Genomic DNA, 52,659 nt, shown 5'->3' with positions numbered 1-52,659 from the left:
ACGTACGACGAGTTGTGCCGACTGTCGCATACGGACTACCACGGAAGTTCCGCCAACCGACTGAACTACGACTACAACCTCCGCGGCTGGCTGACAGCCATCAGCGGCACCAAGTTCTCACAGAACCTGTATTACAACACCGGGAACGGCACCCCCTGCTACAACGGTAACATCAGCAGCATGACCTGGCAGGCAGACGGCGAGGTAACCACCCGCGGCTACAAGTTCACCTACGACGGGCTGAACCGCATGCTGGATGCCGTTTATGGCGAAGGTACTTCCCTAAACAGCAACGCCAACCGCTTCACCGAAAAGGTGACCGGCTATGACAAGAATGGGAACATACTTGCCCTGCAACGGTACGGACAGACGGGAGCAAGCAGCTACGGGCTCATTGACAACCTGACCTTCACGCTCGATGGCAACCAGCTGAACCGGGTGGACGATGCTTCCACCGCTACGGCCTACAACAACGGTTTCGAGTTCAAGGACGCCGTGAAGCAGGCTAACGAATATGCTTACGATGCCAACGGTAATTTGACGAAAGATTTGAATAAAAACATTAGCAATATTCAATACAATTCACTAAATTTGCCAAGCAAGGTCATGTTTACGGACGGAAGTACCATTGAATACACCTATGCCGCCGACGGAACCAAGCTCCGCACGGTACATACAATAGGCGGTACGACCACCACAACGGACTATTGCGGCAACGTGATCTATGAAAACGGTGTGCAGAAGCTGCTGCTGACGGAAGCCGGATACCTTACCCTGGCCGACAGCAAGTACCACTACTACCTGCAGGACCATCAGGGAAACAACCGCGTGGTTATCGACCAGAACGGAACGGTAGAGGAAACGAATCATTACTATCCCTTCGGAGGTGTCTTCGCCAACTCTACGAGTGTACAGCCTTACAAGTACAACGGCAAGGAACTGGACACGAAGAAAGGACTGAACTGGTACGACTATGGGGCACGGCACTATGATGCGGCGGTAGGAAGGTTTGCGACGGTGGATCCCTCATCGGAATCATATTACGAGACTTCGCCGTATGCGTACTGCTACAACAACCCGATAAAGCATATCGACCCGAACGGCAAAGATGGAATTATCTCAATCTATGGTGACAATATCGTGATTAGAGCCAATATTATCCTTACCGGTCCTCATGCCACATCCCAATTGGCAGGAATTTATAAAGCCGGTATCATGGCTACCTGGGGGAAACAGACCACCTATGAATATCAGGATAAAACTTATAATCTGCAATGGGATATAAATGTCTATGCTGCCGGCAAAGATGAAGAGCCGAACTTCAACGGAGTGAATAATTATATGGAAGTAAAAATGGATCCTGAAACAACCTCCAAAGTCAAATATACCAATCAAGGATTTTTCAGAGGATTTGGACGTAATGGATTCAACATCAGAGACGACAATCCGGCTCCTCATGAATTTGGACATATAATCGGGCTGGCTGATAAATACATCAAGAATGGTCCTCAGAAGGATCAACCTGTTGATGATTCGTGGAGTAATAATATTATGGGGGCATGGAATGGAAAGGTGGAAAAGAAAAACCTGGATATACTATTGACCCAGCCAATAGAACTGTACGAATTCCTTATGAAATGGTACAAAGACGTGCCTTGGGTTGATTATATGAAAACGACTTATTACATTAATGACAAAAATAGAGAACCAAAATGAAAAAAACATTTGCATTAGGAATAGTATTGCTCTGCCTGTCCTGCTCGGGGAGACAGACGAAACCAAGTAGCGAGGATAAATATAATTTCGCTCAACTTCAAACCAAGATACGCGAATATTATCAGCATGCAGATTGCGATTCTGTCCACGAAACCGATGACCAAATTTCCTTTGCCTGCCTGGGGATAGCGGGATGTACGCTGTCTGAGGTAATGCAAAAATATGGCGTTCCATTTTCTGATCATCTATGGAAGGACTATACAAGTGGAGACGGACCTTCATTTTATTATTTATCTTCCGCTTTAAAAGCTGTGGGTATAAATTATCCTATTGATGTCCTTGAACTGTCATGGACTCCTCGTGAAAATAAAAAATTAGTAGTAACAGTATATTTTATTGCTGATTACACACACTATATTGCCGTGTCTGGTGAACAGGAAAATAGAGCAATATACTTAATGGAATAAACGAGCTAAGCCACAATAGTTTTCAATCCTTGATTCAGATCAGATATTGTCTGTTTCAAGGATTGTTTTTTATCTGTCACCTACGACGGGCTGAACCGCATGCTGGATGCGGTCTATGGCGAAGGTACTTCCCTAACCACAAACGCCAACCGATTCACCGAGAAAGTGACTGGTTACGACAAGAACGGAAACATACTTGCTCTGCAACGGTATGGGCAGACTTCCGCAAGCGGATATGGCTTAATTGACAACCTGACCTTCACGCTCAACGGCAACCAGCTGAACCGTGTGGATGACGCGGTAACGGCATCTGCCTACAACAACGGCTTCGAGTTCAAGGACGTCGTAAAGCAAGCGAACGAATACGCCTACGACGCCAACGGCAATCTGACGAAAGATTTGAATAAAAACATTAGCAATATTCAATACAATTGTTTAAATTTGCCAAGCAAGGTCACGTTCACGGACGGAAGCACCATTGAATACACCTATGCAACCGACGGAACCAAGCTCCGCACGAAGCACGTCATCAACGGTACGACCACCACAACGGACTATTGCGGCAACGTGATCTATGAAAACGGTGTGCAGAAGCTGCTGCTGACGGAAGCCGGTTACCTTACCCTGGCCGACAGCAAGTACCACTACTACCTGCAGGACCATCAGGGAAACAACCGCGTGGTCATCGACCAGAACGGAACAGTGGAGGAAACGAACCATTACTACCCCTTCGGCGGTGTCTTCGCCAACTCTACGAGTGTACAGCCTTACAAGTACAACGGCAAGGAGCTGGACACGAAAAAGGGCCTGAACTGGTACGACTATGGGACACGGCACTATGATGCGGCGATAGGAAGATTCCATACACAAGACCGCTTCGCGGAAAAGTATTATCCAATGTCACCGTATCAGTATGCGGCAAACTGCCCGATGAGGAATATTGATGTGAATGGGGATAGTATTGTAGTTCTTCATCACAGTGAAGGAATGCACATGAGAATGCTTATCCAGAACGATAATGGTAAATGGGGCTATTACTCTGTTAATGGCGACAATGTCTATTCTTCTGGTGAATTTGTTGGCGGTCGTAAGTTTGATGATTTGGGAGAGCACGAGTTTGATAGCCCTCGCGATTTCTTTGAAAATTCTGTGTTTGTTTCTGCCACCAAAGACAGTTCCGGAATATAGGCTTCTGATTGCCGCAGGCGTTCCACCAGCAAGTGTTCTGTATGGTCGCTTTCCGGTACGTTTAGAAATGCCTGTTCGGTCAGGCTACGTATGAAGGGAAAATCCTTGCTTTTTTCTTCTCTGATTGATAGGTCGTTTCTCATTTTTTGTTTATAGCATAAAGCCCCGGCATCTGCCGGTTCTGGTGTGAACCGCAGCATGCCGGAGGATTTGTTTTATGGAGGTTTCCTTTCGGATTTAGCTTTCTGCTTTGTTGTCGTTTTCCAGATTTTCTTCTTCCGAATCTCTAAGCATTGATTTGTGGTGTTTCAATACTTCCGCATCAATGTAGAATACAGTTTCTTCGGCAAGGTTGTTGATGTGGTCACCCGCACGTTCCAATTTGCGGAAGATGCCTGCAATTTCCAGACACAACTTGATATCTTCGGGATGTTCGTTGGCGTATGCCGCCAGTGTATCGATGGCGTTTTTGTTCAAGATATCCAATGTTTCGTCTTTGTCGAAGATGGATTTTGCAAGTCCGATGTCCTGTTTCTGCAAAGCATCGTATGTGGTGCTGAGCATGTGCAATACCATATTGAACATGTCTTCCAGCTGGAGTTCGGCAAACAGTGCCTTGTTTTCCGGTTTCAAATCGGTGCGGATGACAAAGCGTGCGATGCTGTCGGCATAGTCGCCGATGCGTTCCAGGTTGGTATTGATTTTCAGCATGGCAAGTGCAAAGCGCAAGTCTACAGCTACGGGATTGTACAATGCGATTAAATCTTCGATGTCACTGTCGATACGCAATTCGAATGCATTGACACGTTTTTCGCGTAATATTACTTTATCGGCAAGTTCCATATTGACTTCCAATACAGATTTATAGGCATTGTTCAGTTGTTGGTAAACCAACTGCCACATATCGTTTACTTCTGTCTTGATGTTGAGAAGTTCGTTTTCTACAAATTTTACCATGTCTGTATAATTAATAGTGAATAGTTAATGATTGACAATTAATAGTTGACAATTTATCCGAAGCGTCCGGTAATGTAATTCTGGGTAGCTTCTTTATCGGGGCTGGTAAAGATTTTCTTGGTTTCGCCGTATTCTACCATTTCGCCCATATAGAAGAAAGCAGTCTTGTTACTTACGCGGGCAGCCTGTTGCATGCTGTGGGTTACGATGACTACAGTAGTCTGTGAGCTCAGTTCGCAAATCAGTTCTTCAATCTTTGCAGTAGAAATAGGGTCGAGGGCAGATGCCGGTTCGTCCATCAGCAATACCGAAGGTTCTACTGCCATGGCACGTGCGATGCACAGACGCTGCTGTTGTCCTCCGGAGAGATCGTAGGCAGAAGCCTTCAACTTATCTTTCACTTCGTTCCACAAGGCTGCGCCTTTCAATGCTGTTTCCACCCGTTCGGTAATGAATTCCTTGTCTTTGATGCCATTGACGCGTAACCCGTAAGCTACATTTTCAAAGATACTTTTCGGGAACGGGTTGGGACGTTGGAATACCATACCCACGTTTTTGCGTAAGATGTCTACATTGATCGACGGTTCGTAGATGTTCCGTCCGTCAATACAGATTTCTCCAGTCAACCGGGTTCCCGGAATCAAATCGTTCATGCGGTTGAACAAGCGCAGGAAGGTTGATTTACCACATCCGGAAGGACCGATAAAGGCAACCACTTCATTGTTTGGAATCGTGATATTGATATTCTTCAGCGCATGAAAGTCGCCGTAATAGAAATCTACGTTTTTAGCTTCAATCTTATTCATACAGATGACGATTATGGTTTATTTGGATTTTAATTTGTTTTCAAAATATTTTCGGATGTTGTTGGCAAGCAAGTTCATAATCAGTACGATGACAATCAGAACAAATGCTGTGCCATAGGCGATAGGCGTTTGTGCCTCAATGTCGGTACCGCTGGTAGCGATGACATACAGGTGATACGGCAACGCCATACATTGGTCGAAGATGCTTTCGGGCAGCTTGGGCAAGAAATAGGCGGCACACGTAAAGAGGATAGGGGCGGTTTCGCCTGATACACGTCCCAATGAAAGTATCAGTCCGGTAATGATGCGGGGCATCGCCATAGGCAGCAATACTTTCCAGATGGTCTGTGCCTTGGTAGCGCCCAAAGCAAGGCTTCCTTCGCGATAACTGTTTGGGATGTCTTTGAAAGCTTCCTCAGTGGTACGGATGACAATCGGCAAGGCAAGCAAGCCTAACGTAAGCGAACCGGCTATGATGCTGTCGCCAAAGTCGAGGTAATTGACAAAGAAAGCCATACCGAACAAGCCGAATACGATAGACGGGATGCCGGCAAGGTTGTTTGTCATTGTGCGGATGAAGTTTACCATTTTGCCTTTAGGGGCATATTCGTTCATATAAATGCCGCTCATCACACCTACAGGAAACGAGAATACGGCACTTCCTATCATCAGGTAAAACGTACCCACAATGGCAGGCAGGATTCCTCCTTTGGTCATACCATCGGTAGGAGCCTGGGTGAGGAAGTCCCAATTGATGACGCTGATGCCTTTTACGATGATAAATCCCAATATGTAGAACAATACTGCTGCAATGAAGTAGCTCAGTATGCGGAAGCAAGTGAACATTCCTTTCTGAATGCCTTTTTTGTGCTTCATGTAAGACGGATCGATTTCTACAGCCATACGTTATTTCTTGAATTTATTGCGCGAAGATACGATTTCTACGCAAGAGTTAATAATTAAAGTGATGAAAAACAGGATGACACCCAGCAGGAAAAGTGACTGGTAGTGTGCACCTCCGGCAGGCGCTTCACCCAATTCGGCAGCAATGGTTGCCGGGATGGTGCGCAATGGTTCCAGGATGCTATGGGGCATGACTGCTGCATTACCAGTTACCATCAATACCGCCATGGTTTCGCCGATGGCGCGTCCGATGCCCAATACAATGCCAGAGGTAATACCGGAAATAGAAAACGGGATTACGACTTTATAAATAGTCTGCCATTGTGTAGCTCCCAAGGCAAGGCTGGCTTCGCGCATGCTTCGCGGACAACTGCGCATGGCGTCTTCGCCTACGGTGATGATGGTCGGCAATGCCATGATGGCAAGTACCAGGCTGCCTGCCAACCCCGATTCACCTACAGGCAGGTTGAATGTCTGCTGGAGGAAAGGTACGATGACCGCCAGGCCAAAGAAACCGTAAACGACAGAAGGAATACCATTCAGTAATTCAATAATCGGCTTCAGGAATTTTCGGGTCTTTTCGTTTGCCACTTCGGCAAGATAAATGGAAATGGCAAGCCCGAAAGGCAAGGCGATGAGGATAGCGAAAAAGCTTACCCATAGCGTACCGCTAATCAATGGAAGAATACCGAAAATAGGGGAAGGAGTTGCGGTAGGGAACCATTCGTTGCCTAATAAGACATCCTTTACGGGAATATCTTGGTTTTCGATGTAATGGATGTCTTTTTGTCCTTTCATCAATACATCGGGGACGTAGGCAACAATACCCGGAGTCTGGTGAACCTGTTCAGCAATCTTGTCGCCGGCATATTCATATTCCGCTCCTAATTCCGCTTTTGTATAATGCTTGTCGAGGTCATCCAGACGGAACACGGTAATGGGCATGTCTTTGCCTCCCACTTCTTTCCAGTTGGTGATTTCCTCATCGAAAATGTTTTTGATTTGTTGTGCGCTGAGTCGTTTTACATTGTTTTCCTTGTTCAGTGCCAGCACGTATCCGTCTTCTACGATGGGATTGTTGAAGAGGCCTACTGCTTCTTTGAACAAGAAGCCGATAATCAGCAGGATTACCACACTGGTGGTGAATCCGCTCACGGTAAGCACATACCGTGCGATGTTATCAATCAATCTTTTCATATTTCTATATACCTTATTTATATATACCTATTACGTATCGTGGTTAACGAGGAATGAAGCCCAAATCCAATGTTTTGGCTTGCCCTTCTTTCGAGGTGGTGAAATTGAGGAATGGCATGACATTCTTTTCGTTTTGCTTGTCGTAATAGTAATACAACGGACGGACAATGGGATATTCTTTTCGCATCGCGCTTTCTACCGAGGGATAGACGTAGTGTTTGCCTTGGTCGTAGGATACGGCAATGGCTTTCACATAAGGATTCAGGTAAGCCAATCCTACATAGCCGATAGCGCCTTTGGTCTGGCGTACTGATTGGATGATAGCACCTGTGGCAGGCATAGAGAGTACGCTGCTCATATAGTTTTTGTTGTGTAATACACTTTCTTTGAAGAATTCGTATGTACCCGAAGACGTTTCGCGCGAGTAGACTACGATGCGGGCATCTTCACCTCCCACTTCTTTCCAGTTGGTGATTTTGCCCCGGAAGATGCCTTCCAATTGTTCGCGGGTAAGTTGTTTAACCGGATTTTGAGGATTGACAATAACAGCCAGTGCATCGTATGCCACGATATATTCGCAGGGCTCGTGCTTCGACTGTTTCATTTTCATTTTCTCGCTGAACTTTATTTTTCGGGATGCCATTGCCAAGTCGGTTGTTCCGTCAAGTAATGCCGAGATTCCTACACCGCTACCGCCTCCGGTGACAGTAACTGTAGCAGAGGGATTTTGATTCATGTACATTTCCGATAGTTCCTGAGTAAGAGGAAGTACGGTATCGCTTCCCTTGATGCGTTGTGCCATCAGTATGCCAGGAAGACACATACAGCACGCTCCTAAGAAAAAAGAAACACATTTCTTCATACGCCGTTAATATCCAGTTTTTTGATTCTAAAATTTAACGGCTCCAAAGGTACAACGAATTCTCCGAAAGGGGTGTTACAAAAATATTACGTGAGTTCGGGATAAGCTAATAAGTTAATAATGGAAAGAAAAACAGGTAATCACAGAAATATTTTGTAAATTTGAGTCTGACAAACAATAACTTACAAAACCAAGGTTCTATGATTACCCAAGACAAAATTACGGATATTTTCTGTATGGTAGATGAATTCAGCAAGAAATTTGATATGGAAATTGCTAAAGGCGAACTTATTTCTTCAAACGGAATCCGCCGTCGGCACCGTAATGCCTCCCTTTCCGATGGTGAGATTATGACCATCCTGATTGTATTTCATTTTGGCACGTTCGCCAACTTCAAGCACTACTACCTGCATTATATCAGGGTACATCTGCATCAGGACTTTCCGGATGCGGTATCCTATAACAGGTTTGTGGAACTTGAAAGCCGTGTGTTCTTCAAACTGATGTTTTTCCTTAAGCTTTATGCCTTTGGCCGCTGTTCGGGTATCAGTTTCGTGGACAGCACGATGATTCCGGTCTGTCATAACCTCAGACGCTATGCCAACAAGGTTTTCAAGGGCATGGCCACGGACGGGAAGGGGACGATGGGGTGGTGTCACGGGTTCAAGCTGCATTTCACCTGCAATGACCGGGGAGAAATCATCACCTTCTGTCTTACCGGAGCCAATGTGGATGACAGGAATCCCAAAGTCTGGAACGTACTTGCCAAAGAGCTGTACGGCAGGCTTTTTGCTGACAGGGGGTACATCTCTCCAAGACTTTTTGAGGACCTTTTTAAAGATGGCATACATCTTGTTACAGGAATCAAAGTGAACATGAAAAACAAACTGATGCCATTTTGGGATAAAATCATGTTGCGTAAGCGTTTTGTCATCGAGTGCATTAATGACATGCTCAAGAATACAGCAAAATTAGTACATTCAAGACACAGGTCCATCAATAATTTCTTAATGAATCTTGTTGCGGCATTGGCAGCATATTACTTTTATGACAATAAGCCTGAAGCATTGTAGGGATATACCATTGAACATACAAGACAATTGGTTTTGTTTTAAGATTATCCCGAACTCACGTAAGAATATATCACGTCCATTAGTAAAAGATGCTAAGAGCGATTCTATATATCAGAAATATGGCATTAGGGGATTGATACGTGAATATGTAACAAAAGAAGGTGTTCTAAAAAAAGAATATTTTTGGGATTCCAGTTGGGAATATATTCGCTATTTATTCTTTCAAAACAATATACTATTTTTCTATGAACATGAAACCCCTTGTTTCCTTATTAGCTTTTTTGCACGTGCGGATGCTGATAGCCTGGAGATTTTTATGAAGCAAAATTGTACAGAATGAGAACTCTCAGGATAATTTATGTAAAAAATTAGAGCATCAAGTTTTATAATCTATATTAATAAATATTCTATCAACATCTTAGCGATAATATTCCCCTATTTGAACCTTACGGCATAGCGAATTAAGGTCAAATAGGGGGATTTTCTGTTTTTGTCACATAAATCTAAGAATCATTATAGATGTTTATGATGATCGAGGCTTTAACATGTATATATTAGATTAGTAAGATTGAATGAAAGCATACATAAAATAACGAACTGATAATTAAACTATTTCAAATATAAGACCTATTGAAGTCTCATATAAATCATTGTAGCAATCCTTAACTTAGGAGTAATCTTGTTTAAGGGTTGCTTTTTTATTTGCTACCTCCGCGGCTGGCTGACAGCCATCAGCGGCAACAAGTTCTCACAGAACCTGTATTACAACACCGGGAACGGCACCCCCTGCTACAACGGCAACATCAGCAGCATGACCTGGAAAGCCGGAAATGAGACAACCCTCCGCGGCTACAAGTTCACCTACGACGGGCTGAACCGCATGCTGGATGCCGTTTATGGCGAAGAAATATATATTTATGAATTCGAACGTACCCGACTTAATGTTTCAGGGGTCATTAGCAGATAGGAGGCAATATGCGAAAGAGGGGCTCTTTTGATGACCTCAGGTTGTGTGCTCAACAACAAGTTGTAACGTTCGCGTGCGGTCTCAAAACGCCAGGAGTCGGCTTTCACTTGGGATACGATGAGGGAGTATTCCAGAATTTTCCTATAAAACATGTTTATCTCCCAGGATATTTCGGTAAGTTGCATCAATTTATCGTATGGTAGCAGATAGACAATGCTGTCTTCCAGAGCTTCAATCATCAATTTGGTAGGCTCTTTTTTCAAGGTGCTTTCAATGCACATCAGGACACATCCTTCATACGAAAAGTGTTCGGTGACGTCTTTTCCCCCCTTGTAATAGAATTGTCGCATCATTCCTTTTCCAACAAGGATGATGTGATGGCTGATTTGGCCTTCCTTGAGCATAACTTCTCCCTTGGCTACTTCTTTACGGATAAGAATCTCTCCGAGCATTCTTTTTGCTTCGGGCAGCATACCGGGATAACGTGAATTGACAGCCAGGTCGATTGTTTGTTTTAAAAGCTCGTCCATAATCTACAATAATTTGTTGTTTCGACAACAAAGGTAGTATATTAAGACTGAATGAGCAAGAAGAACGTGCGTTTTTGATGTTCCTCCTTTCTGGCTCGTGACCTTTGCTGTGGGCAGTTAGGAGTTCTTTACAAAACTTTTGCTTGCCCATTTCATGCTGTACCAGCGACGTACAAAAATACCTCCCCGGATGTTTTCGTCTAAAAGGAAAGCTGTCCACATGCCGCAGATGCCCCAACCGAGTGGAATGCCGAAGAAATATCCCAATCCGACAGCTACGCTCCATTGAACCACAAGTCCTACGTAGAAGGGATAATTGACATCGCCTGCTGCCCGAAGGGCTGCTGTGGCAAAGATGTTGATAGGACGTCCTATTTCGAGAATGATGTCTATGAATAGGATAAGTACTCCCAGGCGGATAATTTCGGGGTTGGAAGTAAGCCATCCCAGGATGCTATGTCCGCATAAAGCAAGGATGGTAGAAAGAATAACGGTGATCATCACCGACTTCTTCATGACATATTTGCCCATAAGGAAGGCGGCATGAGGTTTTCGTTCTCCGATTAGATGGCCGATGCAGATGGCTCCTCCTTGTGCCATGGATATGCTGAACAGATAAGCGAACATAACGATGTTGACACAATAGGTTCGTGTGGCAAGTGCCTCTACTCCCAGCATATTGATGAAGTAAGTGATAACCACCTGCGAAGAACTGTAAGACAACTGCTCGCCGGCCGAAGGCAATCCTACTTTCATCAGGTTTTTCAGTTCGATCCAGGGGAAAGGACGGAAATAGGCCAGCGGGAAACGTGAGATATGTTTGCGGAATAGAATGATAAAGAGTAAGATCATGGACACACCACGACTGAAAGCTGTAGAAATGGCAGCACCTTCTACTCCAAGTTCCGGAAAGCCGAAACGGCCGAATATCAGGGAGTAGTTACCGATAATGTTAAGTATGTTGACGACCACAGTGACCATCATGGGGTAGATGGCCTTGTTAGCGCTGCGCAACGAAGCAGAAAGGGTAAGGGAAAGAGCCTGAAAGAATGCGAATGCACCCACTATGCGCATGTAGGACAAACCGTCTTTCATCAGTTCGGGTGTAAGCCCCATCAGCCGGAGAATCGGGCTGGCGCCAAGGTATAACAGAAGACTGACTGTGATGCCTACTGCAAGATTGACCAGGATGGATACGCCGACTACCTGAACAACCTTTTTTTGCAGGCGTGCGCCCAGATATTGGGAGCAAAGTACAGAAGTACCCAGATTGATCACTTCGAAAACCAGAAAAGTAAGCATGATGATTTGGTTGACTACTCCTACGGCAGCAACGCTGTTGTCCGAATGCCGGCTTAGCATAATGGTGTCGACGGCGCCGAGCATCATAATGAGCAGGGTCTCTATAAATATGGGAGCAGCCAGTTTGGCCAGTCGTTTTTTCAAACTTTCCTGTTGTATCATACTCATACCTATTGAATTTTTATAGGGAAAAAGACTTTCTTAATATACAAATTGCAGATATATAGTGCTTTATCTTGTACAAGTCCTTTGCAGGACTGTGCGTATTGAAATAAAATTGCGCAAAGGTATGAAAAAGGGGGAAGGAGGGTGTTGATATAAATCAAGAATTTTTTTTCGATGTTTTATGTTTTGAATGTTAGCCAATTAGCTGTTTTTGGCAACTGGTGGCGAAAAAAAACTATCGAAAAGACTTGCACAGTCCAAAAGTTTCCCATACCTTTGCACCGCATTTGAGAGATAATGCAGGTTAAAGGAAGTTTGGGTGAGTGGCTGAAACCACCAGTTTGCTAAACTGACGTACGGGTTACCGTACCGGGGGTTCGAATCCCCCAGCTTCCGCCTAATGCACTCTTAGCTCAGTTGGTAGAGCAACTGACTCTTAATCAGTGGGTCCAGGGTTCGAATCCCTGAGGGTGTACAATGAGATGGGACGGTGGATTCGTCTAACGGTTAGGACACATGCCTCTCACGCATGCAATACGAGTTCGATTCTCGTATCCACTACAAATAATGAAGCGGTTGCCGGTTAAAAAGGTAAACCGCTTTTTTTATGGCTTTTCTCTTCACTCTCCGAAGAGAATGTGTATCTTTGCATAAGACATGGTTTCATTAGTCAAATTGTATATTTAATCAAGAAACGCTTTGGACTGGTTATATAGTTTGTTCGTTGAGCACTCCGCCTTGCAGGCGGTTATCGTACTTTCGTTGATTTCCGCCATCGGATTGGGCTTGGGGAGAGTGCGGGTTTGTGGCATCTCTCTTGGAGTTACTTTTGTGTTTTTTACCGGTATTCTGTCGGGGCATTTTGGACTATCCATCGACCCGCAAATGCTGAATTATGCCGAAAGCTTCGGTCTGGTTCTTTTTGTCTATGCCCTGGGGCTTCAGGTAGGACCGGGTTTCTTCAGTTCCTTTCGTCAAGGAGGCGTCCAGCTGAATCTTCTGGCCATTGGTGTCGTTCTGGTAGGCACTCTATTGGCCGTCTTGGGCAGTTATGCTTGCGGAATCTCTTTGCCCGATATGGTTGGTATACTTTGTGGAGCTACAACCAATACTCCGGCGTTGGGTGCCGCCCAGCAGACGCTGAAACAGTTGGGCCTGGAGACAAGTACGCCGGCATTGGGATGTGCGGTGACCTATCCGTTGGGAGTGGTGGGCGTAATTCTGGCCATATTGCTGATGCGTAAGGTAATGGTTCGGAAAGAAGATCTGGAAGTGAAAGAAAAGGAGAATGAGAATAAAACGTATATTGCGGCCTTTCAGGTTCACAATCCTGCCATCTTCAATATGAGTATTAAGGAGATCGGGGCATTGAAGAATTATCCGAAGTTTGTTATTTCCCGATTGTGGCGTGATGGAAATGTCAGTATACCTACTTCGGACAAAGTCATTAAGGAAGGCGACCGTTTATTGGTTATTACTTCCGAAAAGAACGCGCCGGCACTGACTGTATTGTTTGGCGAACAGGAACATACGGATTGGAATAAAGAAGATATTGACTGGAATGCGATTGACAGCCAACTGATTTCGCAGCGCATCGTTGTGACGCGTCCCGAACTGAACGGTAAAAAGTTGGGTTCACTGCATTTGCGGAATCATTATGGAATTAACATAAGCCGTGTTTATCGTAGTGGCGTACAGCTGTTGGCTACAGCCGAACTGACCTTGCAGTTGGGCGACAGACTGACGGTAGTAGGCGAGGCCGCTTCCATCCACAATGTTGAGAAAGTGCTGGGTAATGCTATTAAGAGTTTGAAAGAGCCCAATCTGGTAGCCGTGTTTGTCGGCATTATTTTAGGATTGGCATTGGGAGCCGTTCCCATTAGCATTCCTGGTATAAGTGCTCCCGTAAAATTGGGTTTGGCGGGTGGTCCTATTATTGTAGGTATCCTGATAGGCACTTTTGGCCCGCGTATGCACATGGTAACATATACCACACGCAGTGCCAACCTGATGCTTCGTGCATTAGGCCTGTCGCTCTATCTGGCTTGTCTGGGGTTGGACGCCGGTGCTCATTTTTTTGAAACGGTGTTCAGACCCGAAGGAGCGCTGTGGATTGCTGTCGGATTTGCCCTGACCGTTATTCCGGTCTTGATAGTCGGTGTTGTGGCATTCAAATGGGCGAAAGTCGATTTCGGATCAGTGACGGGTATGCTTTGCGGAAGCATGGCCAATCCAATGGCTTTGAACTATGCAAACGATACGATTCCAGGCGATAATCCGTCGGTCGCTTATGCTACGGTTTATCCGTTGTGTATGTTTATCAGGGTTATTATAGCTCAGGTATTGCTGATGTTTTTTTTACATGGATAAGAATATTATAAGATAACAGAATTATGGGAACCATTACTCCGGAAAGTATAGTCGGCGATTTGCGCTATCTGCAATTGCTCTCTCGCAGTTTTCCTACGATAGCCGATGCCAGTACCGAAATTATCAATTTGGAAGCTATTCTGAATCTTCCAAAGGGAACAGAACATTTCTTGACCGATATTCATGGTGAATACGAGGCTTTTCAGCATGTGTTGAAAAACGGATCGGGAGCCGTGAAACGAAAAGTAAACGAAATCTTTGGCCATACTTTGCGTGAAAGCGAGAAGAAAGAGCTGTGTACATTGATTTACTATCCGGAAGAAAAGCTGCAACTGGTGAAAGAGCGCGAGCAGGATTTGGAGGACTGGTATCAGATCACCTTGAACCAGCTTGTGAAAGTCTGCCAGAACGTTTCGTCCAAGTATACACGTTCTAAAGTCCGTAAGTCGTTGCCCAAAGAGTTCTCGTATATCATCCAGGAATTGTTGCACGAGTCAAGCATCGAACCCAACAAGCATGCTTATATCAACGTCATTATCAGCACGATCATTTCGACCAAGCGGGCTGACGACTTTATTATAGCCATGTGCAATCTTATCCAGCGTCTTACCATCGATCTGTTGCATATTGTGGGTGATATTTACGACCGTGGTCCGGGTGCTCATATTATTATGGATACACTTTGTGATTATCATAACTTTGATATCCAGTGGGGCAATCACGATATATTGTGGATGGGTGCCGCTTCGGGCAATGATGCATGTATAGCCAATGTAATCCGTATGTCTATGCGTTATGCCAACCTGGCTACGCTGGAAGACGGCTATGGCATCAACCTTCTGCCTCTAGCCACTTTTGCCATGGATACTTATGGTGATGATCCTTGTTCCATTTTCGCTCCTAAAATGAATTTTGCCGATGGAGAGTATAATGAGAAGACGTTGAGGCTGATTACTCAGATGCATAAGGCGATTACCATCATACAGCTTAAGCTGGAGGCCGAGATTATCAGCCGCAGACCGGAGTTTGGAATGGAAAACCGCAAACTATTGCATAAGATTGATTTTGAACGGGGTGTTTTCATGTACGAAGGAAAAGAATACGCATTGCGCGATACCAATCTGCCTACCGTCGATCCTGCCGATCCTTATCGTTTGACGGATGAGGAGCGGGAACTGGTAGACAAGATTCATGCCTCGTTTATGAACAGCGAGAAACTGAAGAAGCATATGCGCTGTCTCTTTACCTATGGCGGAATGTATCTGGTGTGCAACAGCAATCTGTTGTATCATGCTTCGGTGCCTTTGAACGAAGACGGAAGCTTTAAGCATGTCCGCATCGGTCAGAAAGAATATTGGGGACACAAGCTGTTGCTGAAAACGGATCAGCTGATACGGACTGCTTATTTCGACGAGGACTGTGAAGAAAAACGCTTTGCTTTGGACTATGTCTGGTACATGTGGTGCGGTCCCGATGCTCCTTCCTTTGACAAGGACAAGATGGCTACATTCGAACGTTATTTCATAGCAGATAAGGAATTGCATAAGGAGACGAAGGGGTATTATTACACTTTACGCAACCGTGCGGATATTTGTGACAATATCTTACGTGAGTTTGGAGTAGAGCCCGGTCCACATTCGCATATCATTAATGGTCATGTGCCGGTAAAGACTATTCAGGGCGAGAAACCGATCAAGGCAGATGGTAAACTGCTTGTAATAGACGGTGGTTTCTCAAAAGCTTATCAGCCGGAAACCGGAATTGCCGGATATACGTTGGTATACCATTCGCATGGATTGCAGCTGGTACAGCACGAACCGTTCCAAAGTCGTCAGAAAGCTATTGAAGAAGGTTTGGATATCAAATCGACCACCTTTGTCATCGAATTCAATTCTCAGCGAATGATGGTGAAAGATACGGATAAAGGGCAGGTACTGACCACACAGATCCGCGATCTTGAGAAATTATTGGTTGCCTACCGGACAGGCTTCATTAAGGAGAAAGAGTAAAAAACGGTTGGGGGCAAGCATTTTAGAATAAAATGATGCCCCCTTCCCAGATGAGACCTTTGTCGAAGTTCCTGTTTTGCGTATAAGGACGGCTGATGCCGTATCCGCCGGTGCAAAAGATGCCGAAACGTTCAGTTACGTTATACTCCAGATTGATACGGGCCTGCAGCGCATAGAGCCGTGCGGGGACGGTATTGCTTTCGTTTTTAAATGTTTCGATGTGCTGGTAGCCCAGATCTCCGCTTATGGAAAACCGTTGGCACAGGGGGAGGGAAAGACCGGCACGATAGAAGCACGAGGCGGAGAACTTGTCGCTGAAGTCCAGATAGTGTGTGCCTCCTCCCAGGATTGTGTAAAACAACTGGTTCTTAAAGCGTACGCCCATGTTCAGCTTGCTCGTGTTTCCTCCGAAAAGCATCAGCTGGATGCGGGTATGAGGATTAGCGTTGACCAGACCCAGCTGAAGACCGTCAAAGTTGTTTTTGTAATAGTTCACAATGCCGATTTGCAATCCTTTGGCATCGGTAGCAATGTTAATGGGCGACAGCTGGAGTCCGCATACCTTTCCTCCGGCAATATTTCCTAATCCGGAAATTTGCACACCGGTCATGTGGTTGGCTGCAATGGAAGTAATTCCTGCAATTTGCAATCCGTGCAGATTGTTTCCTGCGACGTTGATGAAGCCGGAAAGACTCGCCCCGGAAAAGTCTGTACTCGAAATGTCAGCCAGTCCGGCTAAATGGAATCCGGTCGCTTCCTCTCCGCAGAAGTTGAGTAATCCTCCCAGTACGGATCCCCGGCTATAGTTGCCTGTAATATTGGTAAGTCCGGACAACAACAGTCCTTTCATTTGGTAACTTGTTAGGTTGACCAGTCCGGAGACAGAAATACCGCTAAAATCGTTCCCGTTGATGTTGGTGATGCCTGCCAGCTGAAGGCCGCGTGCGTTGCCTTGGGCTACGTTGAATATTCCCGAGACAGCCATTCCGTTGGCTTCCTGACGTATGGTTGTTCCCAAAATGTTGATGCCGAGTCCGTTCAGGCGGTTGATGGATGAATACAGTCCCAGGTTGAAAATCGTATTGCGGGTTGTATCATCGTGCTGTGTGGAAATGTTTTTCCATAGGGAAATGTTGATTCCGGGCTTGCTGTGTGCAATGGGTGGAGTTGTAGTTGTTTGGCTAAAAATACTCCCTGCCAGTAGCAGGGAGCATATAGATAAACTTGTCTTTTTTATACAGTTCATGATTGATACGATGTTTGTATATCCGTCATTGGTGGATAGAAGGCAGTTTACTATCCTTTGGCTTCCTGATACAGGAAGCGTTTGATAGACTTTTTAGGTGTCTTTTCAAATTCTTCCGGATAGATTTTCATTTTGGCCACTTGGCTGTAGGCTGGAAGTTCGGCATTGAGGGCTACACGGTTTTCTTCCATCACCCGTTCGATGTCTTCATTCTTCAGTCCGTTGGCAAAAGCTTCTTCAAAATCAGGATAAACCAGTCCTACCAGTTTCTCGTTTTGCTGCACAATGATGCTTTCGGCCACGTAAGGCATGTTGTTCAGTTTATCTTCAATCTCTTCCGGATAAATGTTCTGTCCGCTTGGCCCTAACAGCATGTTCTTGCTACGTCCTTTGATGGTGATGTTTCCTTCTGCATCCATCAGAGCCAGGTCGCCGGTATGCAGCCATCCGTCTTTATCAAGTGTCTGTCTGGTAGCTTCTTCGTTTTTGTAATAGCCCAGCATCACATTAGGTCCCCGGCAGACAATTTCACCAGGAATGTTTTCGGGGTCGGGCGACAGTATTTTTACCTCCATGCGTGGGGCTGCTTTTCCGCACGAACCGGTTTTGAATCGTGTCCAGTCTTCGTACGAGATAATCGGTCCGCATTCTGTCATTCCGTAGCCTACGGTATAAGGGAAGTCTATCATTTTAAGGAACTGTTCCACATCATGGTTGAAGGCCGCACCGCCGATAATGACTTCGCAGAAGTTGCCTCCAAAAGCCTTGATGACTTGTTCGCGTACGCTGGCTTTTATTTTGTCATTGATGATGGGGACTTTCAGCAACAGTTTCATCGTTGGAGTCTCCAGCTTGGGAAGCACGTTTTTCTTAATGATCTTTTCGATGATAAGAGGGACGGCGACAACCAGATTGGGCTTGACGTCGGCGAATGCCTGGAAGATGATTTTCGGACTTGGCATTCGTGTCAGGAAGTATATGTGGCATCCTGCAGCCACTTCGTACAGGAATTCAAAAGCCAAACCGTACATGTGTGCCATAGGAAGCATGGATACTAACTTGTCGCCGGCTTTCAGCGGTAATACCTCGAAGGCAAAGCGGGTATTCGACCATAAGCTTCGGTAGGGCAACATGACTCCTTTTGAATAACTGGTAGTTCCCGAAGTATAATTGAGTACGGCTAATTCGTCGGGCTGGTCTACATGATAGGCAACGTGTTCCTTACGGAAGTTTTTGGGGAATTTCTTGCCGAACATTTCGTTCAGATGCTCGCGTGCGTACGTAACCCGTTCATTTCGCGAAACCAGTAGTGTAAAATCGGTCATCATGAAGATGCCTTCCAGCAACGGCATGGCAGCCTCGTTGAGGGCTTCCCAAACCACATCGCCGACAAATAGAAGTTTGGCTTCGGAGTGGTTTACGATGTTGTGTATGTTGTCTGCCTTAAATTCATGTAAGATGGGTACGATGACCGCTCCATAGGTCAGGGTTGCGAGGAAAGTTACTCCCCAGTGCGAACTGTTTCGTCCGCAGACCGCTATTTTGTCTCCTTTCTGTATGCCGCTGGCTTCGAATATGATGTGTAGCTTTTCTATTTTGCGGGCTAAGTCTTTGTACTGCAGGGTAGCGCCTTTGTAGTCTGTCAGTGCGTCCAAATCCCAGTTCTGTTTGATGCTGTTCTCTATGTATGCGATAAAACTTTTTTCCATAATTATTGCACATTTATATCTAATTTGTGCAAATATAAGGGTTTATCTATAGAATGCAAACTTTTTAGCGAAAGAATACACTGGAAAGGGTGCGTTCAACATCGGGAGGGGTAAACTGATTTAAAAAAATGAAGGTGTGTCAAACTAAGGAACTGCTTTCCTTTAGGCACGGATTACAGGGAGTTTGCGGATTATGATTCTTATTTCTCTGAGTTTTTCCGCGTAATTCCGTACCTGAAAAGAACAAAATGTCAGTCACTTTAAGTTTTGACACACCTTCAATAAGTCAGGAATTGTCTTTTTTTAATAAATTATTGCAATTGCAAAACGCTTCTTTGGGTTGCGATTTCGTCCGATTCGGGTGTGGTAGCTTTGCGGGTGCAATAGTCAAACTCGGCACTCTTATCGCCGCTGAACGATTTCCATTTCAACTTCAGCTTGACGGTTTTGCCCTCCGTGTCGGGCAGTTCGTCCAGCTTGAAAGCTACCAGTCCGTCGCCAGGTTCTCCGTAGACGTCTCCGTAAGCGTTGTGACGGAATTCCACTTCGTACGGATTTTCAGGATTTTGCGACAAGAGCAGATTTACGAAATGTCTTTCGCCATATCCTCCCCAAAGTGTTCTGAAGCGAAGTGTCAGATACCCGTCTTCGGCGATAGTCACCCAGTCGTTAACGATTTCGACAGGGTCGGTACCGTAAACCTTATCATTTTCCTCACCCAAGTCCGGGGCAATCGGTTTGGTCAGAATACTGTCTATCCAATTGATGTGGATGGCCTGATCGAATTCTCCGCTCGGCTCGTCTACCGGAGTGTAATTTACCAGTGCTCTGACCTCCTTTTCTCCGAATGGTGAAGTCTTGACGTTGCACGGAAGCAAGGTCGTGCTGTCGTCCAACTGAAGGAACAGCAGATTGTCAGACGCGTGTTTTACGGTAACCAGGGCATTGGGGAGTGAGTATCTGTAACAATTGTTGTCATCATCGTCCAGACACGACTGAAGGGTAAAAGCTCCTGCCAGAATAGCTGTGGCAGCAAACAGATGCTTGATGCTAAAAGATCTTTTCATAGTTTGTATTTCTTTCTATTAAAATTAGTATTGATAAAATCATTTCTCTGTAGATAGAAATACCAAAATCCCGGAATACTGCATCTACTGGGTAGTTAATTAATGATAAAGTGCCGGATGCCTGTTTTTCTTGGGCAAACTTCTTGTTAAAGTCTGGGCAAGCGTTGAGAGAGGGTAGTGGAAGAGCTTTCAGACGTCTACAGTTATTGCAGGAGATATACGCAGTTAGGCATTAAAACTGCATTAACTGTTGCAGTGTTGCTGCATTGACTGTTGCAGTAGTATTGCATTAACTGATGCAGTAACCTTGGGTTAACTGTTGTATTAGTCTTGCCTTAACTGTAGACTTTTGCGCATTATAAAAGACGTGATAAACATTTCATACTCAACTTTAGTTTCCTTAAATTTATTTGTTACTTTTGCAAGTATCATCATTTTGTTAAATCTGTTTAGAGGGTTGAGTTATGGAATTGAATGACAAAATAGTAATTTATCGTTCGGAAGATGGAGAAACACAGCTTAAGGTCAGAATAGACCAAGATACGGTATGGTTGAACGCCTATCAGATAGCCGAACTATTTGGGCGCGATTCAAAAACAATCCGTAAGCATATAGACAATGCCATAAAAGAGGAACTTGCGGGCGAAGTGGTTGTCGCAAATTTTGCGACAACCACAGCACACGGCGCGCTGGAAGGCAAAACCCAGACACATGATGTACGTTTTTATAACCTTGATGTCATCATCTCGGTGGGTTATCGGGTCAAATCAAAAAAAGGTGTGGACTTTCGCCGATGGGCCAATAGAGTGCTGAAAGAATATCTGGTGAAAGGCTATGCCATCAACAAATCTTTGACCGAACAGCGTTATACTGAATTGAAGCAATTGGTAACGGTCTTGGGCCGTACAGTCAAGGCACAGGAAACATTGACTTCCGATGATGCGCTCAATCTGGTGGAGGTCGTTTCTGATTACGCTTATGCTCTCGATACTTTAGATCGGTACGATTATCAGCAATTGGCGGTAGAGCAGACCACCAACGAAGCTAAGTTTCATGCTACTTACGAAGGAGCCATGCAGGCCATAACAGAACTGAAAGAAAAATTCGGTGGAAGCCAATGGTTCGCCCACGAGAAGGATGATTCTTTTAAAAGCTCTATCGGGCAAATATATCAGACTTTTGGCGGGCAAGATCTTTATCCTTCTGTAGAGGAAAAAGCCGCCATGCTGCTTTACCTTGTGACGAAAAACCATTCATTCAGCGATGGAAACAAACGCATTGCGGCCACCCTCTTTCTGTGGTTTATGGCCGGCAATGGCATTCTTTATAATCCGGATGGGAGCAAACGCATTGCCGACAACACCCTTGTGGCTCTTACACTGATGATAGCCGAGAGCCGTACGGAGGAAAAGGATATCATGGTGAAAGTAGTGGTCAACCTGATTAACAAGAACAATTATGAGTAAGACGGGGGGCCATTCTTTTATGTCAACGTCCGCTTGTCCAAAAACTCTTGGAAGGTTTGTTTGTAGCTGTCGCTGACAGGAATGTAGTTTTTGCCAAAAACAATGCGTCCGCGGTCGATGATGCGGATTTTGTCTTTCTGAATAATATACGAGCGGTGTACCCGCATGAATCGGGAAGCCGGAAGCATTTCTTCCATCGCTTTCATGCTCATTAGCGAGAGGATGGGTTTGGAATTGCCTTCTTCGTAGATTTTGATGTAGTCTTTCAGTCCTTCAACATAAAGAATGTTTTTCAGTTCAATTTGCACCAGCTTATACTCACTCTTGACGAAGATGCTGTCAATCTCTTCTTTGGGCTGTTGCAGAAGTTCGAACCATTGTACGGCCTTGTTGGCAGCCTGAAGGAAATCGACATACGAAATGGGTTTCAACAAATAATCCAAGGCATTGACTTTATATCCGTCGATGGCATACTGGCCAAAAGCTGTAGTGAAGACAATACGGGTATGTGAATTGACCATTTTGGAGAATTCCAAACCGTTTAATTCGGGCATTTGGATGTCCAGAAACAGCAGGTCTATCTGTTTGCCCGGCAATTCTTTCATGGCTTGCACAGCGCTGGAATACTTGCCCGCCAATGTAAGAAACGGGGTTTTATTGACGTAGCTCTCCAAAAGGTTAAGAGCTAACGGTTCATCATCTACTATTGCACAGTTCAGAGTCATAGTCTTTGGTTATTATATGTTGATTACAAGAACAGATCTGTATTCGGTATTGTCTTCACTGACTCCGTGTTCCCAGTTGTAACGGCCCGGATAAGTGAGTTCCAGTCTTTTTCGCACCTGTTCCAGTCCGATGCCGCTTCCGCTTTTGTCCGCTTCGTTTTTAGGATGGTAGCTGTTGTAGATTTCGCAGCGTACTTCCTGTTCGCTTTCGGAGAAATGAATGCGTATATAACTAGGCTCGGTAGGTGAGATGCCATGCTTGAAAGCATTTTCTATTAAAGAAATAAATATCAATGGGGCAATCTCTGTCCGGCTGTCGGGTCGGACAGAGATTGCAGTTTCTACTGTTACATTGGAAGACAGCCGTATACGCATCAGTTCGATATAATTGCGTATGAAGTCCATTTCTTTTCCCAGGGGAACAAAATTCTGCTGGTTGTCATATAGCACATGACGCAGCAAACGGCTTAATTCCTGTACGGCAGCCTGTGCCTTGTCTGTATCGAAAGCTATCAGTGCATAGATGTTGTTGAGCGTGTTGAGCAGAAAGTGTGGATTCAGCTGGTTGCGCAGATTCTTCAGTTCAGCTTCCGTTCGACTCTTCTCTGCTTCCCGTCGGGCTGCTTCGATCTGTCCCCATCGTCCGCTCAATCGGATGGCGGTGCTCAGTCCAACGGTAAGTATCATGGAAAAGATGTCGCGAAGGAAAAATATCCAGCGGGGTGGCCCCATGGGTTTGTCTCCTTCGACATCTTTCCGTGGATAACGGACGGACATGTAATCCTGCCAGAAGTGTACACCTACTGCCGTACACGTTATCAGCAGTAGGTTTAGTATGAAATACTCTTTCGTCCGTCCCTTAAACAGATAATGGGGGATAAGGATGAAGTAGTTGATGTAAAATACAATCAGGAAAGTGATTGGTACGATGCCTCCGTGGTGCAGATAGTCCTGCCAGGTGATGGTGAATCCGCTACGGCTCATCATGATAAAGGGAAAGGCAAATACAATTCCCCAGCCAATGATATGGATCATGGCTTCGATGATGTGGTAACGTGAGGAAGCTTCAAGTTGTTTCATGGTGTTGCAAAGATAGCATTATTTTTGATTTATTCGTACTGTATGGCTTCAATAGGATCCAAGTCGGCAGCTTTTTTGGCCGGATACCATCCGAAGAACACACCGGTAATCGTACAGACTGCAAATGACAGGAATACACTCCATGTCTGTATGTAGATGGGCCAATGGGCTACATTCTTTACGATGAACGAGGCACCGCATCCTATGATGACACCAATGATACCTCCCGTAATGCTAATGAGGATGGCTTCGATTAAGAATTGGCTCAGGATATCAATCCCTCGTGCGCCGACCGACATACGCAAACCTATTTCCCGGGTGCGTTCGGTGACCGAAACATACATGATGTTCATGATGCCGATACCGCCTACAACCAATGAGATGCCGGCGATACATGCCAAAAGCGTAGTCATCAGGTCGGTGGTGGTGTTAAGCATGCTGCTAAGTTCCTGTTGGGTACGGATGGTGAAGTCATCGTCATCGCTTTCCTTCAGCTTGTGGTTGCGACGTAGGATTTCCGTGATTTCTTCGGTTGCATTGTCTGTCATGTCCTCTGTTAAGGCTGAGGCAAAGATTCCTTCCAGATAGGTTTGGGCAAGCAGACGCTTCATGACGGTAGTATAGGGAGCCAGCACTACATCGTCCTGGTCCATACCCATTGAGTTGTATCCCTTCGATTTCAGGACTCCTACCACCCGGAAGGGAACCTGATTGAAACGGATGATTCGTCCGATGGGGTCTTCGTTGGGGAACAGGTTGTCAACAATGGTTTTACCGATGACGCACACTTTGGCCGAGGTCTGTATGTCGGTTTCGGTAAACATTTCACCGCTCTCGATGTTGAGCTGGCGGATTTCGAGATAGTCAAGCCCGACTCCGCTTACCGAAGACGGATAGTTATTGTTACCTGCAATGAGCTGTCCGGATGAGGATACGTTGGGGCTGATGGCCGCAATGTAGTTTGTTTCGTCGCGCAGCGATTCGTAGTCGGTCAGCTTTAATGTCTGCATGGCACTGGGGTCCTGGCGTACACCGCCACGCATGTCTGCTCCCGGATGGATCATAATCATGTTCGAACCCATTTCCGAGATTTGTTTTTGAATGCTCTTTTTCGAACCTTGTCCGATGGCAAGCATGGTGATGACCGAAGCCACACCGATGATGATGCCCAACATGGTAAGGAATGCACGCAACTTATTGTTAGCCAGTGCGCGCAGAGCTATTTTAAATAGATTAGTACCATTCATTGTTTCGTTATTTTGATGTTGATAAGTCCGATCGGGGTTGTCTGATTCTAATGAACTCGTTTCTTATGCACTTTTAATCATCGTCTTCCTGTTTGGGAAGGGCAGCAAGTGCTTCGGCTGCGTTTAAGATGTGGTCATTCAAACGGTCTTCTCTCACTTGTCCATCTCTTAGCACAATATTGCGGCTGCTGTATTGTGCTATTTCGGGATTGTGTGTCACGAAGATGATGGTTCGTCCTTCGGCATGCAGCTTTTGGAACAGAACCAGAATTTCGAACGAAGTCCGGGTATCCAGGTTTCCGGTAGCTTCATCGGCTAAGATTACGGCTGGATTATTGACCAAGGCACGTGCAATGGCTACACGTTGCATCTGTCCGCCGGACATCTGGTTGGATTTGTGTTCCAGTCGGTCTCCCAATCCTACAGCCTGAAGGGCCTCGATGGCACGTCTTCTTCGTTCGGCCGCCGAAACGGAAGAGTTGTACATCAAGGGCAGTTCGACGTTTTCTACAGAGGTTGTTTTGGGCAGCAGGTTGTAGTTCTGGAAGACAAAGCCTATTTTCCGGTTGCGCAGGATGGCACGTTGGGGTTTCGACATGGTACGTACCGAGATTCCGTCCAAATAATATTCTCCGCTTGTTGGAGTATCGAGGCATCCCAAGGTGTTCAACAGAGTGGACTTCCCCGATCCGGATGTTCCCATGATGGTGACAAATTCTCCTTCGGTTATGGTAAACGAGACCCCACGCAATGCGTGGACTGTCTCGTCTCCAACCTGGAAATTACGTTTTATATTTTGAAGTTCAATAACGACTTTACTCATGATATTCGTTTGATGAATTATTTGTTTTTCTTTTTGTTGTCCGGCGGACCAGGCATAAACGGACTTTTTTCAGTATCGCCGTTTTGGTTTATTGCCTCAGGGGCATTGTTTGCACCCGATTTACCGATGGTGGCTTCGGTCACGATGACAGTGCCAGCGGTGATGCCGCTTACGATTTCTGTATTGATGCCGTTGGAAATGCCTATTTCAACCGGATGAGCAGTGAAGGTATTTCCTTCGAGAGTCCATACCTTATGTTCTGCATCGCAATCGTTCACAATGTCATTCTCGTTAATGAGCGGTGCTTCGGGGGTAAAACGCAGAGCACGCGAAGGAACGCACAGTACGTCTTTTCTATCCAACGTATAAATGGTAACGTTGGCTGTCAGCCGTGGTTTCAGTTTCAGGTCGGGGTTGGGTGCCGAGATGACTACTTCGTAGGTAACAACCGTACTTGAGGAAGAGCTGCTTGTCGAGCTTGATGAGCTGTCGTCTCCCAGACGGATTTGTGTTACCTTTCCTTCGAAAACATCATTGGGGTAGGCATCTACAGTAAAGGTCACGCGTTGTCCTTCTTCTACACCGCCTATATCTGCTTCATCTACGTCGGCCACTACTTGCATCTGTGTCAGGTCGGCAGCGATGGTGAACAGGGTCGGAGTCTCGAAGCCGGAAGCTACTGTCTGTCCTTCTTCTACATCCTTGCTGATGACCACGCCATCGATGGGCGAAGTGATGGTTGCATATGCCAGGTTCCGTTCTGCTTTAGCCAACGTGGCTTTACAGCTTTCGTAAGTGCTTTTTGCTTTTTCGTAATTGTAAAGTGACAGTTCGTAATCGGTATCGCTGATCAGTTGTTTTTCGTGCAACCCTTTGTTACGCTTGTAGTTTTTTTCCTGATATTCATATTCAGCTTTTGCTCCATTATAAGTAGCTCTTTGCGATTCTACTTCCGTCAAAAGCGTCACACGGTCCATTTCTGCAATGAGCTCTCCTTTGGTTACTACGGAATTGTAATCGACATATATTTTGTCGATAATTCCACTGACTTGCGTACCTACTTCCACTTCGGTTACCGGTTCGATGGTTCCGGTTGCGGTTACCGATTCAGAAATTTCCCCTTTGCCTACTGTGGCTGTGGCATAGGTAACTTTACTCTTGGCTGACGAACTTCCCAACAGCCAGGCTCCTACAGCACCTATCACAACGACAACAGCGATGATAAGAATAATTTTTTTCTTGTTCATATACTATTTTTTTTAAATATTTTTTCAATCTTGCTTGAGTTTCGCATGTGTTCAACTTATTGGTTGACAAGGCTTCAGTCAGCAATGCCACAAGGTTCGGAATGTCCTGTTTAATAAAGGGCCATTTAAAACGGCTCGTTACAAACTCCTTGTCAACTCGTCAACTTGTTACTCGTCAACTGCAACTTGAGCTTGCGAAAGTGTGATTTTGGAATGTCTGTTTGCAGTACGAATTAGATCGAAATCTGTTCTCCTTGATAGAATTTCAATAATTGGGTATTCAGTATGGCCATGTATTTGGCTTGTAACATTTCCTGTTGTGCGCTAAGCAGGTTGTTCTTTTCAGTCAACAGTTCTATGGTATTTTTCATGCCGAAGTTAAACTGTTCCTGGATAAGGTTGTAGCTTATCTGTGTACTTTTCAGTTTTTCAACTGCTGCCACATAACGCTGTTGGGCGCTGTTTGCATCGAGCCATAGGCTTTCAATGGTCTTATAAAGCGTTTTCTGTTCGTCAAGCAGGTTTAGTTCGCTCGTCTGCTTTTGGATTTTTGCTTTTTGAACGGCACTCTTTGTCTGACGATTGGTAAAGATTGGAATACTGATCGTTAATCCTAAAGAGTTGTTCCAGTTCTGTTTGATTTGTTCAGAAAAGCTGAAGTCGTTGCCATTGGCATTGGTACTACCGATACCGGCACTGAGGCTCAAAGTGGGAATATAGCCGGCTTTTGCTATTTTGATATCTAAATCGGATGTTTCTACGCTCAGCTTACCGGCCTCAATTTCCGGGCGCAGGGCGAGGGCCGTGCGATAGACATCAGACTTTGAAGGCAGAGGAGTGAGAATGTTTTCATCTCCCAAGGTGGGGATGTACAGGTTCATCTCTTCTTCACCGTCCAATTCCAGGAGTTGTTTCAATTGCAATTTATAATCTTGTAATGTGGCTTGTGCTGTGACAAGTTGATACTTGTCTGTACTGACCTGCGCTTCCAATTGGGCAAGGTCGCTTTGTGCGATGCTGCCGGCTTCGAACAAGGCTTTTCCGCGTTCGTATTGGGCTTTGCTCAGTTCCAGTGTCGATTCATTGACTTTGACCGATTCGGCAGCGTATAATATCTGGATGTAAATCTGGGTGATACTTTCTTCGATGCTGTTCTCGCTTTGCGCTACACTCAGGTCGGCAATGCGGCTGTTCAGTTGCTGTTGCTTCAGACTGTTCAGTCGTTTGCCGCCGTTGTAGAGGGTCCAGTTGGCATCAATGCCATAAGTTCCGTTGTACGATGTTTTGCTTTGACTACTGGTGATGTTATCCCCACTGATGATGGTTCCGTTTTCACTGTTGGGTCTGTTTACGATACGCTGGCTGATGCTTGCCGACAGACTGGGAAAAAGTGCGGCTTTGGCTGTTTTGACATCTACTTCGCTGCTTTCAGCATTCAATTTGTTCTTGCGGATCGTAATGTTCTGCTGGAGGGCATAGTCAATGCAGGTTCGCAAGTCCCATTGTTCGGGCAGCTTGGTGGTTTGCTCAACGTCTGCCTGAACGGTTGCTTGTACGATACTGTCATTTTGTGCTAATAACATCGCACAATTGGCCATGCAGAAAGTTATTACCGTCAATCTTCTAACATTTTTCATATCGGATTCTTCAATTTGATGTTCTTTTGTGGAAGCAAAGGTATCTTCCTTTCCGATAAGTGGCAAAAACGATAGATGTTCGTTCATTTTTTGCCGTCTAAAAAATGTTTTTTCTCGATAGAGTGGCAGTTGTTCTATTTCTCCTTTTTAGTGCTTTTATCGGGGAATTTTGGAACAAGTTTCATCAGCTTCAGAATTTGTTTCTGCCTTTTCTGTATGTAGGGTGAAGGGTGTGCAGAGTCGAAACGGATGGGGTTGGGCAGGGTGGCGGCTATCAGTGCGCATTGGCCGGCGCTTAGCTTTCGGGCGGTGGTTTTGAACTTTTGTTTGGCAGCAGCTTGTGCGCCATATATGTTAGGTCCCATCTCGATGGAGTTCAGATAGACTTCCATGATTCTCTCTTTCGACCAGCACAGTTCGATGAGGCAGGTGAAATAGACTTCAAATCCCTTTCGTATCCATGACGACTGCGGCCATAGGAATACATTTTTGGCTGTCTGTTGGCTGATGGTACTTGCTCCCCTCTTGCGTTTGCGGGTCTTGTTTTCGTGCATGGCTTTCTTGATTTCCACGAAATCGAAGCCGTTGTGTGAAGCAAAACGGTTGTCTTCCGAGGCGATGACAGCCATGGGCAGATGGGGAGAGATTTCGGTAAGAGGCACCCACGTGTGATGCCAGCGTGGTGAATTGCCTTCAAATACCTGCTGGATGCTGCGTATCACCATCAGTGGTGTGACGTAAACAGGCATAAAACGATAAACCACTACCATAAAGATAGTGGTTATAAAGAAAAACAGTATCAAGTTGCGAAGTATTCGCAAAGGTCTTTTCAATGTCATTGCTGAGCTTCTGCGTCTTTAATCATCTGTTCGCTGGCGTACATATAGACTTCTACACGGCGGTTCTGCTCTGCCGACAGGCTTTCGTCATACTGGTCATAGCCCACTCCTGTCACCTGTTTGAATTGTGCCGGTGAGACGCCACAGTCCTGCAGATAATTTTCTACGGCATAGGCACGGTCTTTCGAAACTTTGATATTGGCCTCATAAGTTCCGACCTTGTCCGTATGTCCGATGATGGCAATGTCGGTTGTCGTATCATCTTTTAAGATTTGGGCCAGTTCACGCAAAGAGGCCTTCGATGTGTTGCTTAATGCAGATGAGTTGAATCCGAACAGAATGCCTGATTCGAAAGATACTTTGACGGCGGTCAGTCCGTTGGTATCAGTGACCTTTTCTACTTGGGCTCCTTCTATTTTAGCTGCTTCTTCAGCCTTTTTATCCATCTTCTTACCGATGATTACACCGGTTCCTGTTCCCACAGCAGCTCCTACAGCAGCTCCGATGGCTGCACCTTTTCCTTTACCGATCAGTCCACCGATGATAGCGCCGGCCGCAGCTCCCGAGCCTCCACCGATGATTCCACCTTTTGTTGTGTTGTTCATGGTGCCGCAACTTGCAAACAAAAGGGCTCCGCTTAATATCAATGCTGTTGTTTTCATCTGTTTCATATTCTTATTCTTTTTAGGTTGATAAATGTCTTTTCCGGGCCGGTGTCTAATGACATTGCTGTCTTAAACCTTTGCCGTGCATAAAACTTCAGAAACGTTGATTTAGTTTCTTGAATTAACATTCTTTAGAATATTCAGTCGTCTGATGACCGGTATCAGCAAAGGTTTGCTGTCAGATGTTTTGCAATTTGCAGCTTCCACATTGCCATACGGCACGGACGTTTAATTCTTTGTCTAAGACCACGATGTCTGCATCTTTGTCTTTCTGGAGCGAACCTTTCCGGTCGGCTACTCCCATGATGCGTGCCGGAGTTTCCGAGGCCATGCGCAAGGCGTCGCCTAAAGGAATGCCGGCTTTGACCATGGTACGAACCAGCACATCGCTTGTTGCAATACTGCCGGCCAGGGCCGAGTGGTCGGCCATCTTGCAAACTCCGTCTTCGATGATGATGCGTGGATCGTTTACGGGTTTCCCTTCGTTGGCTGCCGATGACAGAGCATCGGTCACTAAACAGGTTCGTTCTACTCCTTTCAGTTTGTAGGCCAGTCGCAGGATGGTAGAAGGCAGATGGACGCCGTCGGCAATCAGTTCGATGGTCATGTCGTCTATCAGGTAAACACTTTCTACCGTACCTTCGTATTTGTATTCACGACGTTTGTGGAAACCGGGCATGGCATTGTAGAAATGAGCTGCATGCGTGAATCCGGCTTCGTAAGCAGTCTTGATATCTTCGTATTCGGCTTCGGTGTGCGACAGGGCTACGAGAATGTCTTTTTGCTTCAGGTAGCGGGCAAAGTCGAGCGCACCGGGCAGTTCGGGTGAAGCGTCCCAACGACGAATGCAGCATGAGTTTTCCACAAGTTCTCTGTATTCGTTTTCGTCAATGGCTTTGACCATGTCACTGAACTGTTCGCCTGCCATTTTCGGGTTCAGGTAGGGACCTTCGATATGAAGGCCCAATATGGGACTACCCGGCTCGTTCATCAGTCGTTCGCATATTTCTGTGGCCTTGTGTAATTTACTGAAAGGTGAAGAAGAGAGGGTAGGGAAGAAGCTGGTAGCTCCATGCTTTAGGTGTGCGTTGATGATGGTGCGGAAGGCTTCTTCTGTACATTCCGTGAAGTCATGTCCGCCTCCGCCATGTGCATGCATGCAGACAAAGCCCGGTACAATGTACATGCCTTTGGCATCGATCATTTGGGCTCCGATAAGAGCAAGGTCGCAATTGGTTACTTCGAGGATTTTCCCGTCTCTTATCAGGACAGAGCCATCGTTCAGCCAGCCTTGTGGGGTAAATATACGTCCGTTGATAATTTGAGTAAGCATTGTTTTTACAGTTTTTTGTGAGCCGCTCCGGTTCTGTACACCACGTGTATAGTTCTGGAAACTGACTCGGTTGTTTTTTCAATAGAGCGTATCGGACGATAAGATAGCGTATAGCCATTGCTTATCGTGTAATACAGGTTTCCGACAAAGTTACGCAATTTAACTGATTGGAGGATATGTTTTCCCTGAAAAAATTGCTATAAAAGTTTAAAATCTGAAGTCCGGTTGTTTGCCGCAGTTTTCCCCCGGTTTTTATTTAAGTTTTGGATTAGCATTTCTCCTGAGCTTGACACCCTGGCCCCTCAATATTCTAACTTTTTCTCACGCGCGTGCAGGTGAAGCTTAACTTTTATTCACAATAGTGTTAAACCTCACCTACACGCGCGCGAAGAAAAAGTTGGTATTTTTAGATGTCAGGGTGTCAAGTGTAATGTTTTTTGCTTGGGAAAAGAAGGCTTTGGAAGCTCTTTCGTAAAGTGACTCTTTACAGTGCTGAACAGAGATCGCAAAGATAGTATGGTAATTTTCTGTGTAAAGATACAAGGAAAATGAATTAGAATCAGAGAAGATTTCGTAACTTCGCAACGCCATTCTCTTCCCGGCTTATATCCGGTGAGTAAAAATGGGTGATATAACTTTTTACTTTCAGTATGAGAATAACCAAGCAACATGAGATAGACGAACAGAGCTTGCAAAAAGCTCAAAGCCTGTTTGAATCGGGTGATATTGATAAGATCGAAGTGGGTACTGTCAAAGGATTGAAGGACATTCATCAATATCTTTTTGATGGGCTTTACGATTTTGCCGGCAAAGTGCGTGGGCTAAATATTGCCAAAGGTGGGTTCCGTTTTGCCAACAGCATGTATCTGGAGGCTATTCTGCCTGTCATCGAAAAAATGCCCGAGACGACCTTCGAGGAAATCATAGCCAAGTATGTGGAGATGAACATTGCTCATCCGTTTATGGAAGGAAATGGGCGTGCCACCCGCATTTGGCTGGATATGATGTTGAAAAAGAACCTAGGGAAAGTGGTTGACTGGCAAAACGTGGACAAAGACCTGTATTTACAGGCCATGGAGCGGAGCCCTATAAACGATTTGGAATTGCGTGTATTGCTTCAGCCTGCCCTGACGGATAAAACGGAGGATAGGGAGATTATCTTTAAAGGCATTGAGCAATCGTATTACTATGAAGGATATAGTAAGAGTTAATAAGTTACATTTTCTAAACAACCAAATTTTTTGTCGAGTGATAAATAGTTTACAAAGCTTTAGAACTTTGCTTTGAAAATGAAAAGATTTCAATGATTACTTTTAAAGTGTCTCTTTAGGAGTCTAAAGTCCCTCTTTACGGTGCTAAAGAGGAACTTTGCAGGGGGTAAAGAGGGACTTTGTTGGTGGTGTGAATGGTGGAAATTGGATTGGTGGCTGTTTTCCGGTCGTTTTTGGTTGAATTATGCTTATCTTTGCTGACATAAGCCGCGTCTTATTCCTTTTTGTGGGTAAGACTATATTGCTGTTTTTTAACTACTTGTTATCCATGAATTTGGAAATTACCCAAGAGAATCTGTATTTGATACTGCCCTGCAAAGTCAGTTGTGTGACGCAAATCTATGCCCACGAGCACCACGTTACGATCATAGAAGCCATGCGCCGTTTCTATCGTTCGGAGACGTACAAGCTTCTGGCTGATGAATCCACCAAGTATTGGCACTATGGGCCGGTAGCTCTCTATCAGGAGTGGATGGAGGAGATGGGGTTGCAACAGTAACTCACATTCATTCAATTTGTTTTCAGTTAATTGTAATTTGTAATTGGAAATATAGGATGCGTTTTCAATAAAATGGGAACGATGTTATAAAGCTTTTGAAAAAGTTTTCTAATTTTGCATTTATCACAATTATTTTGAACTTGAATGGAAGCAGAAAATCGCATACGTAATTTCATTAATGAAAGGGGATGGTCGGACAGAACTGTCTCCATAACAGATTATCAGGCGATTTATCTGGCCAACCTCTTGACACGGAGATTACCAGCAAACGACATTGATAAATTGACGGCCTCTTTGCAAGATGCGCAAGTAGATTTGACCCCTCATCAGGTGGAAGCAGCTTTGTTTGCGTTTAAATCACCTTTATCTAAAGGAGCAATTTTGGCCGATGAAGTGGGATTGGGTAAAACTATTGAGGCAGGCATTATTCTTTCCCAGCATTGGTCTGAACACAAAAGAAGGCTTCTCGTCATTTGTCCCGCTAATTTAAGGAAACAATGGGCTGGCGAGTTGCAGGAGAAATTCTTTCTTCCCTCTGTCATCATGGAATCCAAGTCGTTCAACGAGGCTGTGGAAAATGGATGTCTCAATCCTTTTGATACGGAAAATATAGTTATCTGCTCTTTGCAATTTGCCAAAACGAAAGCTGCCTATATCAAGCGTACAGCTTGGGATTTGGTGATTGTGGACGAGGCGCATCGACTTCGCAATGTATATAAGCCTCAAAACAGGATTGCCAATGTCATTAAAGAATCCATTGAAGCAAGAAAGAAGATTTTGATGACTGCCACGCCTTTGCAGAACTCCATTTTGGAGTTGTATGGTTTGGTGTCTATCATCGACGATTATGTGTTTGGCGATTTGAGAAGTTTTAAGAGCCAGTTTGGGCACAACCTGACAGAACAGGATTACATGGAATTGAGAAGACGTTTGCAGCCTGTCTGCAAGCGCACTTTGAGAAGGCAGGTATTGGAATACATCAAATATACCAAGCGAATAGCTATTGTCGAGGAGTTCTTTCCATCGGAAAACGAACAGAAACTATACGACATGGTGACCGATTATTTGAGCAAGCCACGGCTATATGCTTTACCCAACAGTCAACGGCAACTGATGACGTTAATTTTAAGAAAACTGTTGGCTTCCTCCACCTATGCTATTTATGGCACTATCTGTTCGCTAATTGCACGTTTGCAAACTATGTTGGACAGAAATAAAGCGGCCTCCATTGGGGATAATGACATTGTCAATGAATATGCCGACGATAACGATGAATGGGTGGATGCAGAAGAAGTGGAAACTTACGAGGCTGAAGAACTTCATCCGGTCGATATAGAAGGTATCCGCAAAGAAATTAAGGAGCTGGAAACCTTTAGAGACCTTGCCGAGAAAATCAGGAAGAACAGCAAGGCAGAACATTTGTTCGTAGCTTTGGACAAAGGTTTTGAGCAGTTAAGGAGTTTAGGAGCTGCTCCCAAGGCACTTATCTTCACAGAATCCAGAAGGACGCAGGAGTTTCTTTATGAACTGCTCGGAAAACGAGGATATAAGGGGCGTGTGGTCCGTTTCAATGGCACCAATTCGGATAAGGAATCAACGGCCATTTATCGTGCATGGATGGACAAGCACAAGGGTACAGTCAAAATCACTGGTTCGCCCACGGCTGACAGAAGGGCAGCTATTGTGGATTACTTCCGAAACGAGGCTACCATTATGATTGCCACCGAGGCGGCAGCCGAAGGCATCAACCTCCAGTTCTGTTCCCTTATCGTCAATTACGATATGCCTTGGAATCCCCAACGCATCGAGCAGCGAATAGGGCGCTGTCATCGCTACGGACAGAAGTTCGACGTCGTGGTGATTAACTTTTTGAATAAAGGCAATGCGGCCGACGTGCGTGTCTATGATTTGCTGGATCAGAAGTTTCAGTTGTTCAACGGCGTGTTTGGTGCCAGCGACGAAGTGCTGGGCAGCATTGGAAGCGGGGTCGATTTCGAGAAACGTATAGCGCAGATATACAACGAATGTCGGACAACAGTCGAGATAGAGCGGGCTTTCGATGCCCTGCAAACCGAAATGCAGGAGCAGATTTCTGAAAAGATGCTCAAGGCCCGTTCGGCCTTGTTGGAAAACTTCGATGAGTCTGTCAAAGAAAAGTTGAGGGACAACCTGGCGCAAAGCCGACGGAACCTCGACCAGTTCGAGAAACGACTTTGGATGCTCACGAAGCATGCGTTAAGACAGGAGGCTGTGTTCGATACAGAGCGTTTTTCCTTTACACTTCGGGCAAACGGCGATGTTTACAGCTTATCGAAAGAGGGTGAGAACGAAGTGGAGCGTCCGTATCGCATCGGTTGCCCGTTGGCTAAGGAAGTGGTGGCCAGATATCTTGCCCCGCTTCAGGAGAGTGCGTGTGTCGAATTTGATTATACACGGACCGAAGGGCGTACTAAGTTGCTCGAAGACCTTGTCGGCCAAAGTGGAGTGATGCGGGTAGAGAAGATTTCGATTGACTCTTTCGAACAGGAAGACCATCTTGTCGTAGCTTGCCAGACGGAGAGCAGCGACTGGGTTTATCCTGAGATTGCTGAAAAGATGTTGATGCTGCCTGCATGCTTGCTTTCAGCTGCCCATATCGAGGAATCCGTTGCCGTCTGTTTGAGTGACAGGGTTGAAGAAATGAACCAAGAAATACTTTCTTCTTCATCCGATCGGAACAATCGTTTCTTTGATGAGGAAATGGAGAAATTGGACAGTTGGGCCGACGACATGAAGTTGGCTTTGGAACATGAGATTTCGGACTTGGATCAAGAAATTAAATTGCGAAAATCGGAGGCCAGAAAGATAAGCCGGTTGGAGGAAAGGGTCAAGGCGCAAAGGGCCATTAAAGATTTGGAGCGGAAGCGTGTCGAGAAACGGCAGAATCTTTATGTGGCCCAAGATGAAATTGATGAAAAGAAAGAAGTCCTTTTGAACAAGATAGAAAAGATGCTAAAGCAAAAGGTGGAAAGGAAATGTTTGTTTATGATTAAGTGGAAATTAAGATAAAAATATGATAGAGCAAGTTTTAATTAGGAATTACAAGTCCATAAAAGACCTGTCACTGCCATTAAACCGATTGAACGTATTGATTGGTTCAAACGGGGCTGGCAAAAGTAATTTGATTTCATTCTTTGAATTGGTCAAAGCAATATATGAACAACGTTTGGGAAGCTATACCTTGTCCAAGGGAGGTATCGACAACTTGTTGCGCCAGGGAAGGAAAGTTTCACAGTCCATTCAGGGCTTGATTGATTTTGATAATACAAATGCTTTTTTCTTTGAAATTAAACCATCACAATCCAATAAAGGATATATTGAAAAAACAGGAGATTATTTTAACAACTTTCGTAAACAGGAAAAAGATTATTCCAAGTGGAATAGAACTATTTGGGATTCTGCTGTAGAGGAATCCTCTTTGAAGGATAATCCAAGATGGAGGGCTGCTTACTTGAGAAAATATTTAGGTAGCTTTACCGTTTACCATTTTCACGATACCAGTGCCAATTCTCCCATGCGTGGAGATTGCCCGATTAACGACAACGAATATTTGCGTGATAACGGCTCCAACCTTGCCGCTTATCTGTATTCATTGATGCTGAACGATGAAAAGACATTCCGCTTGATAGAGGGAGTGATACGTTCCATTGCTCCTTATTTCAAAGGCTTCAAGCTCCGTCCGGATGCCAACAATAATGAAAGAATCCGTCTGGAATGGGAGGAGAGGGATACAGATATGTACCTCGATGGTTATAGCTTTTCGGATGGAACTTTGCGTTTCATAGCCCTTACAACCTTACTGTTGCAATCTAAGATGCCGGAAGTAATAATTATTGATGAGCCTGAATTGGGCTTACATCCGGCCGCTATCAATAAATTGGCCCAACTTGTCAAGCAGGCTTCTCTCAAAAGCCAGATTATTCTGTCCACCCAATCTACCAATTTAGTCAATTGCTTTGAGGTGGAAGACATTATTGTAGTGGACAGGGCGGACAACCAATCTGTTTTTCGTCATCTTGAACGGGAAGAATTGGAAAAATGGATGGACGATTATGAATTGTCTCTCAGTGATTTGTGGGAGAAAAACATGATAGGAGGGCAGTTATGAAACGTGTATATATTGTGGTTGAAGGACAGACGGAGCAAGAGTTTGTTAACTCAGTCATTTCTCCTTACTTGCAAAATTCTGGTATATTGAGCGTTACGCCTGTCTTGATTCGAACAAGTCGGACAGGCCGGGGAGGAATGGTGAGCTACTCACATCTGGCAAACACGATCAAGCCTCTTTTGATGTCGGAAAAAAGCGATTATATCGTAACTACTTTTATTGACTTTTTCAGACTCCCTCACGACATGCCCCATTATGGGGACAGCATGAAGAAGCCGGACAAAATAGAGCAAATAAAATCGTTGGAAGAGGCCATCAATAAGGCTATAGACGACCGTCGTTTCTTCTCTTACATACAGTTGCATGAGTTTGAGGCTTTGCTGTTTTCCAGTAACAAAGGTTTTGAGTATTATTTTTCGGAAGAACTCGCAGAAAAGACAGCTTCCATCATTTCGTCTTACGAAAACCCTGAAGATATTAATACTTCTCCAGAAGGGGCACCTTCCAAAAGATTGTTGGCTATAAAGTCTGACTACAACAAAGTGCTGGAAGGGAATCTGATTGCATTGGAAATCGGGATAAAATCCATTTTGGAGAAATGTCCACGGTTTGCGGGATGGATAAAGTCAATTATAGAGAAAGCTCAATAATATTCAATGCTATTAATTAGTTATTACAAAGTAGTATGAGAAAGTTTTTTTTGAAATACAAATTTTACTTTTTAATTGTATTTATATTTGTTCCTATATTTATTAATACTATCGTAATATCCAAAAATCCGTTTGGATGGACAGTTGCTGGGAATGAATCTGACTGGATAACTTTTTGGGCTTCATATATAAGTTCTATAGCTTCGTTTGCAATGGTATTAATAACATTTGAAGCATTGGAACAAAATAAAAAACAATTTGATGAAATGAAAAGACAATGGGATGAAGAACGGTTGCCTAATCTTATTCTTTCAGTTGGTATTTCTCAAAAAAAACTATTTCTTAAAGTTAGCAATATAGGATTATATCCAGCATACAATGTGAGGCTTTCTATAAATGATGAATTCTATGATTCTTTACCGAGCCCAGAAGCAAAAGCATGTTTTGATAGATTCATTGAACCATTTTATATAGATGGGAAAAGCACAAAGTATGTTTATATTGGGGCTGGAGATGAAATAGAAAGTCATTTTGCTAATAAAAATATTATATTATCGGTCAAAGGTGTATATTGTAAGAATATGGAAGTAAGTTTCTCATGTAATATGAGTGAGATAATTGGGAAGAAATTTGCTCGTGTTACTGATGATTTAACTATTGCAGTAGAGAATATTGAGAGAAGCATATCTTCAGCAAAAGCTATACCACATTGCCATTCAATACAAAAGAGTCTTGATATTATCTCTAAGTGCATTGAAAAAAGTAATAAAGAGAATGAATCTGCAAAAGAAATAAAACAAGAATGATTATGCAACAGAATAAACTAAATAAACTCGAACTCACGTGGATAGGTAAATACGATGAAAGAAAGCCTTTGGAGCCACGGATATTGATAGAGAACAAAGACTATTCATACGGAGAGCCTGAAACAGGGATTTTGCCCAACGGAAAGCCTTGGAATGGTAATATGTTGATTCATGGGGATAATCTGTTGGCATTAAAAGCTCTCGAACAAGATTATGCAGGGCAGGTGAAGTGTATCTATATTGATCCTCCTTATAATACTGGGCAAGCTTTTGAGTATTATGATGATGGCCTTGAAGTTTCTATTTGGTTATCATTAATGTATCAACGGTTGGAACTATTAAAGAATTTATTAGCTAAAGATGGCGTGATTTTTGTTCAAATAGATGATAATTATATGAGCCATCTTAGACTAATCATGAATGAACTATTTGGTAAATCTGCATATATTAATACAATAACTGTAAAGACAAAGGAAACTTCAGGAGCCAGCGGAGGAGGAGAAGATAGGCGTTTAAAAAAAAATATAGAGTTTATATTATGCTATGGAAAAGAGAATTTTATGAAATTTAATGATGTTTATCAAGAAACTGAATTAAGTAATTATCTTGAGGATATGAGAGTGGAAAATAAAAGTTTTAAATATACAACTGTGTTTATTTCCACTGGAGAAAAGACATATTACAAGACAATTAAAGATGGTAGTAATCAAGATATAATCATTTATAAACATACAAATTATCAAACTAAGAGCGTAAAAAAAATTGCAGAAGAAAATGCTATTTCTGAAATAGAAGTATATAATTTATATTTCGATAGAATATGTACCACAGAAAATGCCCAAACTTCTATACGAACAAGAGTTCAAGAAGCAACAGATACAGAAAATAGCTTATATTCAATAGAATATATACCTATTTCAGGTAAAAATAAAGGGAAAAAAACAGAAGTGCTGTTTATCGGAGAGCAAAAGAGGTTAGTAAGTTGGTTTAAAAACGTTGCTGAGCAAAAAAGGAATTATGTTTTTAAAAAAGAAAAGGTAGGAACTTTTTGGGATGGTTTTAATTGGAATAATGTAACTAGAGAGGGTGGCGTAAGATTTCCTAAGGGACAAAAACCTGAAATGTTAATTCAACGTATTATAGAATTATCAACTAATGAGAATGATATTGTTCTTGACAGCTTCTTAGGTTCAGGAACAACAGCCGCCGTAGCTCAAAAGATGGGGCGTCGATACATTGGTATTGAGCTTGGCGAACATGCTTATACACATTGCGTACCTCGCTTGAAAATGGTGACAGAAGGTACCGACCAAGGCGGCATCAGCAAGGCGCAGAATTGGCAGGGAGGGAGTGGCTTCAAGTTCTATGAACTGGCTCCAAGCCTGCTGAAGAAAGATAAGTTCGGCAATTTGGTCATCAATAAAGAATACAATGCCGACATGCTGGCAGCAGCTATGGCTAAGCAGGAAGGTTACACCTATCAGCCCAGCCAAGAAACCTATTGGAAACAGGGCTTTGGATCTGAAACTGATTATATTTACACGACGACCCAGTTCCTGACCGTAGAATCGTTGGCGGCTATTCACGAGACGATGGCGGAAGATGAATCCCTGCTTATCTGTTGCACGTCGTTTCAGCGCGAATGCAAGCAGGCTTTCAGCAATATTTCCATCAAGAAAATCCCTCAAATGTTGTTGGGCCGATGCGAGTTCGGCAAGGATGATTATTCGTTGAATATCATTGAGGTGCCTGAAGTGGAATGTGAGGAGGAAATGGATGAAGAAGAATAAGATAAATTATTGTGAATCACTTTAAATGAATAAGCGTATGAATTACTTCATTAAAAATATACATATCAACGAATTGTTCCATCTGAAAGACTTTGATATACCCATTGCCGACAAACAGACGCCGCACTTGATGATAACGGGTAAGAATGGTAGCGGTAAAACGGTGTTGCTGAATGCAATAGCGGATCAGATGGAAGGAATAAAAAATAATCCCACAACATTCTTGATGTTACTTAATCCACCGGAAGAAAAGTTTCGGGCTTTTTTCCATTCGCCTTTGGCTAAATATGGAGGTATTGAGAATAGAATTCGCATTGACTTTGTTGACATCAGGAAGTTTATCGCTGAATTTGCCAAAGGTGATTTCATTGTCGCATTCTATCAGGCAGCCCGAAAACCTCAAATGGTTGAGCCTAAGAACCCTACAAAACCTGTGTATAATAGGTTTGGTAAGGTACGGGCTACAGTGACCGATCAATTTCTGAACTTCTTATCCGATCTGAAAATCCAAGAAGCCTTGGCCCGCAATGAAAATCAGATGGAAGATGCGGAAGAAATCAACCAATGGTTTATTGATTTTGAGGGACTCCTTTGCCAAATTTTTCAAGATAAGGATTTACACCTGAAGTTTAATTACAAGGACTATAGCTTCCGTATCTTGACGGAAGGAAAGGAATTCAAGTTTACGGAAGTGTCCGATGGCTATGCTGCCATCTTGGATATTGTGGTCGATCTGATTCTGAAGATGCAGGCAGAAGATCGTTTGACACGCGCCTATCAGAAGAAAGGAATTGTGTTAATAGACGAAGTGGAAACTCATCTGCATCTGGAGTTGCAAAAGATGATTATGCCTTTCCTGACAAAGATATTCCCCAACATACAGTTCATCATTACGACGCATTCGCCGTTTGTACTCAATTCGTTGGATAACGCTGTAGCATTCGATTTGGAGCATCGCGAAACCATCAGCGAATTGACCCAATACTCTTACGAGGCTTTGGCCGAAGGCTATTTCGGAGTCTCCTCCGAGTCCAGCTATATGCAGATGCAGCTGGAGCGGCTGGAATCGCTATTGCAGAAAAGCGGTCTGACCGATTCGGACAAGTATGATATCAGGCAGCTTGTCGAGGATTTGGATAAAGTGCCGGAGTCGGTTTCGCCCAACCTGGTAGGGGCTTATCTGACAATCAAAAACAGATATGCGTCGGTTCTTAAAACAGTGTTGTCATGATCAGGGAAAGAAAGAGCGAGAACGTTCCGTCCTCTTTGTTGACTACCTCCCAATATGATGGAGAGGACGTAAAGGCGCAATTACTGGAGGACCAACACGAGAAATGTTATATTTGTGAGCGTCGGTTAATCACAGATTTTGAAATAGAACATTATAGAAGTCAAAAGAATTATCCTATATTAACCAATACTTGGAGTAACTTGTTTTTATCTTGTAGATATTGTAATGGAAAGAAAAGAAATTCTTTTGATGATAATATTTATCCGTCAATTATTAATATAGAGGATGAGATAATTCAAAGAATTGATTTCGAGAAAAACGAAGCTGTTTTTTTGAGTGTGGTTGAAGATGTAATGCATAAAAATACAATTAACATGCTTCTTGTCTTGTATAATGGGAGGTTGATTCACAGCGGGAAACAAATTATACGTAAGACTAAGGAAAAACGTTTTTTTGATTATACCAAGCAGATTATGAATAACTTTCTGGGGAAAGTCAACGCATTCCTGATGGAGCCTACACCGGTCAACCGGGCTTTGGTTGCGGCCGAATTGTCCATCGAGCAAGAAATGTTGGGTTTCAAGTATTGGGTAATCCGCGACAATCATTTGGAAACGGAGTTTAAAGATGAAATAGTGTGGAACAAGCATTGATAGTATGAGTAATTTTTATAGTAACAATATCAAGCAACGCCTTTCCTTGCGCGAACCCTTGGCACAGGCGTTGGACGTGATGGCCAAGCTGGTGGAGCAGTTGGACTTCAAAAAACGCCCGTCGGATGGAGAAGCGTATGCCGCTTTCTTGAAAGAACAGTTACGCAAGGTGAAAGAGGTGTGTCCGGCCTGCAAGGACTTTGAGCGCGACTTTCCTTCGTTTGCCTTCTCTATTGCGACAGGCATTGGCAAAACACGCCTGATGGGAGCCTGTATAGCCTATCTCTATTTGGCAAAGGGTATCAAGCATTTCTTTATCTTGGCGCCCAACCTGACGCTGTATGAGAAACTTATGAAGGATTTTGGCGATCCCTCTTACGAAAAATATGTGTTCAGAGGCATTTCGGAGTTTGTGCACAACGAGCCTTATATCATCACTGGCGAGAACTACGACATGGCGCGAAGCCTGTTTGCCGAAAACCAGATTCAGATAAACATCTTCAATATCTCGAAATTCAATACTGAAAGCAAGGAGGGCAGCAAAAAGGGTACGCCACGCATGAGGAGGTTGTCCGAGTACTTGGGACAGTCTTATTTCGACTATCTGTCCTCGTTGGACGACCTTGTCATCCTGATGGACGAGGCACACCGCTATCATGCCAATGCATCGAAAAAAGCCATTAACGAATTGCGCCCGATATTAGGCTTGGAGATGACTGCCACGCCCACGGACGAAAAAGGCAAACCGTTCAAGAACATTGTCTATGAATACAACCTGGCACAGGCGTTGGTGGACGGAAAGTATGTCAAGATACCGACCATTGCCAAGCGTCGTGATTTCGAGAAGAAAGGCTTGTCGGTCGAGGAACTGGACATGTTGAAGATAGAGGATGCTATCAGCGTGCACGAACATACCAAGCTGCATTTGGACATGTATGCCAAGAACAACAATCAGCCTTTGGTGAAACCCTTTGTGCTGATTGTCTGCCGAAATATCGAACATGCCACAGAAACGTTCCATCGGATACAGGACGAGATGTTCGACGGACGTTACAAGGGCAAGGTGTTGCAGATAGATAGCTCTACAAAGAAAGATGAAGAAATAGACAAACAGTTCCTTTCGTTGGAAAAGCCTGACAACAAGATAGAGATCGTGATCCACGTCAATATGTTGAAAGAGGGTTGGGACGTGACCAATCTGTACACGATTGTACCTCTTCGGGCGGCTGATGCACCTATTCTGGTGGAACAGCAGATAGGCCGAGGATTGCGCCTGCCTTATGGTGGCAAGCGGACTGGTTATGCAGACATCGACAAGCTGACCGTCATTGCGCATGAAAACTTTGAAGCCGTGATAGCCAAGGCGAGCGACCCCAGTTCTGTATTGAGCAAAATGTCGTATGTGGAATTGGACGACGATGACTTGACACCCGTTCAAGGGGAAGTTGTGAAAGCCCAAACCCTGATTGACATCCAAGAACAGAAGGCTGTTCAGGAGGCCAAGACAGAGATTGAGAAGAAGAATGCGCATGCCATTTCGGATGCCAAACGGGCGGTGTGGAAGGTAATTCCACAGATGAATACAGCGGTAAAAAATGCCCAAGAATTGACTCGCCCTGAAAATATAGAGGCTATCAAGGTGCTGACAAGGAGTGAAATCGTCAAGAGTGCAAAAGAAGTGAATCCTCTGTTTTCGTCAGAATATGCCCAGCCGTTGTTGGAAGAGGTCGATAAGGTGGTTGAAATCGTTATCAAAAACTTTGTTGACAATATTATCGAAATCCCCCGTATGACTATTCAAACGGAGGCACGCAAGGCTGAATACAAATGGTTCGACTTGGATACAAGAATGGGATTTGACCTGCCGGCACTGAAGCAGGAAATTTTGAGGGTCAGCATCGGAGCAGGGGAGAAAACAATGGAAGTGTTGCAAGTGGTAGAAGGGCGGAAGTTTGATCCGCCTATGGATCAGATAGTAGGAGCTTTGATGGATTATGATGAAGTGGATTATGACGAGAATGCTGAACTGCTGTATCACCTGGCCGGACAGGCTGTTGAAGCCATTGAGGGCTATCTGGATGATAAAAACGACCTGCCCAAGGTAGTCAACCAATTCAGGAAAGCTATAGCCGCAATGATTTATGATCAGATGAAACGCCACTTTGTCGTAACCTCATTAGGTTATTTGAAACCAAAAGTATTGCCCTTTGCAGGTATTATAGACCAGCATTTGACAGAAATAAAAGGCTTTGGTAGGGTGGATTACAGAGATCCTGTTTCGCAGACCTATGTGAAGAAATTTATCTACACGGGTTTCCTGAAGTCTTATTATCGAGAATACAAGTTCGACAGCAAGACGGAACTTGATTTTGCCAATGTGTTGGAAGCGGATGCCAAGGTTTTGAAATGGTTGCGGCCTGCTCCGACCCAGTTCGCCATCTTTTGGAACAATGGTTCCCAACGCTATGAACCTGATTTCATTGTGGAAACAATTGAGGCTATTTACATGGTAGAAACCAAAGCACGCAAAGATATGAAAGCTGAAGAAGTGTTGGCCAAGAAAAAGGCGGCTGAGGAGTATTGCAAGAACGCAACAGAATATACCTCAAAGAATGGCGGAAAACCTTGGAAGTATCATCTTTTAAGCCACGATATTGTGGACAGGTCAAGCAGCTTTGAGTATCTGATGGCATTGAGTTAATGTAATTGGAGAAAGCCATCAGCTCTACTGAAGTGATGTATCGTTATCAAATCTCTTCAACCACTCAATAGTTCGTTCAAAGGCAGCTCTTGTCAAGAATGATGTATTGGACAACAAAGCTGGCTAAATCTCGTTCCAAGACCCGATTTACGCTTATTGGTTGAAGGCGGAGTATTTTGGGAAATAAGTAACGAACGTTGATCAACGAGTGGGCAAAATTCTTGTATCTAAAAAATAATACCGTATCTTTGTAACTTGAACTGCCATACGCAAATGGAGGAACGCGGGCGGATGCCTGGCGGAGTCTGGATGGCAGAGGAGGATTGCTTACCCGGAGCATCGGAAAGATCGGCGCACAATCCTTGTTTTATTTAATTAATTGAGTTTGAAAGAATCTGCCGGTGAGGCTTGAATATGCGCTGAATAGATCTCAGCGGCAGGTTGTTAACGAAATTTTTATGGCAACAGTTGACGATAAAAAAATTATTTTCTCGATGGTAGGGCTGAACAAGACCATTCAGCAAAACAACAAGCAGGTATTGAAGAATATCTATTTGTCGTTCTTTTATGGAGCCAAAATCGGTATCATCGGTCTGAATGGTTCGGGTAAATCTACTTTGCTGAAGATTATCGCCGGATTGGACAAGTCATATCAGGGCGAAGTGGTGTTCTCGCCGGGATATTCGGTCGGGTATCTGGCACAGGAGCCTTATCTCGATCCGACGAAAACAGTGAAAGAGGTTGTGATGGAAGGCGTGCAGCCCATTGTAGATGCACTGAACGAATACGAAGAAATCAACCAGAAATTCGGACTGCCGGAGTATTACGAGGATCAGGACAAAATGGATAAGCTGTTTACCCGACAGGCCGAGTTGCAGGATATTATTGATGCAACCGATGCTTGGAATCTGGACAGCAAGCTGGAACGGGCCATGGATGCATTGCGTTGTCCGCCCGAAGACCAGTCGGTAGAATTCTTGTCTGGAGGTGAACGCCGCCGTGTGGCTCTGTGTCGTCTGCTGTTGCAGAAACCGGATGTGCTGTTGCTGGACGAGCCCACCAACCACCTGGATGCAGAGTCGATAGACTGGTTGGAGCAACACTTGCAGCGATACGAAGGTACGGTGATTGCTGTGACGCACGACCGTTACTTCCTGGATCATGTGGCCGGATGGATTCTTGAACTGGACCGTGGCGAGGGTATTCCCTGGAAGGGTAACTATTCGAGCTGGCTGGAGCAGAAGACGAAGCGCATGGAGATGGAAGAGAAGACTGCCAGCAAACGCCGGAAGACGTTGGAACGAGAGTTGGAGTGGGTACGTATGGCACCCAAAGCCCGTCAGGCCAAAGGAAAGGCTCGTTTGAACTCGTACGACAAGTTGCTGAACGAGGATGTGAAGGAGAAGGAAGAAAAGCTGGAAATCTTTATTCCGAACGGACCGCGTCTGGGTAATAAGGTAATCGAGGCAAAACACGTAGCCAAGGCTTATGGAGACAAACTTTTGTTTGACGACTTGAATTTCATGCTTCCGCCTAATGGTATTGTAGGTATCATCGGACCGAACGGTGCCGGAAAGACGACACTTTTCCGCCTGATCATGGGATTGGAAAAGGCTGATAAGGGAGAGTTTGAAGTGGGCGAAACAGTGAAAGTGGCCTACGTCGACCAGCAGCATAAGGATATCGACCCGAATAAAAGCGTATATCAGGTCATTTCGGGTGGCAATGAGTTGATTCGTATGGGAGGACGGGATGTAAATGCCCGTGCTTATCTGTCGCGTTTCAATTTCTCGGGAGCCGATCAGGAAAAACTGTGTGGCGTGCTTTCGGGTGGTGAGCGCAACCGTCTGCATCTGGCCATGGCACTGAAGGAAGAAGGCAACGTGCTGCTGCTGGACGAGCCGACCAATGATATCGACGTCAATACGCTGCGTGCACTTGAAGAAGGTCTGGAAGACTTTGCGGGATGTGCGGTGGTTATCAGCCACGACCGTTGGTTCCTGGACCGTATTTGTACACACATTCTGGCGTTTGAAGGCAATTCGAACGTGTTCTTCTTTGAAGGATCTTATTCGGAATACGAAGAGAACAAGCTGAAACGTCTGGGCAAGGAAGAGCCGACCCGTGTGCGCTACAGAAAGCTGATGAACGATTGATCTGAATGGATAAAGCAGAAAGAGAATGGGCTGTTGCGGCTCATTCTCTTTCTTTTTAGAAAAACAACTATTTGTTATGTAAGATTAAAAAAACTATCGTGTTTTTCCCTGTTATCTTCTGGAAAATCGGTAACTTTGCGGCGTTTTTCAGTTGATAATGTCTTATTGAATATGTATTCATCAAACGAGTTAAAAGAGATAACCCGGTTTTTGTTGGAATATGCCAACCGCTTAATGGGATCTGGCGTGCATACATCGCGTGTTGTCCGGAACACACGTCGGATAGGAGAGTCGTTGAATGTGGACGTAAAAATGAGTATTCTTCAGCGCACCATGGTTGTCAGCGTGTGCGATAAGGAAAATCAGGAAGTTTATAATGAAGTTTCGGTTATTCCGAGTTTCCCGATCAGTTTTGAACTGAATGCAGAGCTTAGTGCGCTGAGCTGGGAAGCCTTCGATAAGCATTTGCCACTGAACGTGCTGTGGGAGAAATATAACAAGATTATCTCCAATCCTAAAATGGATCCGCTTTGTACATTGTTCCTGGTAGGTTTTGCCAATGCTTCTTTCTGTGCTTTGTTCGGGGGCGACTGGACAGCGCGTGGCATAGTCTTTTCGGCTACTCTGATCGGATTTTATGTGAAGCAGATCATGCAAAAGAAGCATATCAATCATTACATCGTTTTTGTGGTTTCGGCATTTGTCGCTTCGCTGGTGGCTTCGTCGGCTCTTACGCTTGATACTACTTCCGAGGTGGCCATCGCTACCAGTGTGCTGTATCTTGTACCGGGTGTGCCGCTGCTGAATGGAGTTATCGATATTGTCGAAGGTCATGTGCTGACAGGATGCAGCCGCCTGATTCAGGCTTTGTTGCTGGTTCTGTGTATTGCGGTCGGCCTGTCGTGTACGCTGATGATGATCAGGAACAGTCTGTTGTAACGGCATAAATAATTGATTTGTAGAGTTATAATAAATTCAAGGAAATGATACTATTGGATATTCTGACAGATGGAATGTTTGCGGCGGTTGCTGCAATAGGTTTTGGTGCCATCTCCGATCCTCCTTTGCGTGCTTTCCCTTCCATTGCGTTGCTTGCTGCCATAGGACATGCTTTGCGTTTCAGCCTGATGACCTATTGTGGAGTGGATATTGCTACGGCCTCTTTGTGCGCGTCTTTCAGTATTGGTATGGGCAGTTTGTTGCTGGGCAAGCGGATTTATTGTCCGATGACAGTGTTGTATATACCGGCCTTGCTGCCGATGATTCCTGGTATGTATGCCTATAAGATTGTCTTCTCGCTGATTATGTTCATGCAGAACCTGCAAGATCCTGTGTTGCAGCATAAGTATTTGCTTGATTTGTTTACGAATACGATTGTGACATGCAGCGTCATTTTTATGCTTGCGGTGGGGGCAACGATGCCTTTGTTCTTGTTCATTAACCGTGCTTTTTCGATGACCAGGCATAAAGATCAAGCGGAGAAGTCCTGAAATTATTAATGATATTATTAAAGTATAACGAATGGAAGTTTTTTGGAATACAATTGCGCATTATAACGAAAATACGTGGGTAGCACAGATTGTAATTACATTTGTCGGTATCATACTGACGGCTTTGCTGTATCATAAACCGACTCTTTGGGTCAAACGTTCTGTAAAGATTTACATGGTGTTCTTGAATTCATGGATCTCTGTGGTCTATTACATGATGTACTGCTCCACCAGAAGTTATAACTATATACTTGCTATTTATTGGGGAGTTATGGCCTTGCTGTGGTTATGGGATTTGCTTACGGACTATACTCCCTTTGAACGCAATCCGCGTTATCGATATCTGGTAGCACTGCTGTATCTGATGCCTTTTCTTTATCCGGTATTATCGTGGGCGCGTGGTATGGAGTTTCCGGCGATGACTACGACTATCATGCCTTGTTCGGTTGCGGTATTTACCATTGGCCTGTTATTGTCTTTTTCGAAGAAGGTCAATCTGTTGGTCATTTTGTTTTTGTGTCATTGGGCACTTATTGCCTTTTCCAAGGTGTATGTCTACAAGATTCCGGAAGATTTGTTGTTGGCAAGTGCGACCGTACCGGCTATTTACCTGTTCTTCAAAAACTATTTCGATCAGAACCTGCATAAAGAGACTAAACCAAGTGCACGGTTTATGAATTGCTTTCTGATTATTATTTGCATTATTATCGGTATTTTCCTTAGTATTACCCTGTATCAGGGTTTGACAAACTGATTCTTTTCGTAAGAGGGAATGTCGGAAGAAGAGAGGATGTGTCAAAACAAAAGTATCTGAAATTCTCCTCCTTCCAGAAGGAGGGGAGTCAGATACCATTACTTAGTTTTGATACAGCCTTTTTTCTTTTAGGCACGGGTTATCCATATCATCCGTGCCTGAAAATAACATAGGGTTTACCTTGCTTTCCCTTTTTTAATTGCTCCCCAGAGATATCCGCAGGCTTTATCGCAATAGACCTTGATAGACAAATGCTCCTTTTCTGAAATCTGTTTCTTCCGGAATGTTTGCGTCGGGGCGGAACAGACCAAAAACAGACGAACCCGATCCGCTCATGGATGCGTATAGGGCTCCGCATTGGTATAACTGTTGTTTGATGTCTCCGATGGCGGGAAACTTGGAGAAAACGCTTGCTTCGAAATCATTTACCATGTATTGTTTCCATTCTTCGACCGGAAGTTTTATGATTTCCTTTAGGGAATGCTGTGGGCGGTAAGGCTTGATTTTAGCAAAAGCGTCTCGTGTAGATACAAATATGTCGGGTTTCACTAAAACGATGCGGTAGTCTTTCAAGGACAAATCGATAGAAGAAAAAATGTTTCCGATGCCCTCGGCATACGTCGGCTTGTTCTGAATGAAAAAGGCACAATCGGCACCTAATCGGGCGGCGTAGTCTTCCAGCTGTTGGGTTGTCAGGTTCAGCTTAAACGTATTGTTAAGGAGAAGTAGCATGAATGCTGCGTCGGACGAACCGCCCCCAAGACCGGCTCCAAAAGGAATATGTTTGAATAAATGAATGTCGATGGCAGGCAGATTAAAATCTGCATCCAGCAGCTTATATGCCTTTACAACCAGATTGTTTTCGATATCTCCGTCTATTTTAAGCCCGCTTTGATACAGGCGGTATTTAGCTGTTTTATCGTCCGAGAGATTGATTTCTAACGCGTCTTCTATCGGAACAGGATAAAATACGGTTTCAAGATTATGGTATCCGTCGGGGCGTTTCTCAATGATGTTCAGCCCCAGATTGATTTTAGCATTTGGAAAAGTAAGCATATAAGCAATATTTTTATAAATATGTCTGCAAAGTTAATAAAATCTGTGGATACAAGTTGATAACAATATAGGTTTTAGTGTATGTGGAAAACGGAAAATAAGTTATCTTTGTTGTCCGATTATAAATTTAGAAATAGGAGTTTTATATTGTGGCAGAACAGAAAAAGACAATACGCAGTTCGAGAGGAAAAGCTCCTCAGCCTGTAAATGACTACGGGCGCATTCAGCCTCAGGCACCGGAGCTGGAGGAGGCTGTACTGGGAGCGTTGATGATTGAAAAGGATGCCTATTCTTTGGTCAGCGAGATATTAAGGCCGGAATCATTCTATGAGCACCGGCATCAGTTGATATATTCTGCAATTACAGACTTGGCCGTCAATCAGAAGCCGGTTGATATCCTGACTGTGAAGGAGCAGTTGGCGAAGAGAGGTGAGCTGGAGGAAGTCGGAGGTCCTTTCTACATCACGCAGCTGAGCAGTAAGGTGGCTTCTTCGGCACATATCGAATATCATGCACGTATCATCGCCCAAAAAGCGCTGGCTCGGGAGCTGATTACGTTTACCAGTAATATTCAGGCCAAGGCTTTTGACGAAACGCTGGATGTGGACGACCTGATGCAGGAGGCGGAAGGTAAGCTTTTCGAGATATCCCAGCAAAACATGAAGAAGGATTATACGCAGATTAATCCGGTTATTGCCGAGGCTTATCAGCTGATTCAAAAAGCTGCGGCCCGAACAGATGGTTTGAGTGGATTGGAGAGCGGATTCACCAAGCTGGACAAGATGACTTCGGGATGGCAGAATTCGGACTTGATTATTATTGCGGCTCGTCCGGCCATGGGAAAAACGGCCTTTGTGCTTTCGATGGCGAAGAATATAGCGGTGAATTATCGCAATCCGGTTGCTTTGTTTTCGCTTGAAATGAGTAACGTCCAACTGGTAAACCGTTTGATTTCGAATGTTTGCGAGATTCCAAGTGAAAAAATCAAAAGTGGTCAGTTGGCCGATTATGAATGGCAGCAACTGGATTATAAACTGCGTGATTTGCTTGATGCCCCCTTGTATGTGGACGACACTCCTTCGTTGTCGGTGTTTGAGCTGCGTACGAAGGCGAGACGCCTGGTACGTGAGCACGGAGTGAAGCTGATTATTATCGACTACCTTCAGCTGATGAATGCAAGTGGTATGTCGTTTGGAAGCCGTCAGGAAGAGGTAAGTACAATCTCCCGTTCGCTGAAAGGATTGGCGAAAGAGCTGAATATTCCTATAATTGCTTTGTCTCAGTTGAACCGTGGAGTGGAGAACCGTGAAGGAGAAGAGGGTAAACGTCCGCAGCTGAGCGACTTGCGTGAATCGGGAGCCATCGAGCAGGATGCCGATATGGTTTGTTTTATTCACCGACCGGAATATTATAAGATATATACGTCGGCCGATGGAACGGATTTGCGTGGTATGGCCGAAATAATTATAGCCAAGCATCGTAATGGTGCGGTGGGTGATGTCCGTCTACGATTTATCGGTCAGTATACGCGTTTCCAGAATCCGGAGGACGATATGGTAATTCCACCTCCTGCAGAAGGTGGCGGAGCGACATTTGGTTCGCGAATGAATACGCCGATTGGCAGTCCTTCTACTCCGCCGCCCCCATCTGCTGCGGATTTTATGCCTCAAAACGAAAATCCGTTTGGAGGAATGGGAGGGGATGGACCCTTGCCATTTTAATATAATAATGTATATACGGATTGGGTGGAGTAAATTGTCTGTTTGGACAGGTTTTTGTATTTTGCTATAAATTAGAGCTTTAGCAAAAACTTCATCAAAAAGATGAAAAAAAGTGCTGGATATATTTGGAGCATAATA

The 52,659-nt window shown here is 44.4% G+C and carries 42 protein-coding genes, 3 tRNA genes and 3 pseudogenes; 28 read left to right on the top strand and 20 right to left on the bottom strand.

Annotated features, from left to right (window positions below; all coding sequences use genetic code 11):
- The 3 genes and pseudogenes from Q3C19_RS13420 to Q3C19_RS13410 form a co-directional block, all read left to right on the top strand.
- The coding region (locus Q3C19_RS13420) for an RHS repeat domain-containing protein (RefSeq protein ID WP_302729929.1) at positions 1-1,716 on the top strand (1,716 nt) is incomplete at its 5' end.
- The gene (locus Q3C19_RS13415) at positions 1,713-2,183 is read left to right on the top strand and encodes a hypothetical protein (protein ID WP_302729927.1); all 471 of its coding nucleotides are present in this window, start codon (positions 1,713-1,715) and stop codon (positions 2,181-2,183) included. The genes Q3C19_RS13420 and Q3C19_RS13415, both read left to right, overlap by 4 nt.
- 78 nt (positions 2,184-2,261) lie before the next feature.
- A pseudogene (locus Q3C19_RS13410) lies at positions 2,262-3,371 on the top strand (RHS repeat domain-containing protein); the annotation flags it as partial.
- A 237-nt stretch (positions 3,372-3,608) separates the two neighbouring features.
- Here the strand turns inward: Q3C19_RS13410 and phoU are convergent.
- Genes phoU through Q3C19_RS13385 form a run of 5 tightly spaced genes read right to left on the bottom strand, consistent with a single transcriptional unit; the run spans position 3,609 to position 8,057 of the window.
- On the bottom strand, positions 3,609-4,328 hold the full coding sequence (gene phoU / locus Q3C19_RS13405) for a phosphate signaling complex protein PhoU (RefSeq protein WP_302729925.1): 720 nt from the start codon (positions 4,326-4,328) through the stop codon (positions 3,609-3,611).
- Positions 4,329-4,381: 53 nt separating this feature from the next.
- Positions 4,382-5,134, bottom strand: a complete 753-nt coding sequence (pstB, locus tag Q3C19_RS13400) for a phosphate ABC transporter ATP-binding protein PstB (RefSeq protein WP_087209736.1) — start codon at positions 5,132-5,134, stop codon at positions 4,382-4,384.
- An 18-nt stretch (positions 5,135-5,152) separates the two neighbouring features.
- Positions 5,153-6,010: a phosphate ABC transporter permease PstA gene (gene pstA / locus Q3C19_RS13395; protein WP_083802666.1), complete on the bottom strand. Its 858-nt coding sequence runs from the start codon at positions 6,008-6,010 to the stop codon at positions 5,153-5,155.
- Between the two features lie 30 nt (positions 6,011-6,040).
- Positions 6,041-7,234 carry a phosphate ABC transporter permease subunit PstC gene (gene pstC, locus Q3C19_RS13390; RefSeq protein WP_302729920.1) on the bottom strand — a complete coding sequence of 398 codons (1,194 nt, stop codon included), beginning with the start codon at positions 7,232-7,234 and terminating at the stop codon, positions 6,041-6,043.
- Positions 7,235-7,277: 43 nt separating this feature from the next.
- On the bottom strand, positions 7,278-8,057 hold the full coding sequence (locus Q3C19_RS13385; protein WP_302729931.1) for a phosphate ABC transporter substrate-binding protein: 780 nt from the start codon (positions 8,055-8,057) through the stop codon (positions 7,278-7,280).
- Positions 8,058-8,296: 239 nt separating this feature from the next.
- Here Q3C19_RS13385 and Q3C19_RS13380 point away from each other — a divergent pair, with 239 nt between their 5' ends.
- From Q3C19_RS13380 to Q3C19_RS13370, 3 genes and pseudogenes are all read left to right on the top strand, one after another.
- Entirely contained in the window at positions 8,297-9,169 is an 873-nt protein-coding gene (locus tag Q3C19_RS13380; protein ID WP_302729918.1) for an IS982 family transposase, read from the top strand.
- A gap of 10 nt (positions 9,170-9,179) precedes the next feature.
- Positions 9,180-9,509: a hypothetical protein gene (locus Q3C19_RS13375; protein WP_302729916.1), complete on the top strand. Its 330-nt coding sequence runs from the start codon at positions 9,180-9,182 to the stop codon at positions 9,507-9,509.
- 369 nt (positions 9,510-9,878) lie between these two features.
- Positions 9,879-10,073, top strand: a pseudogene (locus Q3C19_RS13370) (hypothetical protein); the annotation flags it as partial.
- Between the two features lie 11 nt (positions 10,074-10,084).
- Here Q3C19_RS13370 and Q3C19_RS13365 read toward each other — a convergent pair.
- Together Q3C19_RS13365 and Q3C19_RS13360 are read right to left on the bottom strand one after the other, a co-directional pair.
- Positions 10,085-10,666, bottom strand: a complete 582-nt coding sequence (locus tag Q3C19_RS13365; RefSeq protein WP_302729914.1) for a Crp/Fnr family transcriptional regulator — start codon at positions 10,664-10,666, stop codon at positions 10,085-10,087.
- A gap of 117 nt (positions 10,667-10,783) precedes the next feature.
- Entirely contained in the window at positions 10,784-12,130 is a 1,347-nt protein-coding gene (locus Q3C19_RS13360) for an MATE family efflux transporter (RefSeq protein ID WP_071150694.1), read from the bottom strand.
- A 312-nt stretch (positions 12,131-12,442) separates the two neighbouring features.
- Between Q3C19_RS13360 and Q3C19_RS13355 the strand changes: the two genes are divergently transcribed.
- The 5 genes from Q3C19_RS13355 (at position 12,443) to Q3C19_RS13335 (ending at position 16,512) form a co-directional block, all read left to right on the top strand.
- Positions 12,443-12,529: transfer RNA gene (locus tag Q3C19_RS13355), tRNA-Ser, on the top strand.
- A gap of 6 nt (positions 12,530-12,535) precedes the next feature.
- Positions 12,536-12,608 (top strand) — tRNA-Lys (locus tag Q3C19_RS13350).
- Positions 12,609-12,622: 14 nt separating this feature from the next.
- Positions 12,623-12,694 (top strand) — tRNA-Glu (locus Q3C19_RS13345).
- 138 nt (positions 12,695-12,832) lie between these two features.
- Positions 12,833-14,503, top strand: coding sequence for a putative transporter (locus tag Q3C19_RS13340; RefSeq protein ID WP_071149548.1), 1,671 nt, complete (start codon positions 12,833-12,835; stop codon positions 14,501-14,503).
- 23 nt (positions 14,504-14,526) lie between these two features.
- Positions 14,527-16,512 carry a fructose-1,6-bisphosphatase gene (locus tag Q3C19_RS13335; protein ID WP_277121701.1) on the top strand — a complete coding sequence of 662 codons (1,986 nt, stop codon included), beginning with the start codon at positions 14,527-14,529 and terminating at the stop codon, positions 16,510-16,512.
- A gap of 22 nt (positions 16,513-16,534) precedes the next feature.
- Here the strand turns inward: Q3C19_RS13335 and Q3C19_RS13330 are convergent, their stop codons facing one another.
- The 3 genes from Q3C19_RS13330 to Q3C19_RS13320 all read right to left on the bottom strand — a co-directional run bounded on the left by Q3C19_RS13330 (position 16,535) and on the right by Q3C19_RS13320 (position 20,534).
- Positions 16,535-17,758 carry a hypothetical protein gene (locus Q3C19_RS13330; protein ID WP_302729911.1) on the bottom strand — a complete coding sequence of 408 codons (1,224 nt, stop codon included), beginning with the start codon at positions 17,756-17,758 and terminating at the stop codon, positions 16,535-16,537.
- Positions 17,759-17,808: 50 nt separating this feature from the next.
- Positions 17,809-19,467, bottom strand: a complete 1,659-nt coding sequence (locus Q3C19_RS13325) for a long-chain fatty acid--CoA ligase (protein WP_022161728.1) — start codon at positions 19,465-19,467, stop codon at positions 17,809-17,811.
- Between the two features lie 311 nt (positions 19,468-19,778).
- Positions 19,779-20,534 (bottom strand): NigD-like protein, encoded by a 756-nt coding sequence (locus Q3C19_RS13320; protein ID WP_022161727.1) that lies wholly within the window; start codon positions 20,532-20,534, stop codon positions 19,779-19,781.
- Positions 20,535-20,998: 464 nt separating this feature from the next.
- Here Q3C19_RS13320 and rhuM point away from each other — a divergent pair, with 464 nt between their 5' ends.
- Positions 20,999-22,000, top strand: coding sequence for a virulence protein RhuM/Fic/DOC family protein (gene rhuM / locus Q3C19_RS13315; RefSeq protein ID WP_302729907.1), 1,002 nt, complete (start codon positions 20,999-21,001; stop codon positions 21,998-22,000).
- Positions 22,001-22,017: 17 nt separating this feature from the next.
- On the opposite strand, the gene Q3C19_RS13310 is transcribed toward rhuM, so the two are convergent.
- The 9 genes from Q3C19_RS13310 to nagA form a co-directional block, all read right to left on the bottom strand.
- Positions 22,018-22,725: a LytTR family DNA-binding domain-containing protein gene (locus tag Q3C19_RS13310; RefSeq protein WP_302729905.1), complete on the bottom strand. Its 708-nt coding sequence runs from the start codon at positions 22,723-22,725 to the stop codon at positions 22,018-22,020.
- A gap of 12 nt (positions 22,726-22,737) precedes the next feature.
- Positions 22,738-23,805 carry a sensor histidine kinase gene (locus tag Q3C19_RS13305; protein ID WP_302729903.1) on the bottom strand — a complete coding sequence of 356 codons (1,068 nt, stop codon included), beginning with the start codon at positions 23,803-23,805 and terminating at the stop codon, positions 22,738-22,740.
- 29 nt (positions 23,806-23,834) lie between these two features.
- Entirely contained in the window at positions 23,835-25,052 is a 1,218-nt protein-coding gene (locus Q3C19_RS13300; protein ID WP_302729901.1) for an ABC transporter permease, read from the bottom strand.
- A gap of 73 nt (positions 25,053-25,125) precedes the next feature.
- Positions 25,126-25,875, bottom strand: a complete 750-nt coding sequence (locus Q3C19_RS13295; RefSeq protein WP_302729899.1) for an ABC transporter ATP-binding protein — start codon at positions 25,873-25,875, stop codon at positions 25,126-25,128.
- Positions 25,876-25,892: 17 nt separating this feature from the next.
- Positions 25,893-27,122, bottom strand: coding sequence for an efflux RND transporter periplasmic adaptor subunit (locus Q3C19_RS13290; protein ID WP_302729897.1), 1,230 nt, complete (start codon positions 27,120-27,122; stop codon positions 25,893-25,895).
- Positions 27,123-27,355: 233 nt separating this feature from the next.
- Positions 27,356-28,759, bottom strand: coding sequence for a TolC family protein (locus Q3C19_RS13285; RefSeq protein WP_302729895.1), 1,404 nt, complete (start codon positions 28,757-28,759; stop codon positions 27,356-27,358).
- A 134-nt stretch (positions 28,760-28,893) separates the two neighbouring features.
- Positions 28,894-29,598 carry a monofunctional biosynthetic peptidoglycan transglycosylase gene (mtgA, locus tag Q3C19_RS13280; protein WP_302729893.1) on the bottom strand — a complete coding sequence of 235 codons (705 nt, stop codon included), beginning with the start codon at positions 29,596-29,598 and terminating at the stop codon, positions 28,894-28,896.
- On the bottom strand, positions 29,595-30,269 hold the full coding sequence (locus Q3C19_RS13275; RefSeq protein ID WP_302729891.1) for an OmpA family protein: 675 nt from the start codon (positions 30,267-30,269) through the stop codon (positions 29,595-29,597). The genes mtgA and Q3C19_RS13275 overlap by 4 nt, the downstream gene beginning before the upstream one ends.
- A 172-nt stretch (positions 30,270-30,441) precedes the next feature.
- Positions 30,442-31,596, bottom strand: a complete 1,155-nt coding sequence (gene nagA / locus Q3C19_RS13270) for an N-acetylglucosamine-6-phosphate deacetylase (RefSeq protein ID WP_302729889.1) — start codon at positions 31,594-31,596, stop codon at positions 30,442-30,444.
- Between the two features lie 650 nt (positions 31,597-32,246).
- Here nagA and fic point away from each other — a divergent pair.
- The 15 genes and pseudogenes from fic to Q3C19_RS13200 all read left to right on the top strand — a co-directional run bounded on the left by fic (position 32,247) and on the right by Q3C19_RS13200 (position 49,744).
- Positions 32,247-32,807, top strand: a complete 561-nt coding sequence (fic, locus tag Q3C19_RS13265; RefSeq protein WP_071149555.1) for a protein adenylyltransferase Fic — start codon at positions 32,247-32,249, stop codon at positions 32,805-32,807.
- A gap of 328 nt (positions 32,808-33,135) precedes the next feature.
- A complete protein-coding gene (locus Q3C19_RS13260; RefSeq protein WP_302729886.1) occupies positions 33,136-33,366 on the top strand; it encodes a hypothetical protein in 231 nt (76 codons plus the stop codon).
- A 144-nt stretch (positions 33,367-33,510) separates the two neighbouring features.
- Entirely contained in the window at positions 33,511-36,414 is a 2,904-nt protein-coding gene (locus Q3C19_RS13255) for an SNF2-related protein (protein WP_302729884.1), read from the top strand.
- Positions 36,415-36,418: 4 nt separating this feature from the next.
- On the top strand, positions 36,419-37,513 hold the full coding sequence (locus tag Q3C19_RS13250) for an AAA family ATPase (protein ID WP_277121672.1): 1,095 nt from the start codon (positions 36,419-36,421) through the stop codon (positions 37,511-37,513).
- Positions 37,510-38,163 (top strand): DUF4276 family protein, encoded by a 654-nt coding sequence (locus tag Q3C19_RS13245; RefSeq protein WP_289550795.1) that lies wholly within the window; start codon positions 37,510-37,512, stop codon positions 38,161-38,163. Before Q3C19_RS13250 ends, Q3C19_RS13245 begins: the two co-directional genes overlap by 4 nt.
- A gap of 35 nt (positions 38,164-38,198) precedes the next feature.
- Complete coding sequence (locus Q3C19_RS13240; RefSeq protein WP_289550794.1) at positions 38,199-38,969, top strand: hypothetical protein; 771 nt, start codon at positions 38,199-38,201, stop codon at positions 38,967-38,969.
- 2 nt (positions 38,970-38,971) lie between these two features.
- Entirely contained in the window at positions 38,972-40,759 is a 1,788-nt protein-coding gene (locus Q3C19_RS13235; protein ID WP_302729881.1) for a site-specific DNA-methyltransferase, read from the top strand.
- A gap of 37 nt (positions 40,760-40,796) precedes the next feature.
- Positions 40,797-41,990: an AAA family ATPase gene (locus tag Q3C19_RS13230; protein ID WP_277121661.1), complete on the top strand. Its 1,194-nt coding sequence runs from the start codon at positions 40,797-40,799 to the stop codon at positions 41,988-41,990.
- A pseudogene (locus Q3C19_RS18450) lies at positions 41,987-42,220 on the top strand (HNH endonuclease); the annotation flags it as partial. The gene Q3C19_RS13230 and the pseudogene Q3C19_RS18450, both read left to right, overlap by 4 nt.
- A gap of 243 nt (positions 42,221-42,463) precedes the next feature.
- Entirely contained in the window at positions 42,464-42,643 is a 180-nt protein-coding gene (locus Q3C19_RS13225; protein ID WP_302729878.1) for a hypothetical protein, read from the top strand.
- A gap of 4 nt (positions 42,644-42,647) precedes the next feature.
- Positions 42,648-45,344, top strand: a complete 2,697-nt coding sequence (locus tag Q3C19_RS13220) for a DEAD/DEAH box helicase family protein (protein WP_302729876.1) — start codon at positions 42,648-42,650, stop codon at positions 45,342-45,344.
- Between the two features lie 458 nt (positions 45,345-45,802).
- Entirely contained in the window at positions 45,803-47,500 is a 1,698-nt protein-coding gene (gene ettA / locus Q3C19_RS13215) for an energy-dependent translational throttle protein EttA (RefSeq protein ID WP_302729874.1), read from the top strand.
- A gap of 171 nt (positions 47,501-47,671) precedes the next feature.
- Positions 47,672-48,439 carry a threonine/serine exporter ThrE family protein gene (locus Q3C19_RS13210; RefSeq protein ID WP_302729872.1) on the top strand — a complete coding sequence of 256 codons (768 nt, stop codon included), beginning with the start codon at positions 47,672-47,674 and terminating at the stop codon, positions 48,437-48,439.
- Between the two features lie 44 nt (positions 48,440-48,483).
- Positions 48,484-48,990, top strand: coding sequence for a threonine/serine exporter family protein (locus tag Q3C19_RS13205; protein ID WP_022161710.1), 507 nt, complete (start codon positions 48,484-48,486; stop codon positions 48,988-48,990).
- A gap of 31 nt (positions 48,991-49,021) precedes the next feature.
- Positions 49,022-49,744, top strand: coding sequence for a DUF6064 family protein (locus Q3C19_RS13200; protein ID WP_277121646.1), 723 nt, complete (start codon positions 49,022-49,024; stop codon positions 49,742-49,744).
- Positions 49,745-49,969: 225 nt separating this feature from the next.
- On the opposite strand, the gene ispE is transcribed toward Q3C19_RS13200, so the two are convergent.
- Positions 49,970-50,800: a 4-(cytidine 5'-diphospho)-2-C-methyl-D-erythritol kinase gene (gene ispE, locus Q3C19_RS13195; protein WP_277121644.1), complete on the bottom strand. Its 831-nt coding sequence runs from the start codon at positions 50,798-50,800 to the stop codon at positions 49,970-49,972.
- A gap of 149 nt (positions 50,801-50,949) precedes the next feature.
- Between ispE and dnaB the strand changes: the two genes are divergently transcribed.
- A complete protein-coding gene (dnaB, locus tag Q3C19_RS13190; RefSeq protein WP_071149566.1) occupies positions 50,950-52,521 on the top strand; it encodes a replicative DNA helicase in 1,572 nt (523 codons plus the stop codon).
- The last annotated feature ends 138 nt before the right edge of the window (positions 52,522-52,659 follow it).

The sequence above is a fragment of the Bacteroides sp. ET489 genome (assembly GCF_030518095.1).
GTDB lineage: Bacteria > Bacteroidota > Bacteroidia > Bacteroidales > Bacteroidaceae > Bacteroides > Bacteroides ndongoniae.
Note: the sequence above shows the minus strand (reverse complement) of the source record. Positions and strands in the feature narration are given on the sequence as shown.

Bases quoted from the DNA above. Each gene is read 5' to 3' on its own strand.
- Q3C19_RS13415 (WP_302729927.1), top strand. From the start codon at position 1,713: ATGAAAAAAACATTTGCATTAGGAATAGTATTGCTCTGCCTGTCCTGC.
- phoU (WP_302729925.1), bottom strand. From the start codon at position 4,328: ATGGTAAAATTTGTAGAAAACGAACTTCTCAACATCAAGACAGAAGTA.
- pstB (WP_087209736.1), bottom strand. From the start codon at position 5,134: ATGAATAAGATTGAAGCTAAAAACGTAGATTTCTATTACGGCGACTTT.
- pstA (WP_083802666.1), bottom strand. From the start codon at position 6,010: ATGAAGCACAAAAAAGGCATTCAGAAAGGAATGTTCACTTGCTTCCGC.
- pstC (WP_302729920.1), bottom strand. From the start codon at position 7,234: ATGAAAAGATTGATTGATAACATCGCACGGTATGTGCTTACCGTGAGC.
- Q3C19_RS13385 (WP_302729931.1), bottom strand. From the start codon at position 8,057: ATGTGTCTTCCTGGCATACTGATGGCACAACGCATCAAGGGAAGCGAT.
- Q3C19_RS13380 (WP_302729918.1), top strand. From the start codon at position 8,297: ATGATTACCCAAGACAAAATTACGGATATTTTCTGTATGGTAGATGAA.
- Q3C19_RS13365 (WP_302729914.1), bottom strand. From the start codon at position 10,666: ATGGACGAGCTTTTAAAACAAACAATCGACCTGGCTGTCAATTCACGT.
- Q3C19_RS13360 (WP_071150694.1), bottom strand. From the start codon at position 12,130: ATGATACAACAGGAAAGTTTGAAAAAACGACTGGCCAAACTGGCTGCT.
- Q3C19_RS13335 (WP_277121701.1), top strand. From the start codon at position 14,527: ATGGGAACCATTACTCCGGAAAGTATAGTCGGCGATTTGCGCTATCTG.
- Q3C19_RS13330 (WP_302729911.1), bottom strand. From the start codon at position 17,758: ATGAACTGTATAAAAAAGACAAGTTTATCTATATGCTCCCTGCTACTG.
- Q3C19_RS13325 (WP_022161728.1), bottom strand. From the start codon at position 19,467: ATGGAAAAAAGTTTTATCGCATACATAGAGAACAGCATCAAACAGAAC.
- Q3C19_RS13320 (WP_022161727.1), bottom strand. From the start codon at position 20,534: ATGAAAAGATCTTTTAGCATCAAGCATCTGTTTGCTGCCACAGCTATT.
- rhuM (WP_302729907.1), top strand. From the start codon at position 20,999: ATGGAATTGAATGACAAAATAGTAATTTATCGTTCGGAAGATGGAGAA.
- Q3C19_RS13310 (WP_302729905.1), bottom strand. From the start codon at position 22,725: ATGACTCTGAACTGTGCAATAGTAGATGATGAACCGTTAGCTCTTAAC.
- Q3C19_RS13305 (WP_302729903.1), bottom strand. From the start codon at position 23,805: ATGAAACAACTTGAAGCTTCCTCACGTTACCACATCATCGAAGCCATG.
- Q3C19_RS13300 (WP_302729901.1), bottom strand. From the start codon at position 25,052: ATGAATGGTACTAATCTATTTAAAATAGCTCTGCGCGCACTGGCTAAC.
- Q3C19_RS13295 (WP_302729899.1), bottom strand. From the start codon at position 25,875: ATGAGTAAAGTCGTTATTGAACTTCAAAATATAAAACGTAATTTCCAG.
- Q3C19_RS13290 (WP_302729897.1), bottom strand. From the start codon at position 27,122: ATGAACAAGAAAAAAATTATTCTTATCATCGCTGTTGTCGTTGTGATA.
- Q3C19_RS13285 (WP_302729895.1), bottom strand. From the start codon at position 28,759: ATGAAAAATGTTAGAAGATTGACGGTAATAACTTTCTGCATGGCCAAT.
- mtgA (WP_302729893.1), bottom strand. From the start codon at position 29,598: ATGACATTGAAAAGACCTTTGCGAATACTTCGCAACTTGATACTGTTT.
- Q3C19_RS13275 (WP_302729891.1), bottom strand. From the start codon at position 30,269: ATGAAACAGATGAAAACAACAGCATTGATATTAAGCGGAGCCCTTTTG.
- nagA (WP_302729889.1), bottom strand. From the start codon at position 31,596: ATGCTTACTCAAATTATCAACGGACGTATATTTACCCCACAAGGCTGG.
- fic (WP_071149555.1), top strand. From the start codon at position 32,247: ATGAGAATAACCAAGCAACATGAGATAGACGAACAGAGCTTGCAAAAA.
- Q3C19_RS13260 (WP_302729886.1), top strand. From the start codon at position 33,136: ATGAATTTGGAAATTACCCAAGAGAATCTGTATTTGATACTGCCCTGC.
- Q3C19_RS13255 (WP_302729884.1), top strand. From the start codon at position 33,511: ATGGAAGCAGAAAATCGCATACGTAATTTCATTAATGAAAGGGGATGG.
- Q3C19_RS13250 (WP_277121672.1), top strand. From the start codon at position 36,419: ATGATAGAGCAAGTTTTAATTAGGAATTACAAGTCCATAAAAGACCTG.
- Q3C19_RS13245 (WP_289550795.1), top strand. From the start codon at position 37,510: ATGAAACGTGTATATATTGTGGTTGAAGGACAGACGGAGCAAGAGTTT.
- Q3C19_RS13240 (WP_289550794.1), top strand. From the start codon at position 38,199: ATGAGAAAGTTTTTTTTGAAATACAAATTTTACTTTTTAATTGTATTT.
- Q3C19_RS13235 (WP_302729881.1), top strand. From the start codon at position 38,972: ATGCAACAGAATAAACTAAATAAACTCGAACTCACGTGGATAGGTAAA.
- Q3C19_RS13230 (WP_277121661.1), top strand. From the start codon at position 40,797: ATGAATTACTTCATTAAAAATATACATATCAACGAATTGTTCCATCTG.
- Q3C19_RS13225 (WP_302729878.1), top strand. From the start codon at position 42,464: ATGAATAACTTTCTGGGGAAAGTCAACGCATTCCTGATGGAGCCTACA.
- Q3C19_RS13220 (WP_302729876.1), top strand. From the start codon at position 42,648: ATGAGTAATTTTTATAGTAACAATATCAAGCAACGCCTTTCCTTGCGC.
- ettA (WP_302729874.1), top strand. From the start codon at position 45,803: ATGGCAACAGTTGACGATAAAAAAATTATTTTCTCGATGGTAGGGCTG.
- Q3C19_RS13210 (WP_302729872.1), top strand. From the start codon at position 47,672: ATGTATTCATCAAACGAGTTAAAAGAGATAACCCGGTTTTTGTTGGAA.
- Q3C19_RS13205 (WP_022161710.1), top strand. From the start codon at position 48,484: ATGATACTATTGGATATTCTGACAGATGGAATGTTTGCGGCGGTTGCT.
- Q3C19_RS13200 (WP_277121646.1), top strand. From the start codon at position 49,022: ATGGAAGTTTTTTGGAATACAATTGCGCATTATAACGAAAATACGTGG.
- ispE (WP_277121644.1), bottom strand. From the start codon at position 50,800: ATGCTTACTTTTCCAAATGCTAAAATCAATCTGGGGCTGAACATCATT.